The organism is Luteimonas rhizosphaericola (genome assembly GCF_029888045.1).
In the GTDB taxonomy this organism is placed as follows: Bacteria; Pseudomonadota; Gammaproteobacteria; order Xanthomonadales; family Xanthomonadaceae; genus Luteimonas; species Luteimonas rhizosphaericola.
The window spans coordinates 334,912-391,480 of record NZ_JARXRN010000021.1; the positions used below are offsets into that span (position 1 = coordinate 334,912).

Annotated in this window: 51 protein-coding genes (1 of these 51 cut by a window edge); 14 read left to right on the top strand and 37 right to left on the bottom strand. The window is 70.9% G+C overall.

What is annotated here, in order from left to right:
• The 16 genes from QFW80_RS07875 to QFW80_RS07950 all read right to left on the bottom strand — a co-directional run.
• On the bottom strand, positions 1 to 205 hold the start of the coding sequence (locus QFW80_RS07875) for a hypothetical protein (RefSeq protein WP_280601092.1). Its footprint begins 587 nt before the window's first position; only the first 205 of its 792 coding nucleotides appear in the window; the start codon lies at positions 203 to 205; its stop codon lies beyond the left edge, outside the window.
• A 64-nt stretch (positions 206 to 269) separates the two neighbouring features.
• Complete coding sequence (locus QFW80_RS07880; RefSeq protein WP_280601380.1) at positions 270 to 2,795, bottom strand: VirB4 family type IV secretion/conjugal transfer ATPase; 2,526 nt, start codon at positions 2,793 to 2,795, stop codon at positions 270 to 272.
• A 7-nt stretch (positions 2,796 to 2,802) separates the two neighbouring features.
• Positions 2,803 to 3,117, bottom strand: coding sequence for a VirB3 family type IV secretion system protein (locus QFW80_RS07885; RefSeq protein WP_280601093.1), 315 nt, complete (start codon positions 3,115 to 3,117; stop codon positions 2,803 to 2,805).
• Positions 3,110 to 3,505 carry a TrbC/VirB2 family protein gene (locus QFW80_RS07890; RefSeq protein ID WP_280601095.1) on the bottom strand — a complete coding sequence of 132 codons (396 nt, stop codon included), beginning with the start codon at positions 3,503 to 3,505 and terminating at the stop codon, positions 3,110 to 3,112. Before QFW80_RS07890 ends, QFW80_RS07885 begins: the two co-directional genes overlap by 8 nt.
• Positions 3,506 to 3,566: 61 nt before the next feature.
• Positions 3,567 to 4,436 (bottom strand): lytic transglycosylase domain-containing protein, encoded by an 870-nt coding sequence (locus QFW80_RS17540; RefSeq protein ID WP_331488490.1) that lies wholly within the window; start codon positions 4,434 to 4,436, stop codon positions 3,567 to 3,569.
• A 68-nt stretch (positions 4,437 to 4,504) separates the two neighbouring features.
• On the bottom strand, positions 4,505 to 5,548 hold the full coding sequence (virB11, locus tag QFW80_RS07900) for a P-type DNA transfer ATPase VirB11 (protein ID WP_280601097.1): 1,044 nt from the start codon (positions 5,546 to 5,548) through the stop codon (positions 4,505 to 4,507).
• Between the two features lie 15 nt (positions 5,549 to 5,563).
• Positions 5,564 to 6,769, bottom strand: coding sequence for a TrbI/VirB10 family protein (locus QFW80_RS07905; RefSeq protein WP_280601099.1), 1,206 nt, complete (start codon positions 6,767 to 6,769; stop codon positions 5,564 to 5,566).
• On the bottom strand, positions 6,766 to 7,536 hold the full coding sequence (locus QFW80_RS07910) for a TrbG/VirB9 family P-type conjugative transfer protein (protein ID WP_280601101.1): 771 nt from the start codon (positions 7,534 to 7,536) through the stop codon (positions 6,766 to 6,768). Before QFW80_RS07910 ends, QFW80_RS07905 begins: the two co-directional genes overlap by 4 nt.
• Positions 7,533 to 8,420, bottom strand: a complete 888-nt coding sequence (locus tag QFW80_RS07915) for a VirB8 family type IV secretion system protein (protein ID WP_280601102.1) — start codon at positions 8,418 to 8,420, stop codon at positions 7,533 to 7,535. The genes QFW80_RS07910 and QFW80_RS07915 overlap by 4 nt, the downstream gene beginning before the upstream one ends.
• Positions 8,421 to 8,450: 30 nt before the next feature.
• A complete protein-coding gene (locus QFW80_RS07920; protein WP_331488491.1) occupies positions 8,451 to 8,897 on the bottom strand; it encodes a hypothetical protein in 447 nt (148 codons plus the stop codon).
• A 320-nt stretch (positions 8,898 to 9,217) separates the two neighbouring features.
• Positions 9,218 to 11,317, bottom strand: a complete 2,100-nt coding sequence (gene recG / locus QFW80_RS07925) for an ATP-dependent DNA helicase RecG (protein ID WP_280601103.1) — start codon at positions 11,315 to 11,317, stop codon at positions 9,218 to 9,220.
• A gap of 26 nt (positions 11,318 to 11,343) precedes the next feature.
• Entirely contained in the window at positions 11,344 to 11,727 is a 384-nt protein-coding gene (locus tag QFW80_RS07930; protein WP_280601105.1) for a RidA family protein, read from the bottom strand.
• A gap of 225 nt (positions 11,728 to 11,952) precedes the next feature.
• Positions 11,953 to 14,124, bottom strand: a complete 2,172-nt coding sequence (locus QFW80_RS07935) for a RelA/SpoT family protein (protein WP_280601107.1) — start codon at positions 14,122 to 14,124, stop codon at positions 11,953 to 11,955.
• Positions 14,125 to 14,331: 207 nt separating this feature from the next.
• The gene (rpoZ, locus tag QFW80_RS07940; protein ID WP_280580550.1) at positions 14,332 to 14,634 is read right to left on the bottom strand and encodes a DNA-directed RNA polymerase subunit omega; all 303 of its coding nucleotides are present in this window, start codon (positions 14,632 to 14,634) and stop codon (positions 14,332 to 14,334) included.
• A 216-nt stretch (positions 14,635 to 14,850) separates the two neighbouring features.
• Entirely contained in the window at positions 14,851 to 15,468 is a 618-nt protein-coding gene (gene gmk, locus QFW80_RS07945) for a guanylate kinase (RefSeq protein ID WP_280601108.1), read from the bottom strand.
• A 10-nt stretch (positions 15,469 to 15,478) separates the two neighbouring features.
• On the bottom strand, positions 15,479 to 16,327 hold the full coding sequence (locus QFW80_RS07950; RefSeq protein ID WP_280601384.1) for a YicC/YloC family endoribonuclease: 849 nt from the start codon (positions 16,325 to 16,327) through the stop codon (positions 15,479 to 15,481).
• A gap of 95 nt (positions 16,328 to 16,422) precedes the next feature.
• On the opposite strand from QFW80_RS07950, the gene rph reads away from it, so the two are divergent.
• The 10 genes from rph to QFW80_RS08000 all read left to right on the top strand — a co-directional run bounded on the left by rph (position 16,423) and on the right by QFW80_RS08000 (position 27,825).
• Complete coding sequence (rph, locus tag QFW80_RS07955; protein WP_280601109.1) at positions 16,423 to 17,151, top strand: ribonuclease PH; 729 nt, start codon at positions 16,423 to 16,425, stop codon at positions 17,149 to 17,151.
• Positions 17,148 to 17,540 carry a VOC family protein gene (locus QFW80_RS07960; protein WP_280601110.1) on the top strand — a complete coding sequence of 131 codons (393 nt, stop codon included), beginning with the start codon at positions 17,148 to 17,150 and terminating at the stop codon, positions 17,538 to 17,540. Before rph ends, QFW80_RS07960 begins: the two co-directional genes overlap by 4 nt.
• Positions 17,537 to 18,133 (top strand): RdgB/HAM1 family non-canonical purine NTP pyrophosphatase, encoded by a 597-nt coding sequence (rdgB, locus tag QFW80_RS07965; RefSeq protein ID WP_280601111.1) that lies wholly within the window; start codon positions 17,537 to 17,539, stop codon positions 18,131 to 18,133. Before QFW80_RS07960 ends, rdgB begins: the two co-directional genes overlap by 4 nt.
• A gap of 154 nt (positions 18,134 to 18,287) precedes the next feature.
• Positions 18,288 to 19,445: a radical SAM family heme chaperone HemW gene (hemW, locus tag QFW80_RS07970; protein ID WP_280601112.1), complete on the top strand. Its 1,158-nt coding sequence runs from the start codon at positions 18,288 to 18,290 to the stop codon at positions 19,443 to 19,445.
• Positions 19,446 to 19,520: 75 nt separating this feature from the next.
• Entirely contained in the window at positions 19,521 to 21,854 is a 2,334-nt protein-coding gene (locus QFW80_RS07975; RefSeq protein WP_280601113.1) for a DUF1631 domain-containing protein, read from the top strand.
• Positions 21,851 to 22,198, top strand: coding sequence for a PilZ domain-containing protein (locus QFW80_RS07980; protein ID WP_280601114.1), 348 nt, complete (start codon positions 21,851 to 21,853; stop codon positions 22,196 to 22,198). Before QFW80_RS07975 ends, QFW80_RS07980 begins: the two co-directional genes overlap by 4 nt.
• 110 nt (positions 22,199 to 22,308) lie before the next feature.
• Positions 22,309 to 23,637, top strand: a complete 1,329-nt coding sequence (pepQ, locus tag QFW80_RS07985; RefSeq protein WP_280601115.1) for a Xaa-Pro dipeptidase — start codon at positions 22,309 to 22,311, stop codon at positions 23,635 to 23,637.
• 184 nt (positions 23,638 to 23,821) lie between these two features.
• Positions 23,822 to 25,876: a sodium-translocating pyrophosphatase gene (locus tag QFW80_RS07990; RefSeq protein WP_280601116.1), complete on the top strand. Its 2,055-nt coding sequence runs from the start codon at positions 23,822 to 23,824 to the stop codon at positions 25,874 to 25,876.
• Positions 25,877 to 26,014: 138 nt separating this feature from the next.
• On the top strand, positions 26,015 to 27,052 hold the full coding sequence (locus QFW80_RS07995; RefSeq protein ID WP_280601117.1) for a L,D-transpeptidase: 1,038 nt from the start codon (positions 26,015 to 26,017) through the stop codon (positions 27,050 to 27,052).
• 56 nt (positions 27,053 to 27,108) lie between these two features.
• A complete protein-coding gene (locus QFW80_RS08000; RefSeq protein ID WP_280601119.1) occupies positions 27,109 to 27,825 on the top strand; it encodes a murein L,D-transpeptidase catalytic domain family protein in 717 nt (238 codons plus the stop codon).
• A 14-nt stretch (positions 27,826 to 27,839) separates the two neighbouring features.
• Here QFW80_RS08000 and QFW80_RS08005 read toward each other — a convergent pair whose 3' ends face one another.
• Positions 27,840 to 28,382 carry a hypothetical protein gene (locus tag QFW80_RS08005; RefSeq protein WP_280601121.1) on the bottom strand — a complete coding sequence of 181 codons (543 nt, stop codon included), beginning with the start codon at positions 28,380 to 28,382 and terminating at the stop codon, positions 27,840 to 27,842.
• A 287-nt stretch (positions 28,383 to 28,669) separates the two neighbouring features.
• Positions 28,670 to 30,250, bottom strand: a complete 1,581-nt coding sequence (locus tag QFW80_RS08010; protein WP_280601122.1) for a M91 family zinc metallopeptidase — start codon at positions 30,248 to 30,250, stop codon at positions 28,670 to 28,672.
• A gap of 191 nt (positions 30,251 to 30,441) precedes the next feature.
• Between QFW80_RS08010 and ppa the strand changes: the two genes are divergently transcribed.
• A complete protein-coding gene (ppa, locus tag QFW80_RS08015; protein ID WP_280601123.1) occupies positions 30,442 to 30,984 on the top strand; it encodes an inorganic diphosphatase in 543 nt (180 codons plus the stop codon).
• A 63-nt stretch (positions 30,985 to 31,047) separates the two neighbouring features.
• Here the strand turns inward: ppa and QFW80_RS08020 are convergent, their stop codons facing one another.
• The 13 genes from QFW80_RS08020 to QFW80_RS08080 all read right to left on the bottom strand — a co-directional run bounded on the left by QFW80_RS08020 (position 31,048) and on the right by QFW80_RS08080 (position 46,637).
• A complete protein-coding gene (locus tag QFW80_RS08020; RefSeq protein ID WP_280601124.1) occupies positions 31,048 to 33,234 on the bottom strand; it encodes a carboxy terminal-processing peptidase in 2,187 nt (728 codons plus the stop codon).
• A 206-nt stretch (positions 33,235 to 33,440) separates the two neighbouring features.
• On the bottom strand, positions 33,441 to 34,448 hold the full coding sequence (gene lipA / locus QFW80_RS08025; RefSeq protein ID WP_280601125.1) for a lipoyl synthase: 1,008 nt from the start codon (positions 34,446 to 34,448) through the stop codon (positions 33,441 to 33,443).
• Positions 34,449 to 34,454: 6 nt separating this feature from the next.
• A complete protein-coding gene (gene lipB, locus QFW80_RS08030; RefSeq protein WP_280601128.1) occupies positions 34,455 to 35,138 on the bottom strand; it encodes a lipoyl(octanoyl) transferase LipB in 684 nt (227 codons plus the stop codon).
• Between the two features lie 79 nt (positions 35,139 to 35,217).
• On the bottom strand, positions 35,218 to 35,496 hold the full coding sequence (locus tag QFW80_RS08035) for a DUF493 family protein (RefSeq protein WP_280601130.1): 279 nt from the start codon (positions 35,494 to 35,496) through the stop codon (positions 35,218 to 35,220).
• 102 nt (positions 35,497 to 35,598) lie between these two features.
• The gene (locus QFW80_RS08040) at positions 35,599 to 36,507 is read right to left on the bottom strand and encodes a CsgG/HfaB family protein (RefSeq protein ID WP_425603527.1); all 909 of its coding nucleotides are present in this window, start codon (positions 36,505 to 36,507) and stop codon (positions 35,599 to 35,601) included.
• A 202-nt stretch (positions 36,508 to 36,709) separates the two neighbouring features.
• The gene (locus QFW80_RS08045) at positions 36,710 to 37,936 is read right to left on the bottom strand and encodes a D-alanyl-D-alanine carboxypeptidase family protein (protein WP_280601134.1); all 1,227 of its coding nucleotides are present in this window, start codon (positions 37,934 to 37,936) and stop codon (positions 36,710 to 36,712) included.
• A gap of 92 nt (positions 37,937 to 38,028) precedes the next feature.
• Entirely contained in the window at positions 38,029 to 39,330 is a 1,302-nt protein-coding gene (locus QFW80_RS08050) for a septal ring lytic transglycosylase RlpA family protein (protein ID WP_280601136.1), read from the bottom strand.
• Positions 39,327 to 40,454, bottom strand: a complete 1,128-nt coding sequence (mltB, locus tag QFW80_RS08055) for a lytic murein transglycosylase B (protein ID WP_280601138.1) — start codon at positions 40,452 to 40,454, stop codon at positions 39,327 to 39,329. The genes QFW80_RS08050 and mltB overlap by 4 nt, the downstream gene beginning before the upstream one ends.
• Before the next feature lie 178 nt (positions 40,455 to 40,632).
• Complete coding sequence (gene rodA / locus QFW80_RS08060; RefSeq protein ID WP_280601140.1) at positions 40,633 to 41,763, bottom strand: rod shape-determining protein RodA; 1,131 nt, start codon at positions 41,761 to 41,763, stop codon at positions 40,633 to 40,635.
• On the bottom strand, positions 41,760 to 43,844 hold the full coding sequence (gene mrdA / locus QFW80_RS08065; protein WP_280601142.1) for a penicillin-binding protein 2: 2,085 nt from the start codon (positions 43,842 to 43,844) through the stop codon (positions 41,760 to 41,762). Before mrdA ends, rodA begins: the two co-directional genes overlap by 4 nt.
• The gene (gene mreD, locus QFW80_RS08070) at positions 43,844 to 44,326 is read right to left on the bottom strand and encodes a rod shape-determining protein MreD (protein WP_280601144.1); all 483 of its coding nucleotides are present in this window, start codon (positions 44,324 to 44,326) and stop codon (positions 43,844 to 43,846) included. The genes mrdA and mreD overlap by 1 nt, the downstream gene beginning before the upstream one ends.
• Positions 44,323 to 45,360 carry a rod shape-determining protein MreC gene (gene mreC, locus QFW80_RS08075; protein ID WP_280601146.1) on the bottom strand — a complete coding sequence of 346 codons (1,038 nt, stop codon included), beginning with the start codon at positions 45,358 to 45,360 and terminating at the stop codon, positions 44,323 to 44,325. The genes mreD and mreC overlap by 4 nt, the downstream gene beginning before the upstream one ends.
• Before the next feature lie 233 nt (positions 45,361 to 45,593).
• Positions 45,594 to 46,637: a rod shape-determining protein gene (locus QFW80_RS08080; protein WP_280601148.1), complete on the bottom strand. Its 1,044-nt coding sequence runs from the start codon at positions 46,635 to 46,637 to the stop codon at positions 45,594 to 45,596.
• A 189-nt stretch (positions 46,638 to 46,826) separates the two neighbouring features.
• Here QFW80_RS08080 and QFW80_RS08085 point away from each other — a divergent pair, with 189 nt between their 5' ends.
• Positions 46,827 to 47,759, top strand: a complete 933-nt coding sequence (locus QFW80_RS08085) for a carbohydrate kinase family protein (protein WP_280601150.1) — start codon at positions 46,827 to 46,829, stop codon at positions 47,757 to 47,759.
• A gap of 99 nt (positions 47,760 to 47,858) precedes the next feature.
• Here the strand turns inward: QFW80_RS08085 and QFW80_RS08090 are convergent, their stop codons facing one another.
• From QFW80_RS08090 to QFW80_RS08110, 5 genes are all read right to left on the bottom strand, one after another.
• Positions 47,859 to 48,587, bottom strand: a complete 729-nt coding sequence (locus QFW80_RS08090; protein ID WP_331488495.1) for a hypothetical protein — start codon at positions 48,585 to 48,587, stop codon at positions 47,859 to 47,861.
• A gap of 104 nt (positions 48,588 to 48,691) precedes the next feature.
• Complete coding sequence (locus QFW80_RS08095) at positions 48,692 to 49,672, bottom strand: peptidoglycan-binding protein (RefSeq protein ID WP_280601154.1); 981 nt, start codon at positions 49,670 to 49,672, stop codon at positions 48,692 to 48,694.
• A 381-nt stretch (positions 49,673 to 50,053) separates the two neighbouring features.
• Complete coding sequence (locus QFW80_RS08100) at positions 50,054 to 52,126, bottom strand: M1 family metallopeptidase (RefSeq protein ID WP_280601156.1); 2,073 nt, start codon at positions 52,124 to 52,126, stop codon at positions 50,054 to 50,056.
• 73 nt (positions 52,127 to 52,199) lie between these two features.
• The gene (ubiE, locus tag QFW80_RS08105) at positions 52,200 to 52,958 is read right to left on the bottom strand and encodes a bifunctional demethylmenaquinone methyltransferase/2-methoxy-6-polyprenyl-1,4-benzoquinol methylase UbiE (protein ID WP_280601158.1); all 759 of its coding nucleotides are present in this window, start codon (positions 52,956 to 52,958) and stop codon (positions 52,200 to 52,202) included.
• A 135-nt stretch (positions 52,959 to 53,093) separates the two neighbouring features.
• On the bottom strand, positions 53,094 to 54,542 hold the full coding sequence (locus QFW80_RS08110; protein ID WP_280601159.1) for a metallopeptidase domain-containing protein: 1,449 nt from the start codon (positions 54,540 to 54,542) through the stop codon (positions 53,094 to 53,096).
• 135 nt (positions 54,543 to 54,677) lie between these two features.
• On the opposite strand from QFW80_RS08110, the gene QFW80_RS08115 reads away from it, so the two are divergent.
• The gene (locus QFW80_RS08115; protein WP_280601161.1) at positions 54,678 to 55,130 is read left to right on the top strand and encodes a nucleoside deaminase; all 453 of its coding nucleotides are present in this window, start codon (positions 54,678 to 54,680) and stop codon (positions 55,128 to 55,130) included.
• Between the two features lie 11 nt (positions 55,131 to 55,141).
• Positions 55,142 to 55,969, top strand: a complete 828-nt coding sequence (locus QFW80_RS08120) for a D-hexose-6-phosphate mutarotase (protein WP_280601163.1) — start codon at positions 55,142 to 55,144, stop codon at positions 55,967 to 55,969.
• A 100-nt stretch (positions 55,970 to 56,069) separates the two neighbouring features.
• Here QFW80_RS08120 and QFW80_RS08125 read toward each other — a convergent pair whose 3' ends face one another.
• Positions 56,070 to 56,507, bottom strand: coding sequence for a hypothetical protein (locus tag QFW80_RS08125; protein ID WP_280601164.1), 438 nt, complete (start codon positions 56,505 to 56,507; stop codon positions 56,070 to 56,072).
• Between the last annotated feature and the right edge of the window lie 62 nt (positions 56,508 to 56,569).

Consider the following 56,569-nt stretch of genomic DNA (forward strand, 5'->3'; position numbering starts at 1 on the left):
GTTGCTGCAGCTGGTTGCTCAGCTGCTGCGCCTGCTTGATCTCGTCGCTGTACATCTGCTTGTACTGCTCGACCCACGCAAACTCGTTGATCTTGATATGGACTGCATCGGTCACCGGGGTCTGCGCATGGGCGGTCGATCCCAGCACCAAGCACAGCAGGACCATCGACTTCAGGGTGAACCGGATCAGATCCCGACTGTTCATAGTGGTGTCCCTCTACGGTTGGCTGCCGCACATCCACGCACGGCGGTGGTGTTGACATCAGCGCTCACACTCGCGATCCCGCGTAACCGGCGCCGGATGAACGCAGCGCCCTGACGCCATCCGTCGCGCGCTCTTTCAGCTCGTCCTGGCTTGCACCAGCGAAGGGCGCACGCATCGTGCCGGATCCCTTCCGCTCCGCGAAAAACCTCGGCAGCCATCGCGCTGGCGTCAACTCGTCGCGGGCAATACCGGATCGCACCGATTCCTCGCCGATGATCCGATGCATGATCTCGATGTTGTCGGTACTCGCCGAGATCACCGCCAGCGCATCGTCGAGGCCGCGAAGGTTCAACTGGCAGACGGTCGATCCATGGCCTTGCTTGACCAGGAAGGTGCGCGAGCGTTCGTCCAGGCTCTTGACCACCTGGAACTCGGCGTCGGTCAGCTTCAGTCCCTCGATGTAGTCCTCGCGCGAGGCATTTGGATTGGGCAGCAGGATCAGGGTCGCCGTCTGCTCGATCAGCGCCGCGGAGATGTCGCTGGCGAGCGCATCCTCCGGACTCTGGGTGGCGAAGATCCCCATGCCGTTCTGCTTGCGGATGGTCTTCTGCTTGTTCTTGGCGAATTCCTTGAGTCCGCCCGATCCCTCGAGGATCTTCCAGAACTCGTCCATCACGTAGATCAGGCGCCGGCCGTCGATCAACCCCTCCAGCCGGTGCAGCAGATAGGCGATCACCGGCACGCGGACCTCCGGATTGTCGATGACGTCGGTGTAGTCGAAGCCGATGATGCTGGCGCGTTCGAGGTCGACGGTGTCCACCGGATTGTCGAACACCCAACCCAGCGCGTTGCCGGCGGTCCACTTGCGCAGCCGCGCGTACAGGCCGTCGTCGCCCATGTTGGGCAGGCTCTTCTGCAGATTGGTCATCGAGCGCAGGTGCATCGGCATGTCGAGCATGCCCTCCACCGCACGGTGGATGTCCTCGTCCTCCCGCGCGGTGTACTGCGACTTGCCCGCCAGTTCCTTGACCAGGCCGGACAGGAACTGCACGTTCGCTTCGGTCCGCTCGCACTGCAGCGGGTTGAAACCGGTCGGCGAGCCGTTCTCGAGCGCCAGGTAGTTGCCGCCGCAGGCGCGCACGAAGATCTCGGCGCCGCGGTCCTTGTCGAAGAAGAAGATCGTGGGGCAGGGATCCAGCTTCTGCACCTGGCTGAGCAGGAAATTGATCAGCGCGGTCTTGCCGGTGCCCGACTTGCCGATCACCATGGTGTTGGCGATCGCCTTCTCGCCGGTCGAATCCTCGGCAGGATGGGTGGCGTGGAAGTTGAAGTAGTAGGGCTGTCCGTTGGTGGTCTGCAGGACGGTGACGCTTTCGCCCCAGGGATTGCGCTCACGCTTCCCGGTGGCGAAGTTGTGCAGAGGCGACAGGCCGAGGAAGTTCAGCGAGCTCACGTTCGCCAGCCGCGTGCGGAAGCGCCAGTTCGCGGGCAGCTGCGAGTAGAAGGAGGAGCACACGGCGAGGTCCTCCTTCGCGGAGACGAAGCCGGCATTCGACAGCTCCGCGCGCGCCGTGGCGATGTTGTGCGCCAGCTGCTCCTGGGTATCGGCATACAGCGCCATGATGAAGTGGTACTCGCCGAGCACGAAGTGCCCCGACGCGACCTGGTCCATCGCCTGGTCCAGCTCGACGATCTGGCTCACGGCCTTGTCGCCGGAGGAGATCATCATGCCCTTGGTGCGGTCGAGCACGCGCAGCGCGTCCTGCCGCCCCATCGGGCTGAATGAATGGGTGATGACGTATTCGAAGTCCAGGTACTTGAGGCCGTTGAGGATGCCCGGCCACGTCGCGTCGGAGTATTCCTTGATGTTGAGGATCGCCCCGAAGACGTTGCCGCCCGACGGGGTGCGGACCACGAAGTCGCCGGTCCTGGCCGAGAACATGTGCCGGCTGACGGCCAGGTAGTCGTGGACCGGCGCATTGAGCACTGGAACGGGCTCGTCGATGCGGTTGAGCAGGAACCCCAGATGCTCCAGGGTCTCCGAGAACACCACGCCGTTGTCCGCCTCGTACATGCCGAGCCGGACCGGGGCGTAGTCCTTCAGCACTGCCTCGACGTTGCCGGCCAGCTCCAGCAGCTTGGCCACTGCCTGGTCCTGCTGCGCCTGCAGGACCTCACGCTTGTGCGAGCGCTCGACCAGCCGCTTCCCGACCACGATCGGCCGGTACAGCATGGTCAGGTACAGTTCGTTGCGCATGATGCGCTGCGACGACAGCAGGGCGAGATAGTCGTCCGACAGCTGCTGGTTGAAGGATTGCGCGAACCGTCCGTGCGCCTCGATCCGACCCCGACGGCGCAGGTCGTGGACCCAGAACGCGACGTTGACGAAATCCGGCGCCCGCAGTGTCTGCAGCATGCGATTGAACGTGTTGTGCCGGTGCTCCAGGTCCCACTCCTCGCGCCCGACGAACGGCAGCCCGTCGAGCCGCCACGACAGCATGAAATCGCCGCCGGTCGTCTTCACCACATGCGGCGACACGTGCGACGACACCGGAATGAAGTCGGCGATGGCGTGGTCCGGAGCCTGCATGGCCATGTCAGTCGCCCTCGGCCACCGCGAACGCACGCCGGTAGCGGTTCGGTGAGAACACCCACATGCCGTCGTGCTGGCGCCGGTTGCGCGCCTTGAGCCTGAACTGGAATCGCAGGCCGAGCAGCCGGAAGATCATCTCGTCGCGACGCGCCATCTGCCGCATCACCACGATGACCACCGGGAGCAGCAGCAGGCAGAACATGTCGATGTAGAACGTCAGCAGCAGGCAGCCGCCGGCCGCGATGGTGAACGGGACGTACGGCACGCCCATGAACATGGGCGGCCGCGTGCATCCCTTGAACAGGACGTTCCTATGCATGGCGGGCCACGAGCTCGACCAGTGCCAGGGCCATCCCGCCACCGATCGCCCCGACTTCCGTGTCGGGAAGCAGCATCTTCGCGATCTGTGCGGCTGCGCCGATGAGGAAGCCGCCGATCAGCACCGGCGCGACATCGCCGATGCGCTTGTGGTTGAAGGCGATCTGGTAGCCGGCGAAGATGATCGCGATGGTCACGATCGCGATCGATGCGATGTTGAGCAGCCCGTTGATGTTGGTGAAGAAGGTGGTGACGCGGCCCGCCGCCTCGGCGCCGGGCGCGGCCCAGGCAAGCGAAGGAACGAGCAGCGCGCCCAAGAGCGCGAAAGCTGCGGACGTAGCCCGGACATGCGGGCGACGCTGGGTGGGGAGATGGTCGTTGTGTGTCATGTTGAAGCTCCGGTCCTTGGTGGGTGGTACGGGGGGTTGGTTCCGCATCCTGATGCGTCGGTTAGAAGACGAAGGCGGCATCGTCCGATGTCGGTGGCTCGGGCGCCGGCGGCTCGGATGCGGATGCTTGTGAGGCCGTCGGCGACACCCGGGCCACGGCGGCCGTCGCCGCGGACTCGGGTGCCCGCGCCGGCGGCAGGCCCAGCGGCGGTGCGCCGTCCGGCTGGAGCAGTACCGGCTGTCGCGCCCCGGGGAGGGCAGCCGCAGGCGCAGGAGACGGCGGCGTTGGCCCTGAAGCCGCCGTCTGCTGGTCTTCCATCGCCGTCACGCCCTCCACCATCTGCGCGCGCGCCGGCTCGACGTTCCTCGCGGCGTCGCGGATGCGGCGTTGAAGCAGCGAATCGCGCCGATGCACGGGAGTGGCACGGCGGGTGAGGTTCGTGCCCTGCCCGGCCAGCGGGGTCGCGCTCGCGTCGGCATCCGGCCTGGCGCCCGCTTCCGCGTTCCATGACGCGAACACCTTCTGGACGTAGCCGTGGCGGAACCCGGTCGAGAAGTTGCCCGAGTAGTAGCAACTGAACGCCTTGCCCCAGTCGCCCGCGGCACGTGCATGGCATTCGGCGAGGATGCGCGATCCGGCCTGCAGGTTCGGGCAGGTCTGGAAGGCGCGTTCGTAGCTGTCCAGCCCATAGCTGGCCAGGTTGTAGCGGTTGACCTGGGCGATCCCCAGCGAGAAGTTGAAGCCCTTCTCCTCCAGCATGCGCGCGGTCGACACCGCCTCCGCCTGGTTGCGTGGCTGCCGGGCCAGCCGTCCACCCACCACACCGATGGCGTACGGGTTGAAGGACGACTCCACGCGCACGACGTGCCGCATCACGTCGACGGGAACGGCGAGTTCGCCGCAGGCCATCAGCTCAAGTCCGGGCAGCATGCGATGCCTCCGCGGCCGCGGTGCGACCATCCCTGTCGATGTCGAGCCAAAGCGTCATGTCGGCCTGCTCAGTGCGCCGCAAGCGCGCGTTGCGGATCGAAGTCGATCCCGGTGATGTAGCGACGGCCCGCATGCGCCTTGATGTGGACCACGATGTCGATCGTCATCCGCAGCAGCCGCTTGATGACGGGGAACTCCAGCCCCGATCCCTCCACGGAGGCCTTGACCATCAGCGCCAGCTGGTCCCAGGTCTGTTCGGTACTCCCTGCATGGCAGCTGGTGATCGAGCCAGGATGCCCCGAGGCGCAGTTGCGGATGAAGTAGAACGCCTCGTCGCCGCGCAGCTCGGCGAGGATGATCCGGTCCGGCTTCATCCGCAGGCACGCCTCCATGCAGGTCTTGGCGGTGACATTGCCGGTGCTCTGCCCGCCCTTCGAGTACAGCAGGTGCACGACGTTCGGCTGCGGGATGAACAGCTCGCGCGCGTCCTCGATCGTCACCAATCGCTCGCGGGCGTCGATGTGGTTGACGAGTGATTTCATGAACGTGGTCTTGCCGCTGCCGGTGGCCCCCGACACCACCATGTTCTTGTGGTACTGCACCGCCTTGCCGAAGAACTCGCGGTAGTCGCCCCGGCCGCGCAGGTCCAGCAGTTCGCGGTCGTGCTCGCCCAGTTGCGCGCCGTCCTCGAGGATCTGCGAGAAGAACCCGTCCTCCTCGTACTGCGCCAGCGTCTTGCTGAACCTGGCCGGCAACCGGATGGTGATCGAGATCCGGTTCGCGTCGCAGGCCGGCGGAATCACGAACTGTGCGCGCTGCCCTGTCGGGAACGTCAGCGACACCATCGGATCGGCGTCGGTGATCCGCTGGCCCGTATTGCTTTCGTTGACCACCGAGGTGCAGAACTGGCGCGCGCGTTCGAACGTCAGCGTCGGCACGTCGACCCGCTGCCAGCCGTTGCGCGCGGTCTCCAGGTACAGCTCGCCCGGCCGGTTGATGCAGATCTCGGTGACATCGGCGGACTGCAGGTACTCGCCGATGCCGAGCACCTGGTACTGGTAGTCGAGGAACTCGCTGGAGACCCTGGCCACTGGCGAATTGTCGGCATCCATGCCCGTGGTCCTCGATCAGCGCAGCACGGCCGCGAAGTCCACGTCCTGCGCGACGTAGACGTTGAGCAGCGTGCCCTGGTTGATGGTGACCGTGGGCGGACGCGCCATGCTGCGCTCCAGTGCCATGTTCGCCAGTCGCTCCATGGTGCGGGCGGTGCTGCTCTCGTACGGGTTCTGGATCGCGACGCCGCCTTCGAAGCTGGTCGACGGCGGACCGTTCTTGGCGCCGACATACTTGAAGGCGTCGCTGAGCAGGCTGATCATCAGCGCCGACGAGATGCGCTGGCCCCAGTGCGCGCTGTAGTGGCCCTCGTTGCCGGCCGCGCCCAGCATGTCCACGCCGGGGCTGCTCATGTTCACGTCCAGGCCGTTGGGCGTGGTGATGCGGTCCCAGACGATCGCCGCGCGCTCGCCGATGATGGCGTCGGACTGGTAGCGCCCCATCACCTTCGAACCGCGCGGCAGCAGCAGCCTGCGTCCGTTCACCGAATACACCGGCTCGGTCACGATGCACGAGGTGAAGCCGGGCACGTCGGTGATGATGCGCGACTCCAGCACGCAACGGATGTAGGTCCCGCGCAGCAGCAGCGTGTTCGGATTGTTCAATGGCTGCGCCGCGGACCGGCCGCGGCTTGCGGCCGCAGGCGGGAGGCTGCCCGGGGCGCCGCCGGACTGGGCGGCCATCATCCGCGCGTACTCCTCCGGCGACATGCTGCCGGGGGCCGCGGCGGGCGACTGGCCGCCATGGATCCCGACCGAATCGCGCATGCGCCGCTCGCGCAACGACGGCACGTCCTCTCCGCCCAGGGAAGGCAGGCGCGTGCCTGCGGGCGCCGGAGCCGGATCTTCGATCACGGGCAACGGCGGCAGGGTGTCGGACGGGTCCGCCACCACAGGTGCGGGCGGCGGCGGCAGGTCGGGCAGGTCCGGTGCGTCCGGGATGACCAGCGGCTGCTGGTTTCCGGCGCGGGTGGCCGAAGGCTCCGGGTCGGACATGGCGCTACCGAAGATCAGCGCGGCCGCGACAAGCAGCAGGAGGACGAGCGCGGCCAGGAACAGCAGCGCCTTGCGGTTGAGCCGCTGCGCTTCGGCCGAGGCCAGGTGCGGGGCGCCCGCGTCCAGATCCGGCCCGGCAAAGGCATCCTGGCGGGCCTGGTAAGGGTTGGAGGCAGGTGCATCGCGCTCCTGTCCGCCCGGCGCGTGATCGCTGGGTCGATTCATCGTTCCGCACTCCTGCGCAGGCCAATGACGTTGTCGCCATGCCTCAGGACGAGGTAGGGATAGGTGCCATGGACGACGATCGTGTCGCCCTCGACCGTCGTGTTGACGATGAACTCGTCGCCGTCCTCTTCCTGCCGGGCGAACACCGCGGGGAAATTGCCGCTCGGGAACCGCGTGCGATCGCCCATCCGGATGTAGGTGAACTGGCGGTCGTCGTAGACGGTGGCGGGAATCAGCCAGGCGGGATGGCGCTTGCGATAGGCCACGTCGTACCCGAAGTGGTACCGCCTGCCGGCGTGCTGCGCGGTACTGAGCTCGTGCACCTCCTCGACCGGATCGCTGGCGGCGGCGAACGCGGTGTCGTTCGGATAGGTGAAGCGGATGCGGTACTGGACGCCCGCGGCCTTGGCCTGCTCGAGCGCCCGCCAGTCCGTGGCCACGACCTTGAGCTCCAGGACATAGGCGTGGACGGCGGTGCGGATCAGCAGGTTGGTGTCGACGTCCACGTCGCGGGGCCTGAGGTAGAACACGTTGTCGCGGCGGTTCAGGTCCCAGCCGCCGCTGAAGCCGGTGCTGTAGTCGAGGATTTCCTCGTTCGGACTGAGTTCGATCTGCGTGGTGATGCCGAGCCCGGTCCGCACCTGGTAGATCCGGTCGGGCTCGTAGACGTACTCGTCCAGCGCCTGCGCCCACGCCGGCAGGCCCACGCCCGAAGCCAGCAGCAGCGCAAGCGCGAACCACGCGGCGATCTGTCGCGCGCGGGTCATGGCTGGGTTCCCGACGGCGCGGCCGACGCAGCGTCGTCGACGCCCGCGGCATCGCCCTCCTCGCCAGTCCACGCGTCCTGGCCTGCAGCGGGGCGCGGTGCGGGTCCGGGAGCCGCCACCTCCGGAGACATGTCCGGGAACGCCGGTTCGTCCGCGGGGGGCTGGCCATAGTCGTTGTCCACCCGGTACTCGGACACCCGGAACCCGAGCGGGTTGAGCAGGCGATCGCGCTCGTCGAGCCTGAGCGCGGGATCGTAGGCGAACTCCAGGGTGGCGATCTTTCCATCCATGACCTGCGAACTCCCGGTCTGCTTGTTGTAGAGGCTGCGCTGGAAGCGCACCGCCGCGCCGCGCGGCGGCTGGCCCGCGGCGCCCGGCACCAGCGAGATGCTGAGAATGCGGATGCGCACGGCGCGGCTGTTGCCGTACTGGTTGTAGGGGCGGTGCGGATTGGTGGCCGCGTGCAGTGCGCGGAACGCCGGCGCGACGCGCGGGCCAGCCATGGTCAGGGTCTGGCGCCAGTTCTGCTGGCCGATCAGGCCGGTGTCGTAGGACTCTCGCGCCATCACGAACTGCGCGACGTTGCTCTTGTTGATCGCTTCCTGGGTGGTGATGGTCGGGTCCTGGAAGTCGCCGACCAGGCGCGCCACTGTCGCAGTCCCGGTATACGGGTCGGCCATCACCAGGTACGGCACCTTCTCCTTCAGAGGCAGGAAGTAGAAGTAGCCGCCGGCCAGGATCAGCGACATCGTCAGCGCGCACGCAGCGACCCACCACGCGCGACGCTCGCTGCGGCGCGCACGGTCCGCGAGCGTGACCTCGTAGTTCACTCCCCGGCTGACGGCCTGTTCCACCGCCGGCGTCTTTTCTCTTCGTCTGAACATCCGTGTTCCCGATCGTTCCGTGCGTGCGCGTCAGTCTGCTGGCGTGGGCGCGGCTGCCTGGTCGGCCCCAGCGCTCCGCGCGTCCGTGACCCGGATGCGGCTTCCCTCGACGCTCACGCGTACGCCTTCCCCCGCGTAGGCGCGCGTCAGTTCCGCAGCCGCCGCGCCGATGTCGTGGGTGCGGATGTGCGCAGCCTGCGCGTGCAGCGTGTAGTCGTTCGGATGCTCGTAAGCGACCTGCAGCTTCGAATCCCGCGCCCAGCGGTCGAGCATGTGCTTGAGCGTGCCGTCGGCCGGCGTGGCCTGGTACACGTAGCCCTGGTGCAGGGGAATCGCCTGCGGCGTGTCCGCGAACTGGTTCAGTGGCGTCCAGCGCCCGCGGAAATCGCGCGCTTCCGGGGTCGCGCATCCGGCGAGTGCCGCGACGACCGCACTCATGCCCAGCCACCCGATGACGACCGCCTTGTCCCGTCTCACGCCACTCTCCCCGGGATTCGCCGGCAATACATGTCCCCATCGCGCCGCCCGCAGGCAGGCAGGCAGGCGCGTACGCGATCACGCCGGACGTGCCGGGCGCTCACGATTGATCGATGCAGGATGGGGCTCACGCGGCCCCGACACGTATTGGACGATTCCAACTCCTTTTGTTGTCCGCCCAGGTTCCGTCCTGGGTCCCCTTGGGCGCCGTCACCGCCAGCAGCGGTGCGGACTATGCCCGTATCACGACACGCATCTGCGTGCGGGATCGAAATTAGCCGCTCGAGCGATCGACGTCAAGCACCCGGGCATGCGTGCGCTCAAGCCGCCGCATACCGCGCCGCCCCGCCGATCCAGCGCGCCACCAGCCGGTCGGCGATGTCGGGTGCCTCGCGCATCAGCGCCTCGCCGATGCGGTGCACCTCGGGCAGCAGGTCGGCGTCGCGGGCCAGGTCGGCGATGCGGAAATCGGCCAGGCCGGTCTGGCGGGTGCCGAGCAGTTCGCCGGGGCCGCGCAGTTCCAGGTCCTTCTCGGCGATCACGAAGCCGTCGCTGGTGGCGCGCATGGTTTCCAGCCGCTGCTTCGCCATCTGCGACAGCGGCGACTGGTACAGCAGCACGCAGCTGGAGGCCTGGCTGCCGCGGCCCACGCGCCCGCGCAGCTGGTGCAGCTGCGACAGGCCCAGGCGCTCGGCGTTCTCCACGATCATCAGCGAGGCGTTGGGCACGTCCACGCCCACTTCGATGACGGTGGTGGCCACCAGCACGTCGAGTTCGCCGCGCTTGAACTCGAGCATGGTGGCCTGCTTGGCGGCGGCCTTCATGCGCCCGTGCACGAAGCCCACGCGCAGGCCGGGCAGCGCGGCGGTCAGCTGCTCCCAGGTGGTCTGCGCGGCCTGCGCGACGACCTCGTCGCTCTCATCGATGATCGTGCACACCCAGTAGGCCTGGCGGCCTTCGGCGCAGGCGGTGCGGATGCGGTCGATCAGCTCCGGCCTGCGCGCCGCGCCCAGTACCACGGTCTGCACCGGGGTGCGTCCGGGCGGCAGTTCGTCGATGGCGGATACGTCCAGGTCCGCATAGGCGGCCATGGCCAGGGTGCGCGGGATGGGCGTGGCGGTCATCACCAGCTGGTGCGGCACGCTGCCGGCAGCGGCGCCCTTGTCGCGCAGGGCCAGGCGCTGGTGCACGCCGAAGCGGTGCTGCTCGTCGACGATGGCCAGGGCCAGGTCGCGGAACACCACGCCTTCCTGCATCAGCGCGTGGGTGCCCACCACCAGCTGCGCGGCACCGCTGGCGGCCTCCGCCAGCACCGCGGTGCGCGCGCGCCCGGACACCTTGCCGGCCAGCCACGCCACGCGCACGCCCAGCGGCTCCAGCCACGTACGCAGGTTGGCCAGGTGCTGCTCGGCCAGCAATTCGGTGGGCGCCATCAGCGCGGCCTGGCGGCCGCTGCCGATCGCGATCAGCGCCGCCATCGCCGCCACCACGGTCTTGCCGCTGCCCACGTCGCCCTGCACCAGGCGCAGCATCGGCGAGGGGCGCGCGAGATCGGCGCGGATCTGTTCGAACACGCGCTGCTGGGCGCCCGTGAGCGCGAACGGCAGCGCCGACAGCAGCGCCTGCACCCGGCCGCCGTCGTCGGCCAGCGCGGGCGCGGCATGCGCCTGCAGCGCGATGCGCTGGCGGCGCAGGCTGAGGTGGTGGGCCAGCAGTTCCTCCAGCGCCAGCCGCCGCTGCGCGGGATGGGTGCCGGCCAGCAGCGCGGCCACGTCGGCCTCGCGCGGGGGCCGGTGCAGGGTGAGCAGCGCGTCGCGCAGCGACGGCAGGCCGTGGCCCAGGCGCGCGGCCGGCACCAGTTCCAGTTCCTCGGCCGGCGGCAGCCGCTCCAGCGCCTGCGCCACCAGGCGGCGCAGCGTGGCCGGGCCGATGCCTTCGATCGCGGGATAGACCGGGTCGAGCGCGTCGCCGAGTTCGCCCTCGGCCTCGTCGTCGAGCACGCGGTAGCTGGGGTGCACGATCTCCAGCCCCTGCTGCCCCGGGCGCGGGGTGCCGTAGGCGCGCACGCGCGCGCCGACGCGGAACTGGTTCACCTGCTGCGAGCGGAAGTGGAAGAAGCGCAGCACCAGGGTGGCGCGCGAGTCGTCGCCGATCGCCACCCGCAGCAGCGGGCGGTAGCGGAAGCCGCGCTCCACCGCTTCCACCCGCCCTTCCACCTGCGCCGCGACGCCCGGCTGCAGCAGCCGCACCGGGGTGATGCGGGTGCGGTCCTCGTACTGGCGTGGCAGATGCAGCCACAGGTCCTGCAGGCGCAGCAGGCCGCGCGCGGCGAACTTCTCCGCCACCGCCTTGCCCACGCCGGGCAGCGCGGTCAGGCCGACGTCACCGGCGGCGGCGAGCGCGGGGACGGGCTTGCCCATGCGGCGCGCGGATCAGCCCGCCACGCTCACTGCGTCACCATGACCGCGTCGACCTCGAACAGCACGCCCTTGGGCAGCGCGGACACCTCGATGGTCGAGCGCGCGGGATACGGCGCGTCGAAATACTCGGCCATCACCGCGTTGACCGCGGCGAACTGCGACAGGTCGGTCAGGTACAGGCCGACGCGGGCGATGTCGGCGAGCGATCCGCCGGCGGCCTCGGCCACGGCCTTGAGGTTGTCGAACGCGCGCCGCGCCTGGGCGTCGATGCCGCCGTCCACCACCTCGCCGGTGGCCGGGTCGAGCGGGATCTGGCCGGAGAAGAACACCGTGTTTCCGGCGCGCGTGGCCTGGGAGTACGGGCCGATCGCGGCGGGCGCGGCGTCGGTCTGGATCGGGGTGCGGGGCATCGGAAGACTCCGGAAGGATGTAGGCCGATTGTAGCGGCGGCGTGCGCGCAGGGCGGCGATGGCGTCGCGCATGGCATGGGACTGGGAGATGGTGTGGCCATGGCGTCGCGATCCGCGGAGACCGCGGGGCGACGCATCGCCGCTGGCGAATGCAGCGGCGACGAACGATGCAGGTGCGCGAGTGGGAACGATGCGCCCCGGCGGCGGCCTTCGGCCTTGGCCGGTCTACAGCCGCTGCACGCCGTGCACCACGCCCAGGCGGCGGGTGCGGCGGATCACGTCGGCCAGGTGCTCGCGGTTGCGCACCTCGATCGAGAAGCGGATGACCGCGACATTGGTGTCGCGCTCCAGGTACTCGACGCCCTCGATGTTCGAATCGGCCTTGGCGATCGCGGCCGCCACTTCGGCCAGCGATCCGGGCTTGTTCTCGGTCTCGATGATCAGCGCCACCGCGTAGTCGCCGGTGACCTCGCGGTCCCAGCCGATGGCCACCCAGCGGTCGGGCGACTTGCGGTACTCAGCCACGTTCGGGCAGTCCAGCCGGTGCACCACGATGCCCTTGCCGGCGGTGTGGTAGCCCATGATCTCGTCGCCGGGAATCGGCATGCAGCAGTTGGCGAAGCTGATCACGCCGCGCTCGTGGCCGCTGATCAGGATGCGCTCGCCGCGGCGCTGCAGCTGGTCGGCGGTGGCGCCGTCGTCGGGCGATTCCTTCTGCGCCAGCGCCATCGCCACCTGCGAGGGCATGCGGTTGCCGAGCGCGATGTCGGCGAGCAGTTCCTCCAGCCGCGGATAGCGCAGTTCGGCCAGGTAGGCATCCAGGCGCGCCTGCGGCAGGCGGTCGAGCGAGGTGCCCAGGTCCTCCAGCGCGCGGTCGATCATGCGATGGCCCAGGCTCACCGCGTCCTCGTGCTCGAGCTGCTTGAGCTGGGCGCGGATCGCGGTGCGCGCCTTGCCGGTGACCACCACCTCCAGCCACTGCGGCTTGGGCAGCGACGACTTGGCGGTGACCACTTCCACCGACTGCCCGCTCACCAGCTTGGTGCGCAGCGGCACCAGCTTCTTGTCCACGCGCGCGGCGACCGCCGTGTTGCCGACATCGGTGTGCACGGCGTAGGCGAAATCCAGCGCGGTCGAGTTGCGCGGCAGCGAGAGGATGTCGCCCTTGGGCGTGAACAGGTAGACCTCGTCGGGGAACAGGTCGACCTTGACGTTCTCCAGGAACTCCAGCGACGAACCGGTCGCCCGCTGCGATTCGAGCAGGTTGGCGATCCAGCTGTGCGCGCGCGCCTGCGCGCCGCTCGGGGCCATGCCGTGCTTGTAGGCCCAGTGCGCGGCGATGCCGCGCTCGGCGATCAGGTCCATCTCCTCGGTGCGGATCTGCACCTCGATCGGCGATCCGTACGGCCCGAACAGCACCGTGTGCAGCGACTGGTAACCGTTGGCCTTGGGAATGGCGATGAAGTCGCGGAAGCGTCCGTCCAGCGGCTTGAACACCGAATGCGCCACGCCCAGCGCGCGGTAGCAGTCGCCCACCGAGTGCAGCACGATGCGGAAACCGAACACGTCCATCACCTGGGCGAAGGTCTTCCCCTCGCTGCGCATCTTGTTGTAGATGCTCCACGGCGACTTGATCCGGCTCACCAGCCGGTACTGCAGGCCTTCGTTGGTCAGCCGCTGCGCCAGCTGGGCCTCGATCTTGGCCATCGCCTCGCGCCGCAGCATCGGCTGGCCGCGGATGTGCTTTTCCAGGATCAGGTGGCGCAGCGGGTGCAGGGCGTGGAAGCCGCGGTCCTGCAGCTCGGCCTTGATCAGGTTCATGCCCAGGCGCTGGGCGATGGGCGCGTAGACCTCCAGCGTCTCGCGCGCGATGCGTTCGCGCGTGGGGCCGGGCTGGGCGCCGAGCGTGCGCATGTTGTGCAGGCGGTCGCCGAGCTTGATCAGGATCACGCGCAGGTCGCGCGCCATCGCCAGCATCATCTTGCGGAAGCTTTCGGCGGCCGCCTCCTGGCGGCTGCTGAAGTGCAGCTTGTCGAGCTTGGTCACGCCCTCGACCAGATCGGCGACGGTCTCCCCGAAGTCCTGCGCCAGCTGTTCGCGGGTGAGCGGCGTGTCCTCGATGGTGTCGTGCAGGATCGCCGCGACCAGGGTCTCGACGTCGACCTTCTGCTCGGCCAGCACCTGGGCCACCGCCACCGGATGGGTGATGTAGGGCTCGCCGGACTTGCGCGTCTGCCCGGCGTGCGCGGCCGCGCCCACCGCCCACGCCCGCCGCAACTGGGCGCGCTGCTCGTCGGGCAGGTAGGCGGCCGTGCGTTCGAGCTGGCGCATGTAGTCCGGCACGTCCGCTTCGGACGCGGGCACGGGCTGGATCAGGACGGGAGCGCCGGCAGTCATCCCGGGAGCCTAAAGGGAAGGCGTGGAATGGGAAATAGGGCCGGACCCGCGGGGCGCCCCGCGCGCGCGGCCATTCAGTCGCGGGCGATGCCCACGGCCCCCCATCGGCCGACCGCGGTTGGCACGCCCCGAACGCAGAAGGCCCCGCAGTGCGGGGCCTTCGTGCGACACGGGTGCGCGGGGCGCTCCCGTCCGGGGATGACCGGCTTACAGGTCGTCGCCCTTCATGTCGTCGTCGCCGGCGACCACTTCGGCGGCGGCCCATTCCAGCGCCTCGCGCTCCTTGCGTTCGCGCTCGGCCTTGTCGACGGCGTCGATGTAGGGCTGGTCGATGCGACGGCCGGCGATCTCGCGCAGCGCGAGCACGGTCGGCTTGTCCTGCGCGTCGGTGTTGTCGATCTGCGGCTCGACGCCGTTGGCGAGCTGGCGCGCGCGCTTGGCGGCCATCATGACGAGTTCGAAGCGGTTGTCGACCACTTCCAGGCAATCTTCAACGGTGATGCGGGCCATAGGTCTCCCGGCGGCCGGCGGGCCGTCGATCAGGATGGGAACAGGACCGCACATTCTAGCCGCACGCGGCCGAAAAGCAAGCGCTATTGAGTTAAATCAAACACTTGCGGACGGGGCCGGCCGATGCGAGCCGGCCTGCCCGCCGGTCCGGCGCCGCGACGCGCCCGGACTCCCGCGCCACCTGGTCGCGGCTCTGCGCGTGCCGGGCTCGTCGGCTCAGCCGTCGGCCAGCAGGGCCTGCAGCAGGCCGGCATGGCGCCGCAGCTGCTGAGTACGCCGCAGGCGGCTGGCGGTGAAGATCGCGCACATCTCCTCCACCGCGGTGTCGAAGACCTCGTTGACGATCAGGTAGTCGAACTCGGCGTGATGCGACATCTCCTCGCGCGCGTTGGCCATGCGCCGGGCGATGACCTCCTCGCTGTCCTGGCCGCGCTTGCGCATGCGCTCCTCCAGCGCCGCGCGCGAGGGCGGCAGGATGAACACGCTCACCGCGTCCGGCACCTGCGACTTCACCTGCTGCGCGCCCTGCCAGTCGATCTCCAGCAGCACGTCCCTGCCCGAGGCCAGCTGCGGTTCCACGGACTGCTTCGCCGTGCCCTTCCAGTCGCCGTGCACCTGCGCGTACTCGAAGAAGTCGCCGGCCGCGATCATCGCCTTGAACTCGTCCGCGGCGATGAAGTGGTAATGCTCGGCGTGGCGCTCGCCCGGGCGCGGCGCGCGCGAGGTGAACGAGATCGACAGGCAGATGTTGGGGTCGCGCGCCAGGCAGGCATTGACGATGCTCGACTTGCCGGCGCCGGACGGCGCGGCGACGATGAACAGCGTGCCGCGCATGGGCGTTGGATCATTCAATGTTCTGCACCTGTTCGCGGATCTGGTCGATCAGTACCTTCAGCTCGACCGCGGCACCGGTGGTGCGCGCGTCGACCGACTTGCTGCCCAGGGTGTTGGCCTCGCGGTTGAACTCCTGCAGCAGGAAATCCAGCCGTCGCCCGACCGGCTCGCGCTGGCCGAACACGCGCCGGATCTCGTCGACGTGGCTGGACAGGCGGTCGAGTTCCTCGTCGACATCGAGCTTCTGCAGGGACAGGACCAGTTCCTGCTCCACCCGTCCCGGGTCCGCCGCCTGCGCGAGGTCGGCCAGCCGCGCTTCGAGCTTGGCCCGCTGCCCGTCGCGGATCAGCGGCACCAAGGTGCGCACCTCGGCGGCGATGCGGGCGATGCCCTCGACCCGCTCGAGGATCGCCGCCACCAGGTTCGCGCCCTCGCGTTCGCGCGAGGCGACGAACGCGTCGAGCACGTCGTCCACCAGCGCCAGCGCCTCGGCCTGGAGTTCGGCCGGATCGGCCGCCTGCGACTGCAGCACGCCCGGGAACTGCAGCAGTTCCACCAGCCCCACGCGCAGCTCGGGGAAGTGCCCGCGCAGCCCGTGCGCCAGTTCGCCCAGCCGCGCCACCAGCGCCTGGTCCACCTGCAGGGACACCGCATCGCCCGACGCCCGCAGCCGCAGCGTGAGGTCGACCTTGCCGCGCGACACGCGCCTGGACACGCGCTCGCGCAGCGCCGGCTCCAGCACGCGCAGTTCGTCGGGCAGCCGCGCGCCCAGTTCGAGGAACCGGTGGTTCACCGCGCGCACCTCGCAGCCCAGCGTGCCCCAGGGCGTGCTGCGTTCGCCCGAGGCATAGGCGGTCATGCTGCGGATCGGCATCGGTGGTCCAGTGTCCGCCGGGGGCCGGCGAGGCGCCAATGGTAATCTGGCGCCCCTGTTTTTGCCGGACACCCCCACGCATGAGCATCGCCCGCCCCAGTGGCCGCGCGCCCGGACAGCTGCGCGAGATCCACATCGAACGCGGGTTCACGCGCCATGCCGAAGGCTCGGTGCTGGTCTGCTTCGGCCAGACGCGGGTGCTGTGCACCGCGAGCGTGGAGAACCGGGTCCCGGCGTTCCTGCGCGGCAAGGGCGAGGGCTGGGTGACCGCCGAATACGGCATGCTGCCGCGCGCCACCCACACCCGTAGCGACCGCGAGGCCGCGCGCGGCAAGCAGGGCGGACGGACGCTCGAGATCCAGCGCCTGATCGGCCGCAGCCTGCGGGCCTGCATCGACCGCGGCGCGCTCGGCGAGCGCACCATCACCCTGGATTGCGACGTGCTGCAGGCCGATGGCGGCACCCGCACCGCGGCGATCACCGGCGCCTACGTGGCCCTGGTGGACGCGGTGCGCTGGCTGCAGAAGCGGCGCGAGATCGCGCGCGACCCGGTGTTCGGCGCAGTGGCCGCGGTGTCGGTGGGCGTGTATCGCGGCACGCCGGTGCTCGACCTCGACTACGCCGAGGACAGCGACTGCGATACCGACATGAACGTGGTGATGAACGACGGCGGCGGCTTCATCGAGCTGCAGGGCACCGCCGAGGGCCATGCCTTCCGCCGCGACGAACTCGATGCCCTTCTCGCCCTCGCCGAACACGGCATCGGCGAGCTGTTCGCCGCGCAGCAGGCGGCGCTGGCGCAACCGTGACCAGGCGCGTGGCCCTGGCCACGCTGGTGGTGGCCGACTACGACGCCGCCATCGCCTGGTACACCGGGGCGCTGGGCTTCCGGTTGCTCGAGGATACGTGGCTGGGCGACGGCAAGCGCTGGGTGGTGGTAGCGCCGCAAGACGATGCGGGCGTCGCGCTGCTGCTGGCACTCGCCTCGGGCGAGGCACAGGCCGCGCGCGTGGGCGACCAGACCGGCGGACGGGTGGCCTTCTTCCTGCACACCGACGACTTCGCGCGCGACCACGCCGCGATGCGGGCGCGCGGGGTGGAATTCCTCGAGGCGCCGCGCCGCGAGCCGTACGGCACGGTCGCGGTGTTCGCAGACCTCTACGGCAATCGCTGGGACCTGCTGGAGCGCGCGCGATGAGCCGCCGGCTGGTGCTGGCCAGCAGCAATGCCGGCAAGCTGGAGGAATTCCGCGGGCTGCTGGCCGCGTCCGGTTTCGACGTGCGCGCACAGGCCGAGTTCGGCGTCGCCGATGCCGAGGAAACCGGCCTGAGCTTCATCGAGAACGCGCTGCTCAAGGCGCGTCACGCCTGCCGCGCCACCGGGCTGCCGGCGCTGGCCGACGACTCGGGACTGTGCGTGGATGCGCTCGACGGCGCGCCGGGACTGTACTCGGCGCGCTACGCCGGCGGCCATGGCGATGCCGACGCCAACATCGACAAGCTGCTGCAGGCGCTGGCCGACGTGCCGGACGCGCGCCGCGGCGCGCATTTCGTCTGCGTGCTCGCGCTGCTGCGGCACGCGGAAGACCCGCAGCCGATCGTGGTCGAAGGCCGCTGGCACGGCACGATCATCCACGCCCGGCGCGGCAGCGGCGGTCACGGCTACGACCCGGTGTTCCTGGACCCGGCGCGCGGCCAGACCGCGGCGGAGATGCCGCTGGACGAGAAGAACAGGATCAGCCACCGCGCGCTGGCGATGGCACTGCTGCACGAACGGCTCGGGCCGGTCTGATGCGGTGTATCACAACGTGAGCCATCGTCGGCCGGGCGCGCTCGAGAACGTAGTCGTGCCATCCTTGGCGCCACCTGTGTCGGCTCCGGACACCCCTGCCCGGCCATCCATGGCCGGGCGCCCAGCGGCACTGCCGACAGGGCAGTTCGCACCCATGCCGCTTCGCCCCCCGCCGCTGTCGCTCTACGTGCACCTGCCCTGGTGCGTGCGCAAGTGCCCGTACTGCGATTTCAACTCGCACGAGGCGCGCGGGCCGCTGCCGTTCGAGGCCTACGTCGACGCGCTGCTGGCCGACCTCGACCACGACCTGCCGCTGGCCTGGGGCCGCACCGTGCACAGCGTGTTCTTCGGCGGCGGCACGCCGAGCCTGTTCCCGGCCGACGCGATCGACCGCCTGTTGCAGGGCGCGAGCGCGCGGCTGCGCTTTGCCCCCGGTGCCGAGATTACGCTGGAGACCAACCCCGGCACCGCGGAGCACGGCCGTTTCGAGGACTACCGGCGCGCCGGCGTGAACCGGATCAGCTTCGGCATCCAGAGCTTCGACGACGGCTGCCTGCAGCGGCTCGGCCGCATCCACGACAGCGCCCAGGCCGACGCCGCGGTGAAGCTGGCTCAGGACGCGGGCCTGGACAACCTCAACCTCGACCTGATGTACGCCCTGCCCGGCCAGGACCTCGCCATGGCCATCGTCGACGTCGAACGCGCCCTGGCGCTGCAGCCCGCGCACGTGTCGCACTACCAGCTGACGCTGGAGCCCAACACCGTGTTCGCCGCGCGCCCGCCCGGCGGCCTGCCCGACGACGACCAGGCCTGGGACATGCAGGAGGTCTGCCAGGCGATGCTGGCCGACGCCGGCTACGCCCAGTACGAGGTCTCCGCCTACGCGCGGCCGGGGCGCCAGTGCGCCCACAACCTCAACTACTGGCGCTTCGGCGACTACCTGGGCATCGGCGCGGGCGCGCACGGCAAGCTCACCCTCGGCGCGCAGCAGGCGGTCGTGCGGCGCTGGAAGCTCAAGCATCCGGCGGCGTGGCTCGCGGCCGCGGGCTCGGCGGCCGGGATCGGCGGCGAGGAGTTCGTTGCACCGCAGCAACGGCCGTTCGAATTCATGCTCAACGCGCTGCGGCTGGTGGACGGGTTCGCGCTGCCCGACTTCGAGGCCCGCTGCGGCCTGCCGGCCGAGGCGATCGAAGCGCCGCTGGCCGAAGGCGTCGATCGCGGTTGGCTGCGGCGCGAGGGCGACCGGGTCGTGCCCACCCCGCTGGGGCGCCGCTTCGGCAACGACGTCATCGCCCTGTTCCTGGCCGGCTGAGCACGCTGGCCGCGCCATTGGCCGTTCCACGTTCGGCATGACAGTATTGGCCCGACTCCTGCCGCAGCCCGCTTGATGCCCGCATCGCACACGCCAGTCGAACCCGCGGCCCCGAGGTCGCTGGCGTCCGCCGGTCTGCCGCCCCGCGTCCGCAAGGCGCTGGAAGCGGCGCTGACACTGGTCACCGACGACATCGAGCCGCACCTGGGCGCGATGCTCAACGAGTTCGAGGAAGAGCTGTTCCGGCTCGCCGACCAGGCCCGCAACCCGGGCGTGGAATCGGGCTACATGCAGACCCTGCGCACGTTCCGCCTCAACCGCGCCGACCTGATCCCGCGCTTCATCCTCGAACTCGAGGCCGGCGTCGCGGCGCTACGCACGCCGCCCGCGCCCTCACCCGCGCAGGGGGCGTCCGGCGGCCCGGCCGCGCAGCCGGGCTTCGGCCGGCTCAGCCTGGTGGACGAGGCGGTGATGGACGAGGGCACGGTGCTGCGCGAGGTCGCCAGCCGCCAGGAAGCCCGGGCCAATCTCGCCCTGCACCTGCTCGGCCAGCGCTTCGGCGTGCTCGCCGGGGCGCCGGCATTCGATTCCGAGCGCATGCCGCTCGGGCCGCAGGCGCTGTGCCGGGCGATGCGCGGCGCGGCGCAGGCGCTGGACATCGAGCACGATTCGCGCCTGCTGCTGTATCGCATCTTCGACCGCCACGTGATGGCCGGCTACTGGCGCGTGCTCGACCGCCTGGACGAGCTGCTCGACCGCCAGGGCATCCTCAGCGGGCTGACCTACGTGCCTGTGCGCATACGGCCCTCGGCCCAGCCGCGCGACCAGGCCGAGGCCGGGCCCGGCGCGGATGACGCTGCTTCGCCGCACGGCCGCCCCGCGCCAGGCGCCGCCAGTGGCCGTGGCCGCGCCGTGTACCGCGCCGCCGATCCGCAGCGGCCGCACACCGGCTGGATGGGCGAGCCGATCGAGGAACTCGACGAGGACGAGCGCGTCGCCTCCGAGCAGCTGCAGCACCTGCTCAACAGCCGCCGCGAACTGCTCGGCAAGCTGCGCCCGGGCCGCAAGCCGCGCGCCGGCACCGTCATCGGCACCGACGACGTGTTCGCCGCGCTCGGCCACCTGCAGGCGCAGCCGCTGTCGGTGTCCGGCGCGCCGCAGACGCTGGCCGACGTCAAGCAGACCCTGCTGGCGCAGGCGCGCCAGCGCCGCGGCGTGCACGCCGAACTCTCGCCGCGCGACAACGACACCTTCGAACTGCTGGGCATGCTGTTCGGCAACCTCGACGAGGAGATCCGCGCCGAGGCGCCGGCGGCGGCGCTGGTCAAGCGGCTGCAGGTGCCGCTGCTGCGCGTGGCGCTCAACGACAGCGCGTTCTTCGTGCGCAGCCGCCACCCCGCGCGCCAGCTGCTCAACACCGTGGCCGAGAGCGCGGCGAAGTGGCTGGACGAGGCCGATTTCGACCCGCAGTTCCTGGTGCCGCTGCAGAACGCCGTCAACCACGTGGTCGAGAAGTACGACGGCGACGTGGAAGTGTTCAACGCCTGCAACGAGCAGCTGCAGACCCACCTGCAGGCGCAGGTGCGCAAGGCCGAACTGCTGGAGAAGCGGCACACCGAGGCGGCGCGCGGCAAGGAGAAGCTGGAGGTCGCCAAGCTGCGCGCGGGCCAGGTCATGGCCGACCTGATCGGCGACCAGCGCCTGCCGCGCTTCACCCGCGCCCTGCTCAACCAGGCCTGGGCCGACGTGCTCACCCTGACCCTGCTGCGCCAGGGCGAGGATTCCGAAGGCTGGACGCGGCAGCTCGAGGCCACCCGCAAGATCGTCGACGCCTGCAGCCGGGACGATGCGCCGCGCGATCCCGAACTCACCGGCCACATCGAGGCCGCGCTGGCCCAGGTGGGCTACCACGGCGAGGAGGCGGCGGTCATCGCCCAGCGCCTGACCAGCAGCCGCGCCGACGAGGACGATGACGATCCGGCCTCGCGCACCGAGCTGGCGATGAAGCTCAAGGCGCGCACGCGCCTGGGCGAGGACGCGGAGCGCAAGAAGCCCCAGCTGCCGCCGCGCACGCCGGAGGAACAGGCCCGCTACGAGCAGCTCAAGGTGCTGCCGTTCGGCACCTGGCTCGAGTTCGTCACCAACCAGCAGGGCGACGTGGTGCGTCGGCGCCTGTCGTGGTTCAGCCCGATCACCGATCGCGCGCTGTTCGTCAACCAGCGCGGCCAGCGCGTGGGCGAGCAGTCGCTCGACAGCGTGGCGCGGATGCTCGCCTCCGGGCAGGCGCGTATCGTCACCGCGGGCCACGCGCGGCTGGTGGACCGGGCGTGGCAGGCGGCGATGCACGCGCTGCGCAGTTTCGCCGGCCTCGGCGACAAGGATGCCGAAGGCGAGGGGGTGCCGGCATGATGCACGAGTTCCGGCGCGCCAAGCGGCGCAAGGCCTCCGACACCATCCTGGTCACCGACGCGATGACCGAGCGCACGATCGGCCGCATCGGCAACCTGTCGGAGACCGGCATGCTGCTGATGCTCGACGCGCCGCTGGTGGACGATGCGCTGTACCAGCTTCGCTTCACCCTGCGCGACGGCGGCGGCGGCCAGCAGGTCGACGTCGGCGCGCACCTGCTGTGGATGGACCGGGCCAGCGCGCCCGCGCAGGTCTGGGCGGGGTTCCGCTTCATCGCCGTGTCCGAGGCGCAGTCGCGGCGCCTGCGCAGCTGGATCGACGCCCCGGGCAGCCACTACGAATAGCCTGCCCCGGCCCGCACGATGCGGTCGGACCCACACGCCGGGAACGCGGCCCTGCAGCCGCCGGCGCCTTGCGCGAGAATGCGCGCATCGCCGCCACCGATCCGAGTGCAATGACGTCCAGCACCTCCGCCTACGCCGACCACCTCGCGACCCTGCAGGCCCGCACCGCCACCGCGCTCGAGCGCGGCGGCTTCGACCACCTGGTCGTGGCGAGCGGCACGCCGCACACCCAGCTGTTCGACGACCGCGACTATCCCTACGCGGTCAATCCGCAGTTCAAGCACTGGCTGCCGCTGACCCGCCATCCGGGCAGCTGGCTGGTGGTGACCCCCGGCGCGCGCCCGAAGCTGGTCTACCTGCAGCCGCGCGACTACTGGCACGTGGTGCCCGAGGCGCCCGCGGGCGAATGGGTGTCGCACTTCGACATCGCGGTGATCCGCACGCCCGAGGAAGCGATGCAGCACCTGCCGAAGAACGCGCAGCGCTGCGCGATCCTGGGCGAGGCGCAGAGCGCGCTCGGCAAGTACGCCGCGTTCAAGCCGAACAATCCGCAGCCGGTGCTGGATTACCTGGACTACCACCGCGCCTACAAGACCCCTTACGAGATCGCGATGCTGCGGCAGGCCACGCGCCGAGGCGTGCGCGCCCACCGCGCGGCCGAACGCGCCTTCCGCGCCGGCGCCAGCGAGTTCGGCATCCACCTGGCCTACTGCCAGGCCGCGGGCCAGGATGCGACCGAACTGCCGTACTCCAACATCGTCGCGCTCGATACCCACGGCGCGGTGCTGCACTACACCGAACTCGACCGCATCCCGCCGAAGGCCGCCCGCAGCTTCCTGATCGACGCGGGGGCCAGCCACGCCGGCTACGCCTGCGACATCACTCGCACCCACGCGCACGCGGACGCGGGCGAGTTCCAGGCGCTGATCGATGCGGTGGATGCCGCCCAGCAGCGCATGTGCGACCAGGTGCGCGCGGGCGTCGACTACCGCCAGCTGCACCTGGACGCGCACCTGGCATTGGCCGGGGTGCTGCGCGACGCGGGAGTGATCACGGTCTCGCCCGAGGAGGCGGTGGCCACGGGTGTGAGCAGCGCCTTCTTCCCGCACGGCATCGGCCACGGCATCGGCCTGCAGGTGCACGACGTCGCCGGCTTCGCCGCCTCCGACCGCGGCGGCACGATCGCCAAGCCCGACGGCCACCCCTACCTGCGCCTGACCCGCACGCTGGAGCCGGGCTTCGTGGTCACGATCGAGCCGGGCCTGTACTTCATCGACATGCTGCTCGAAGACCTGCGCGCCGCCGGCCGCGGCGCCAGCGTGGAGTGGGACCGGGTCGAGGCGTTCCGCCCCTATGGCGGCATCCGCATCGAGGACGACGTGGTCTGCACCGACGGCGACCCGGTCAATCTGACGCGCGAGGCATTCGCCGCGGAGTGACGTCCGTGCGCTGGTGACAGCGCTGCCGTGCCCCCGCACGCTGCGCCCTGCTTATCGCACTGCACAACAGGCTCGACCCCGCGAGTGGGCAGAATCAGGGCGATCCCCGGATTGGTAGCGCCATGGGCGTGTGCCATAGTCCGGGGACGTTTTCCGTCTGGTTCCGTTTTCCCGGGGAGGGTTCATGCTCGAGCAGCACGGATTGACGCTGGCACTGGTGTGCGCGGCGGTGGCGATCATCTACGGCATCATCTCGGCGCGCTGGATCAACCGCCAGCCGGCCGGCAACGCCCGCATGCAGGAGATCGCGGGTGCGATCCAGGAAGGCGCGCGCGCCTACCTCAACCGCCAGTACCTGACGATCTCGATCGCGGGCGCGGTGCTGTTCGTGCTGATCGGCCTGTTCCTGGACTGGTACACGGGCATCGGCTTTCTGCTCGGCGCGGTGCTCTCGGGCGCGGCGGGTTACATCGGCATGAACGTCTCGGTGCGGGCCAACGTGCGCACCGCCGAAGCCGCGCGCAGCGGCATCGGCCCGGCGATGGACGTCGCCTTCCGCGGCGGCGCGATCACCGGGATGCTGGTGGTGGGCCTGGGCCTGCTCGGCGTGGCCGGCTACTGGGCGGTGCTGAACCTGTATTTCCAGCTGCCCACCGGCGAGGTGCTGCACGCGCTGGTCGGCGTGGCCTTCGGCTCGTCGCTGATCTCGATCTTCGCCCGCCTGGGCGGCGGCATCTTCACCAAGGGCGCCGACGTGGGCGCCGACCTCGTGGGCAAGGTAGAGGCCGGCATCCCCGAGGACGACCCGCGCAACCCGGCGGTGATCGCCGACAACGTCGGCGACAACGTCGGCGACTGCGCCGGCATGGCCGCCGACCTGTTCGAGACCTACGCGGTCACCGTGATCGCGACCATGCTGCTGGGCTACCTGATGGTCACCGAGGTCGGCAGCAACGGCGTGCTCTACCCGCTGGTGCTGGGCGGCGTGTCGATCATCGCCTCGATCATCGGCGCGATGTTCGTCAAGGTGAAGGCGGGCGGCTCGATCATGGGCGCGCTGTACAAGGGCGTGATCGTCTCGGGCGTGCTGGCGGCGATCGCCTACTACCCGATCACCACCCAGCTGATGGACGCCAACGCCCACGGCGCGATGAACATCTACTGGTGCGCCCTGATCGGCCTGGCGCTGACCGGCGCGATCGTGTGGATCACCGAGTACTACACCGGCACCCAGTACGGCCCGGTGCGGCACGTGGCGCAGGCGTCCACCACCGGCCACGGCACCAACATCATCGCCGGGCTCGGCGTGTCGATGAAGTCGACCGCGCTGCCGGTGGTGGCGGTGTGCCTGGCGATCTGGTCGTGCTACTCGCTGGGCGGGCTGTACGGCATCGCGATCGCGGCGACCGCCATGCTGTCGATGGCGGGCATGATCGTCGCGCTCGACGCCTACGGCCCGATCACCGACAACGCCGGCGGGATCGCCGAGATGGCGGAACTGCCGCCCGAGGTGCGCAACATCACCGACCCGCTGGACGCGGTGGGCAACACCACCAAGGCGGTGACCAAGGGCTATGCGATCGGTTCGGCGGCGCTCGCCGCGCTCGTGCTGTTCGCCGACTTCACCCACAACCTGGAAGCGAACAACCCCGGCGTGGTCTTCAGCTTCGAGCTGTCGGATCCGGCGGTGATCATCGGCCTGTTCATCGGCGGCCTGATCCCCTACCTGTTCGGCGCCATGGCGATGGAGGCCGTGGGCCGCGCCGCCGGCAGCGTGGTGGAGGAAGTGCGGCGCCAGTTCCGCGAGATCCCCGGGATCATGGAAGGCACCGGCAAGCCCGACTACAGCCGCGCGGTGGACATGCTGACGAAGTCGGCGATCAAGGAGATGATCGTGCCCTCGCTGCTGCCGGTGCTGGTGCCGGTGGTGGTGGCGTTCGGCATGAACTGGCTGATGGGTCCGGGCGCGGGCATCAAGGCGCTGGGCGGCCTGCTGATCGGCACCATCGTGACCGGCCTGTTCGTGGCGATCTCGATGACCACCGGCGGCGGCGCCTGGGACAACGCCAAGAAGTACATCGAGGACGGCAACTTCGGCGGCAAGGGCTCGGAGGCGCACAAGGCCTCGGTTACCGGCGACACCGTCGGCGATCCCTACAAGGACACCGCCGGCCCGGCGATCAATCCGCTGATCAAGATCATCAACATCGTCGCCCTGCTGCTGGTGCCGCTGCTCTAGCGCCGGCCGGCACGTGGACCTTCGACGGGCGGCCAGTGGCCGCCCGTCGTCGTTGAAGGCCAGGACGGCGCAGCGCCTTCGGGTCGCCCTGCCCCCCGCCATTGCCTTTCGCGCCCGCGGAGGGACAATCGGCTGGCCATGCCCCTGTCCGCCGCTTCGACGCTCCGGTGCGCCTGCCTCGTGCTCGCGGCGCTGCTGTGGTCGGCGCCGGTGCCCGCCGCACCCGGGACGCAGCCCGATCCGGCGCGACTGGCGCCCGGCGAGTTCCTCTGGCACCCCGAGATCGCGCCCCAGGGACCGGTGGTGGTGGTGGTCAGCCTCGACGAGCAGCGCGCGTACGTCTACCGCAACGGGCTGGCGATCGGCGTGTCGACGATCAGCTCCGGCCACCCGGGCATGGACACGCCCACGGGCGTGTTCACGATCCTGCAGAAGCACCGCGAGCATCGCTCCAACCTCTACGACGATGCGCCGATGCCCTACATGCAACGGCTGACCTGGGACGGCATCGCGCTGCATGCCGGCTCGCTGCCGGGGCATCCGGCATCCCACGGCTGCGTGCGGCTGCCGCTGGCCTTCGCCCGGCGGCTGTTCGAAGCCACGCGGACCGGCGACACCGTGGTGGTGGCCGACGGCCGCTCGGCCCCCGCCAGCCTCGCGCATCCGGCGGTGCTGGCGCCGGTGGACCGCCAAGGCGCGCCCTCGCCGGTCGCCGGCCATGACACCGGGTTCTGGAACGAAGCCGCCAGTCCGGACGGCCCGGTCAGCGTGCTGGCGAGCCTCGCCGACCGCCGGGTGGTGGTGCTCCGCGATGGCGTGCCGATCGGAGAAGCGCCGCTCGAGGTCGAGGAGGGGTTCACGCTCGGCGGCACGGTCCTGCTGGTGGCGGGCGCACCGCTGCCCGATGCCGTCCCGCCCGGTGCGCACGAGGCCGGCATCCCGGACGCGCCGCCGCAACACTGGACCGCGCATCCGGTCCTCGGCCTGGATGCGAAGGCGGTCGCCCTGCTCCAGCTGCGGCTGCAGCAGCGGCCGCTGCGGGTGGAGCCGGCGTTCGAGCGGCACCTGCGCGCGCTGCTTGTCCCGGGCACCACGGTGCTGCTGACCGACCTGGCCGCGGTGCGCCCCGACCCCGCTGCACCGGTGCTGCAGCCGGTGCTGGAGGCGGATCCATGACGCCTGCTGGGCCGCGTTCAGGCCACCTGCCGTCCCGCTGCTATCCTGCCGCGACCATGTCCCCGCCCCGCCTCCTGTCCGCCGTCCTCGCCCTGTGCGCGGGCCTGGCGCTGGCCCCGGTGCCGGCCGCACAGGCGGCGAACGCGACGTTCGAGCGCCTGGCGCGCGCCGCGCCTACGCTCGACCGCGATGTCCTCTCGCTCGCGACCCGCGCCCTGGCGTGCGCGATGCGCGAGCCGGCGGCCGACCGCCCCGGCACGTTGAGCGTGATCGATTTCTCGCTGCCGTCCACCGAACCGCGGCTGTGGGTGTTCGACCTCGAGCGCGAACGGCTGCTCTACCGCGAACTGGTCGCGCACGGCCGCAATACCGGCGACAACCTCGCCACCCGCTTCTCCAACCGCTCGGGCAGCCACATGTCGAGCCTCGGCGTGTTCCGCACCGGCGAGTCCTACGTGGGCGCCAACGGCTACTCGCTGCGGCTGGACGGGCTTGAGCCCGGCTTCAACGATCTTGCACGCGAACGCGCGATCGTGATCCACGGCGCGCCGTACGTGGACGACCAGATCGCGCGCGCGCAAGGGCGCCTGGGCCGCAGCCTCGGCTGCCCGGCCGTGCGCCCGGCCGTGGCGCGCGAACTGATCGACCGCATCCGCGGCGGGTCCCTGGTGTTCGCCTACTACCCCGATCCGGACTGGCTCAAGCGCTCGCAGCTGCTCGCCGCCGGGTGCGTCCCGGGCGCGGCGCCGGCCAGCGTCGCCGGCGCCCCCTGACGCGGACGACGTCGTCAACCGGGCTCGAACCGCCCCGCGGAGACGTCGAACCACGGCGTGCACAGCACCTGCTGGCGGGCCACGGCAGCGGCATCGGCGCGCCACAGCTCCGCCACGTCACCGTCGGGCCGCAGCCCCTCGCCCTTGGCGAAGGATGCGATGCCCAGGCACCAGCGCCACCGCGTCGGCGGCGCCGCCGGGACCTGGAACCGGAACATGCCCTCGACCGCGCCGCCCGCCTGCACCCGTCTGGCCAGCGGCGTGAACGGCAACGTCTGCCCGGTCGGCGACGAACCGGGCGATCGCGCGACGTGGCGCAGCGTGACCGAACCACCGGTGATCTCGAACGTCGGGGTGCCGATGTCTCCGGCGACCTGGCGCCCGGTCAGCACCGCATGGCGATCGCCGCGGTCGAACACCGCGAAAGGCGCATCGCCCGCGTTGTGCAGGCGGTAGCGCACCGCCACGGTGTCGCCGGCGGGAAAGGCAAACTCGACCGACAGCCGCGCGTCGCCCGCGACGACATGCGTGGCTCCGGCAGCATGGGCATCGGACATGGACGGGGTCTCCGGAAGAGCGCTGGATGGCGCGGCAGCCGCCTCGGCAAGCGCGGGTGAGCCCTGTGCAGCGCACGCCGCCAGCAGCGCGAGGATCGCGCGATGCGTGGCGACGCGCAGGCCACGTGGCGGTGCCGCGCCCGCTGCGCACGCCCGACGATCCGTGCGAGCGCAAGTGACGCGGACGCGTCGCACCCGGACGCGCAAAAAAGACGGGCAGCCCGCGCCATGCGCGAACTGCCCGTCATTCCTTCCCTGGAACGTGTGGCCGCGGCTCCTTGCCCCGGTCACAAGGCGTAGCTGGGTCGATCCGGCAGGCCGAGTTCGCCGCGCAGGCCGTTCTCGGTCAGGTGGTCGGGATTGGCGGTGGTGGGCGGCGTGGCGGGATCGCCGTCGAAGTCGAAGGGCGCGGCCGTGGTCTCCAGCCCCACCGCCTGTCGCTCGGAGTTGGAAATGCCGCGGTCGGCCACGTCCGGACCGTTGTAGTTGCCCGGCTGCAGGGTGCCGTTGACGAAGTTGTAGGCGTGCGACATCTCGTGGTACAGCACCACCACAGGCGCCGGGAAGGCGTCCATGTGGAACGAGGGGTTGTAGCGGATGTCGGTCTCCACGCCCGGACCGGCGCGGCCGTTGGTGATCTGCACGTCGGCCCAGGTCACGCCATCCGCGGCGGGCATGGCGAAGCCGTTCTGTTCGTTCGACAACTCCTTGATGGTCACGGAATTGCCGCGGGACTGGGCGGTCTGATCGAATTCGGCCAGCATCCGCTGCCCGTTGGGGGAGCCGCGCAGGAATTCGATGTCGGCCTGCACGCGCTGCACGAACGCGTCCGAACCCTGGACCGTGACGCTGCTGCCGGCCTGCGGGTCGATCTCGACGTTGATCACCGTCGGGCGCGCGCCGGTGGCGGCGTTCACGACGTCAGCCACTTCGGAATACACGGTGGTCGCATTGCCGGCGCCTTCGATGGTGTCGCGCCCGGCGCCGGCATAGATCGCGCTGGCCCCGGGCGCGGCGTGCAGGACGTCGTCGCCCAGACCGCCGGACACCATGTCGCCCGTGCCGCGGCTGCGGATGGTGTCGGCGCCGGCACCGCCTTCGAGGTAGTTGCGCCCGGCCCCGCCATCGATCTGGTCGTCGCCGTCGCCACCATAGATCACGTCGACGCCGCTGCCGCCCTGGATGCGGTCGTTGCCGCTGCCGCCGAACACGTCGTTGCGGCCGCTGCCGGAGAGGGTGATGGTGTCGTCGTCGGCGCCGCCGTCGATGCGGTTGTCGCCGCTGCCGGCGATGCCGATCGTGTCCTCGCCCTCGCCGCCTTCGGCGACGATGTTCACGGTCACGTTCGAGGCCACCTCGATCACGTCGTCGCCGCCGCCGGTGCGGATCGTCAGTTCCTGCCCGTCGGCGACGCGCATCGCGTAGGACTGGCCGTTGACCTGCACGTCGAGGGTGCCGTCGTCGCGCTGGGTGATGCCGACGCGGTCGCTGTCGCCGCCGGTGCTGAGCACCAGCTGGTCGGAGCTGACGTAGGTCTGTCCGAAGCCGGCTTCGGCCAGCGTGCGTTCGCGCGCGATGCTGACCGTCTGGTCGCGGTGCAGCGGGTCGATCTGGATGTCCTTGCCGTCGCGCGTCTGGCCGAGCGTGCGCCCGTCGGGATTGCTCTGGCTGCCGTCGATCTCGGTCACCGCCAGGCGCGGCAGCAACGACACGACTGCCGGCGCGTCGACCGATCCGGGCGCGACCGGGTTGCGATCGAGATCGGCGCTGGACGCCAGCCGGCTGTCCGCGGCGGGATCTTCCCAGTAGCCGTCGGTGCGGACGGGAGCGGCATCGGCGAGGCGGCTGGCATCGGTCTGGATCGACATCACAGGGTCCCGTGGAAGCGAGGTGGGACATGTATACGTTGGCGTATGGAAGCCAGGAAGCTGGGGCGTACCCTGCCTGGGGCAAACCCTGGGGGCGGCAGCGCGCCCGTTCTGCAATGCAGCATAGGCTCGCGTAGAATGCCGCTCCCTGATCAGCGGGTCCTGTCCCGCGCCGCCGGAGTTCTCGCCACATGGGTCTCGACCACGTCTCCACCGGGAAGAATCCGCCCGACGAAATCAACGTCATCATCGAGATCCCGAAGGACGCCGAGCCGGTCAAGTACGAGGTCGACAAGGAAAGCGGCGCCATCTTCGTCGACCGCGTGCTGTCGACGCCGATGCGCTACCCGTGCAATTACGGCTACGTCCCGCACACCCTGTGCGGCGACGGCGACCCCGCCGACGTGCTGGTCGTGCTGCCCCTGCCGCTGGTGCCGGGCTCGGTGATCCGCTGCCGCCCCGTGGGCGTGCTGAAGATGACCGACGAGGCCGGCAGCGACGAGAAGCTGCTCGCCGTGCCGGTGACCAAGGTGTTCCAAGGTTATGCCCACGTGGAGAACATCGACCAGGTGAGCACGCACTGGCTCGAGCGCATCGGCCACTTCTTCGAGCACTACAAGGATCTCGAGAAGGGCAAGTGGGTCAAGCTCGAAGGCTGGGGCAACGCCGAAGAGGCGAAGAAGATCCTGGTCTACGCGATCGAACGCCACAACGCCCAGGCCGCCAAGGCCTGACGCGCCGGCGCCCGGCCAGGGCCACATCCCCGGCCCTGGCGCGTGGTGCCGCGTGGTCCGGGGCTACTGTGCCCAGACCCCCGGCCCGGTCGAGGCCGGCAGCACCTGGGCCGACAGCTGGCGGTCGTTGTTGAGCAGGCGCACCGCGTCGGCGAGGATCGCCGCCGACTCGCGCAGCAGCGGATCGGGACGCTTCTCGGCAGCCTTCTCGCGCGCCGCGTCCTCGGCGATGTCGCGTTCGCTGGCCTGCAGTCCGTCGTCGTTGGTGTCGGCCAGCGGATCGAGGGCCAAGCCGAGCGCCTTGCGCTCTTCCTGCCGGCGTTCGCGCTTGGCCGCGTCGCGGTCGCGCTCGGCGCGGCGCTCGGCCTCGTTGAGCGAGACATACTTCTTCTCGCGCTCGGCGCGGAACTCGGCGACGTCGGCCGTCCACCACTGGAACTCCTTGTCCTGCTTCACGCGCGCGGCGTGCAGCGCCTCGAGCTTGGGCAGCAGCGGCGCGAAATCGCCGTAGCGCTGGTGCGGGACCGCCGCGATCTGGCGCCACTCGAGCGCATTGTCGTAGGTGCTTTCGCCGAACTCGCTGGCGTCCACCGTCACCGGGAACGCGATGTCGGGCACCACGCCCTTGTTCTGTGTACTGCTGCCGCCGGGCAGGAAGAACTGCGCGATGGTCAGCTTGACGTGGCCGTAGCGGTCGCCCTCGTTGGCGGGCCAGCGGTCGAGCGGGACGATGTTCTGCACCGTGCCCTTGCCGAACGAGGTCTCGCCGATCACCAGCCCGCGGCCGTAGTCCTGGATCGCCCCGGCGAAGATCTCGGACGCCGACGCCGAACTGCGATTGATGAGCACCGCCAGCGGACCGTCCCAGCTCACGCCGGGCGTGCGGTCGCCTTCCACGCTCACGCGCCCGCCGGACTCGCGCACCTGGACCACCGGGCCCTTGTCGATGAACAGGCCGGTGAGTTCGATCGCCTCGTTGAGCGAGCCGCCGCCATTGTTGCGCAGGTCCAGCACCACGCCGTCGACGCCGTCGGTGCGGAACTGCTCCAGCAGGCGCGAGACGTCGCGGGTGGCGGAGGTGTACTCGCCGTTGCGGGTACGGCGGCCCTCGAAATCCTGGTAGAACGCGGGCAGCTTGATCACGCCGATGCGCTTGTCCACGCCACCGCTGGCCGGCGCCGGCAGGGTGATGATCTCGGACTTGGCGGCCTGTTCCTCCAGCTTCACCCGCGCGCGCGTGAGCACGATGCGCGTCGGCTTGCTGTCCAGCGCCGCCTCGCCCGGCACCACGTCCAGGCGCACCTGGGTGTCCTTCGGTCCCTTGATCTTCTCGACCACGTCGTCCAGGCGCCAGCCGACCACGTCCTCCATGGCGCCGCTGGTGCCCTGGCCGACGGCGATGATGCGGTCGCCCGGCTTGAACTTGCCGCTGATCGCGGCCGGACCACCCGCGATCAGTTCGCGGATCACCACCACGTCGTCCTGCTTCTGCAGCTGCGCGCCGATGCCCTCCAGCGACAGCGACATGCTCTGGGTGAACAGCTTGGCCGTGCGCGGATTCATGTAATCCGTGTGCGGGTCCACCGTGGACGTGTAGGCGTTGAGGAACGACTGGAACGCGTCCTCCTGGTCCAGTGCGGCGACGCTGTTGGCCAGGTTGAGGTAGCGGCGGTCGAGGGTCTTGCGGATCTCGTCGGGCTTCTTGCCCGCGAGCTTGAGCCGCAGCCAGTCGTTGCGCACCGACTGCTTCCACAGCCCGTCGAGCGCCGCGGCGTCGGTCGCCCAGGCGGCGTCCTCGCGGTCGTACTCCCAACGGTCGTCGCCGGTGAACTGGAAGATGTCCTGCTTGAGCAGTTCGCGTGCATAGCCGACGCGGTCGGCGACGCGCTGCTTGTAGAGGGCGAAGATGGTGTACGCAGGCTCGAGGTTGCCGCTGCGCACGGACTCCCCCATGCCCTTCTCGTAGGCGCGGAAGCGCGCGATGTCGCTGGCGGTGAAGAACAGCTTGCCGCCGTCGAGCGCTTCCAGGTAATGGTCGAAGATCTCCGCCGACATGGTCGCGTCGAGCGGCCGCGGCCGGTAGGCGTAGCGGCTGTCGGAGAGCAGGCCATAGACCAGCTTCGAGGTCGTGACCTGTTCGGCACTGGGCGCGCCCGGGAGCGCGTCGCCGTCGGCGCGGGCCATCAGTCCCAGCGGCACGGTCAGCGCCAGGGCGATCAGCGGCACGGCGGCGAGGCGGGTGAATTTCATCGGAAACGATCCTGCGAAACGACCATGGGGGCGGCGCAACCAGTGTGCCGCCGGGGTTCGACCCCGCACCAGTGCTTAAAGTTGCAGGGTCCGGCCCACTCTAGCGAGGCCCGGGGCAGGCGGCGTGAACGCCGTGCGACCGGTCGCACCGCGCTCCCGGGCGGCCTCGGGATCCAGGCGCGACGGGCAGCGCGAGCGCCCTGGATTCAGGCGGCGACGCCGGCTTCCATCGCCTGGCGGTCGGCGTGGTAGGAGGAACGCACCAGCGGCCCCGAGGCCACGTGGCTGAACCCCAGCGACATGCCGTAGTCCTCCAGCGCCTTGAACTCCTCCGGCGTCCAGTAGCGCAGCACCGGGTGGTGGTGGGCGCTGGGCTGCAGGTACTGGCCGATCGTGACCATCTCCACGTCGTGCGCCCGCAGGTCGCGCAGGGTGCCCTGCACCTGCTCCATGGTCTCGCCCAGGCCGAGCATGATCCCGGACTTGGTGGGCACGTCCGGGTGCTGGGCCTTGAACTTCTGCAGCAGGGTCAGCGACCACTGGTAGTCGGCGCCCGGGCGCACGTTGCGGTACAGCCCGGGCACGGTCTCGACGTTGTGGTTGAACACGTCCGGCGGATCGGCGGCGAGGATCTCCAGCGCGCGCTCCATGCGCCCGCGGCCGCGGAAGTCGGGGGTGAGGACCTCGATCCGGATGCCGGGCGCGCGCGCGCGTACCTCGCGGATGCAGTCGACGAAGTGCTGGGCGCCGCCATCGCGCAGGTCGTCGCGGTCGACCGAGGTGATCACCACGTACTTCAGGCCCATGTCGGCGATGGTCTGCGCCAGCAGCAGCGGCTCGGACGCGTCCGGCGGCTTCGGCCGGCCGTGGGCCACATCGCAGAAGCTGCAGCGCCGGGTGCAGACCTCGCCCAGGATCATGAAGGTCGCGGTGCCGTGGCCGAAGCATTCGTGGATGTTCGGACAGCTCGCTTCCTCGCACACGGTCACCAGGCGGTTCGCGCGCAGCTTGGACTTCAGCGCGGCGACCGCACCGTTGGACGGGATCCGCACGCGGATCCACGAGGGCTTGCGCAGCACCGGCGCGTCGACGAATTCCACCGGCGAGCGCGCGATCTTGTCGCCGGCCAGCTGCTTGGCGCCGGTTTCCAGCGGCGCGCGGGTGCCAGCCTGGACGACCTCGAGCGGGATGGAACGCGGGCTGGATTCGGACATGGGGCCTCAGGCGGCGTGCGGCGCGGGGGGAGGGACGGCGGCGAGCGCGGGCGGCGGCGCCGGCTGCAGGGCCAGCCCGAACTGCCGGGCCAGCGCGTCCAGCAGCACGGGCTTCACCGCATCGGGGCCGGACGGACCGCCCAAGTCTAGCATCGACACCACCTGCAATCCGGCGTAGCCGCAGGGGTTGATGCGCGCGAACGGCCCGGTGTCCATCGCGACGTTGAACGCCAGGCCGTGGAACGTGCGCCCATGGCGCACGCGGATGCCGAGCGCGGCGATCTTGGCCTCGCCCACGTACACGCCGGGCGCACCCGCGCGGCGCGCGGCGACGATGTTCCATTCCGCGAGCGTGTCGATCACCGCCTGCTCGATGCGGCATACATAGTCGCGCACGCCCAGTTTCAGGCGACGGATGTCGAGCAGCGGATAGACCACGATCTGGCCCGGCCCGTGGTAGGTCACCTGGCCGCCGCGGTCGACGTGCAGCACCGGGATGTCGCCCGGCATCAGCACGTGCTCGGGCTTGCCGGCCTGGCCAAGCGTGAACACCGGCTCGTGCTCGAGCACCCACAGCTCGTCGGGCGTGTCGTCGCCGCGCGCATCGGTGAAACGCTGCATGGCGCGCCAGACCGGCTCGTAGGGCTGGCGCCCGAGGTCGCGGACCCTGCACGGGACGCCCGGATCCATGGCGCCCTCACCTGCCGCGGCGAGACCGGTGGCGCTCACCGCGCGCCGGCCACGCGGGCCGGACGATGCGACCGCGTCGCTACAGCGTCCACTTCACTTCCGGGTGGTCGCGCAGGGCGGTGTGCGCCGCCTCGTACTGGGCGCGGTCATCGGCGCGGAAGCTCAGCTTCACCGAGACGTAGCGGCCGCCGCTGGATTCGCGCCAGGCGATGGTCTCCTCCAGCACGGTGAGGCCGGCGTCGGTGAGCAGGCGCGGGATCTCGCTCTCCAGGCCGACGTTGGCGGCGCCCATCGCCGTGATCTCGAACGTGCCCGGGAACTGGAAGCCGTGGTCGGGGTTGTCGGACTTGATTTCCATGGACCGATTATGGGGCTGCCGGCGGGGAACCCAAACCACCACCGGCGGAACGCAAAAGGCCGCCCGGAGGCGGCCTTCGCGACACCCGACCCGTCGCACGAGTCAGCGCGACAGTTCCAGCAGGGTGGACGAGACCCAGCCCTTGTTGCCGAGCTCGTCCTCGACTTCCCACATCATCCCCTCCTTGGCGCCGGTGGGGTACAGCATCATGCCCACGTCGAGCGAGCGCACCACGCCCGACCCGTCCGGCCCGGTGAACAGGCGCGCCGGCTTGGTCACGGTGACCGCCTGCTGCGCGTTCGCGGCCGAGGCGTTGTCCGGCAAGCCGCCAAGCTGGGCGATCAGGTCGGTGTAGGCCTGCAGGTAGGCCAGGGTGATGACCTGGCCGAGCTCGGTGTTGGCGTAACCGCCCACGCCCGCCGCGCCCAGTCCGCCGCCGCCGAACAGGCCACCGCCCGCGCCCCAGCCGATGTCGGTCTTCTTGGCGTGGCCCTCGGCCATCGCCAGCTGCTCGGACGAACGCACGTCGGTGACGGTCAGCACCACGTCGGCGGTCTTGCTGCGGAAGTTCAGGCCGCCGACGATCGCGCCGGCGCGGCCGCCGATCAGCCCGCCCAGCAGGCCGCCCACGGCGTTGCCGCCGGAATCGTTGTTGGCGCCGATCAGGTCCGGGACCATCACGTAATCGGCCGCCTTGATCTGGCCCTTGCCCACGTTCGAGCGCACGCGCAGCTCGCCGTCGGCACCCAGGTCGCGTTCGCGCATCGCCGCGTCCAGGCCGGCGCCGCGGTCGACCAGGGTGAAGCAGCGCGACTTGTTGACGAACACCTTGATCAGCCGCGACGGCGCGGGCAGCTGCTGCCCGGTCCACCAGTGCACGCCGTCCTCCGGCTCGATCACCGAGATCGAGCCCAGTGGCTTGGCGCAGGTGGGAATCTGCGCCACCTGTTCCTGCCGCCGCTCCTGCGCGCTCTGGCGCTGGGCCAGCGCCGGTGTTGCGGCAGCGAGCATCGCGACCGCCGAAAACGCGAGCAACAGCGCGCGCCTGCCAGTGGATCCGGACATGTGTCTACCCCTCGATTCTTCCTGAAAGTTGATGTGCCGGACGCGTTGCGCGTCCGTCCCCCTTGCCGGCCGCGACGCACTCCAGCGCCGCGCCCGCATGGCGGATCCTAGCAAAAACGGGGTCGGGCGCAGTGCCCGGACAGCAGCCTCAGTCGGCGTTCCACCACATCAGGAACTCGTGCCACAGGCGCTTGAAGAAGCCCGCCTCCTCCACCGCCTGCAGCGCCACCAGCGGGCGCTCGGAGACCACCTTGCCGTCGAGGGTGATGCGCACCTTGCCGATCGCCTGGCCCTTGGTGATCGGCGCGACCAGCGTCTGCGGCACGTCCATCGAGGGCTTGAGCTGGTCGTACTTGCCGCGCGGCAGGCTCACCAGCACCGGCGCCGCGACGCCGAGCTGCACCTCGTCGGCCTGGCCCTTCCACACCTTCTGGGTGGAAATCGCCTTGCCCGCATCGTAGATGCGGTGGGTCTCGTGGAAGCGGAAGCCCCAGTTGAGCAGCGCCAGCGAATCGGTCGCCCGCTGCGCCTCGCCGGTCGAGCCCATCACCACCGAGATCAGGCGCTGGTCGCCGCGCTTCGCCGACGCCATGAGGCAGTAGCCGGCGCCGGAGTGGTGGCCGGTCTTGACCCCGTCGACGCTGGGATCGCGCCACAGCAGCAGGTTGCGGTTGCGCTGGGTGATCGGGCCGACGGTGAATTCCTTGATCTTGTTGTACGCGTATTCCTCGGGGAAGTCGCGCACCATCGCGCGGCCCAGCAGGGCCAGATCGCGCGGCGTGGAGTAATGCTCCGGTTCGGACAGGCCATGGGCGTTGACGAACTTCGAGTTCTTCATCCCGATGCGCTGGGCGTAGGCGTTCATCAGCGCGGCGAAGGCGTCCTCGCTGCCGGCGACATGCTCGGCCAGGGCGATCGCGGCATCGTTGCCCGACTGCACCACCATGCCCTTTTCCATCTCCAGCAGCGGCGCGGACTGGTTGACCGGGAACCCGCTGTAGCTGCCGTCGGTGCCCGCCCCGCCCTTGCGCCAGGCGTTCTCGGTCATCATCACCTGGTCGTCGGGCTTGATCTTGCCGGCCTTCATCTCGGCCGCGATCACGTAGCTGGTCAGCACCTTGGTGATGCTGGCCGGTTCCACCCGCTCGTCGACGTTCTCGCCGGCCAGGATCTGGCCGCTGGCGTAGTCCATCAGGATCCAGGCCGTGCCGGTCACCGAGGGCGGCGGCGGCGTGGGCAGGTTGTCGCTGAGCGCGCCGGCCGGGGCCGGCTGCGCCGGCGCGGGACGCGGCGCATCCTGCGCGAGCGCGACGCCGATGGCGAAGGTGGCCAGCGCAGCCACGGCGATGCGACGGAAGACAGCAGCGGATTTCATCGGGAACGGTACTCCGGTGGTCCGGACCATCCCTGGCCGGGCGACGATGGGGGGTGCCGCGCCGGCGAACGGCGCGAACGGATCGAAAAAGTCTACTCGCGAACGCGCTGCGGCACGCCCAGGCCCAGGCCCGAGACGCGCGCGGCCAGCGCGGCGGCGCCGTCATTGGCCACCGGGCCGACCCGCACCCGCCACAGGGTGCGCCCGGCGCTGGCCACGTCCTGGATCGCGGCCGGTGCGATCCCGGCCCCATGCAGGGTCGCGAGCGCGCGCTCGGCGTTGTCGCGCCTGGAAAACACGCCGACCTGCAGGGTGACCGCATCGGCACCCGCGGGGGCCGGCGCCGGCGGGACCGCCGGAACCGGCGTCGTCGGCGCGGGCGCTGGCGGGGGACCGGGGGACCGGGAGGATGCGGACGCCTGTGCGGGAATCGCGGCAGCACCCGCGGCCGGTACGCTCGCCGCCGCCAGGCGCGCCTGGCGTGCGCGCATCCACGCATCGAACTCGTCGGCCGTCTTCACCCGGCCGTCGTCCGCGACCAGGCGGAAACGGTCCTCCTCGCGTCCGTAGTCCGGATGGTCGGCCAGCCGCACGGCAGTGCCCGCGGCGGCGGGCGGCATGGGCGCGGACGCCGCTGCGGAGTCGGCTGGCGCGGCCGGCAGCCGACCGACCAGGGCATCCATCGCGCTGGGCGACGCGGGGGCCGCCGGTGCCGCCGCCTGCAGCGTGTCGGTCTCGCCCGGACGCAGCGCGCGCACCTCCACCCGCCCGGTCCCGCGGCGATGGATGTCGAGCTTGACCGCAGCGGCGTAACTCAGGTCGATCACCCGGCCTTCGTGGAACGGCCCGCGGTCGTTGACGCGCACCACCACCGAGCGGCCGTTGTCGAGGTTGGTCACGCGCGCGAAGCTCGGCAGCGGCAGCGACTTGTGCGCGGCGGTGAAGGCGTACATGTCGTACACCTCGTGGTTGGAGGTGCGGCGACCGTGGAACTTGTTGCCGTAGTAGGAGGCCAGCCCGGTCTCGACGAAGCCGTCGGTCTTGTCGAGCACCCGGTAGGACTTGCCGAGCACCTGGTAGGGCGAGCGGTTGCCGTAGGCCGAACGCGGCTCGTGCGCGACCACCGGCTCGGGAATGCAGGCCACGTTGGGCAGGTAATCGGGCGTGCTGTCGCGCACGCCGGGCTTGTACAGCCCGCCGGCGACGTAGTCGCCGCGAGTGGACGGATCCTCCTGCACCCGCGGGTACGGCTTGAAGCCCGTGCAGTCCGGTGCCGCGCCGGCCGCGACCGGCGGGGACACGCGCGGACCGTCGGCGGCCGCCGGGGGCTTCTTCGGCGTGCCGGCGCAACCGGCCAGCAGCGCCACGGCCAGCAGCGGCAGCAGCCGCCTCATCGCGCCGGTCCGACCCCGTCCCGGATCGCCTGCGCCAGCTGGTGCACCGACAGCGAATACATCGGCGAACGGTTGTAGCGCGTGATCACGTAGAAGTTGCGGTAGGCCAGCCAGTACTCCTTGCCGGCATCGCCATCGAGCGAGAGCAGGGTCGCCCCCTCGACCACCGGCTGCCCGGGCTGCGGCCGGTATCCGCGTGCGGCGAGGTCGGCCAGCGGGTACACCGGATCCCAGGTCTCGGGCACGAAATCGGCGGCGCCGGGCTCGCGGGTCGCGCGCGCCACCACGGGCGCGTCGCGCTCCCAGCCGTGGACCACGAAGTAGTTCGCGATCGAGGCGAACACGTCGGGCAGGTGGGTCAGCAGGTCGCGGCGGCCGTCGCCGTCGCCGTCCTTCGCCCACAGCCGGTAGCTCGAGGGCATGAACTGTCCCAGGCCCATCGCGCCGGCGTAGCTGCCCTTGAGCGCGAGCAGGTCGAGCTGCGGTTCTTCCTTCTTCAGCGCGAACAGCTGGGCGAGCTCGCCGGCGAAGAACGGGGCGCGCTTGGGGAAGTCGAAGGCCAGGGTATAGAGCGCGTCGAGTACGCGGTAGTTGCCGGTGACGCGGCCGTAGCTGGTCTCCACGCCGATGATCGCGACGATCATCTCGGCCGGCACGCCGGTCTGCATCGACACGCGTTCGAGCGCGTCGCGGTGCTCGCGGTAGAACGCGATGCCGCCGTTGATGCGGGCGTCGTTGATGAAGATCGGGCGGTATTCGTGCCACTTGCGCACGGCCTCGGCCGGGCGGTTCATCGCGTCGATGATCGGCTGCTTCGTCTGCGCCTGCGCCAGGACCGCGCGCACCTGCGCGGGATCGACGCCGTAGGTCTGCGCGGTGTAATCGACGAACGCGTCGATCCGCTGCGCGCGCGACAGCGCGGGATCGGTGACCGACGGCGGCGCCACCGGGCGCTCCGGCGGCTGCGGCACCTTCGGCAGCAAAGTGGGCGCTTCGGCGGCCGGGGCCGGCGCAGGCGCGACGGGTTCGGACTGGGCCGGAGGCGGCGGGGCCGGCGTCGCGCATGCGGACAGCGCGAGCGACAGGAGGGGCGCGGAAAGCGCGGCTGCGTGGCGTCGGATCATCGGCGGCGAGGGTAGCACGCAGGCCATGGACGAAGGCTTCGCAAACGATGAACGCCGTGCAACGCATGCGGTGGCGCGGTCGCATGTCGCAGGGCCGGATCCCGCGCACGCATGGTGGGACACGACGCACGGGCTCGCATGCGCGCGACCACGGGCACGACACCTCGCGGGCGCGGCGTCAGCGCTTCTTGCCCTGCGCGTGCGCGCCCACCGACATCACCACGCCCAGGCCCGCGAGCAGCGACACCGCCGCCGTGCCACCGAAGCTCAGCAGCGGCATCGGCACGCCGACCACGGGCAGCAGGCCCGAGATCATGCCGCCGTTCACCACCACGTACACGAACAGCGCCAGGCCGAGGCTACCGGCGAGGATGCGCGCGTAGGCATCGCGCGCCTCTGCCGCGATCCACAGGCAGCGGCCGATCACGAACGCATACAGCGCCAGGACCGTGGCCACGCCGATCCAGCCGAATTCCTCGGCCAGCACGGCGAAGATGAAGTCGGTGGTGTGCTCGGGCACGTAGTCCAGGTGCGACTGCGTGCCCTCGCCCCAGCCCTGCCCCGCGAAGCCGCCGGATCCGATCGCGATCTTGGACTGGATGATGTTCCAGCCTGCGCCCAGCGGGTCGTTCTCCGGATCGCGGAAGGTGAGGATGCGGTCCTGCTGGTAGGGGCGCAGGAACGAGAACCAGGTGATCGGCGCGAACAGCGCCAGCCCCGCCGCGCCCGCGGCCCCCACGCCCGCGGCGACGAACCAGCCCCACGACAGCCCGGCCAGGTACAGCGCGAACACGCCGCTGGCCGCGACCAGCATGGCGGTGCCGAAATCGGGCTGCAGCAGGATCATGCCGGTGGGCACGGCGATCACCGCCGCAGCGGCGACCACGATGGCGAAGCGCGGCGGCAGCGGAGCCTGGCTCAGCACCCAGGCCGCCATCATCGGCAGGCTGAGCTTCATCAGTTCCGCCGGCTGGAAATAGAACACGCCGAGGTTGATCCAGTGCGCGCCGCTGCGCCCGGTGCCGATGAACAGCACCGCCAGCAGCGGCAGCAGCGACAGCCCGTAGACCACGGGGGTGGCGCGCCGCAGCGGCGGCGGCGGGATCCGCGACAGCAGCCACATCGCGCCCAGCCCGACCACGTAGCGCGCGCCCTGCGACTGCACCAGTGCCAGGTTCTGCCCGCCGGCGCTGTGCAGCACGGCCAGGCCGATCCCCATCAGCGCCAGCAGCGCGGCCAGCAGCGGCCAGTCGAGCGTGCGCGTGAAGCGCGCGAACAGGTCGAACAGCCAGCGCAGGATCGTGTTCACGGCGAGCGCCTCCCCGCGTCGGGGCGCAGCGGCGGCGGCACGTCTGGGTCAGTCGGCGCCGGCGTGTGCGCAATGCTCCGACCTGGAGGCGCCGCCGCGGGCGGGCCATCGCCCCCCATCTGGACGGCAGGTCCGATGCCGGGGGGCGCTGACAGCGCCCCGCCTGCCGCTGCGGCCGGCCCGGATCCCGTGATCACGTTGCCGAAATCGGGCGGCGCGATCCCCTCCTGCCCTTCCGGCACCGGCATCTTGCCCAGGAGCCAGGCATCGAAGATCTTGCGGGCGATGGGGGCGGCCGCGCTGCCGCCGTAGCCGCCGCCCTCGACCGCGATCGCCACCGCGATGGTCGGCAACTCCACCGGCGCGAAGCCGACGAACAGCGCGCGGTGGCGCAGGTGCATCGGCAGGCTGCGCGGATCGACCGCGGCGGTGCCGCGGCGGCTGATCACCTGCGCGGTGCCGGTCTTGCCGGCCATCGTGTACGGCGCGCCGACCGCGACGCGCCAGCCGGTGCCGCCCGGCTGCATGGTGTCCGCCATGCCCAGCCGCACCACCTCGACATTGGCCGGATTCGGGCTCACCGGGACCGGCGCCGGCTGTGGCAGCTGCGACCACGGCGCCTCGAACCCCGCACGCGACTGCGCCACCAGGTGCGGCCGCCGCAGCGAGCCTTCCGCCAGGCCGGCGGTGGCGCGCACCAGCTGCAGCGCGGTCACCTTCCAGTCGCCCTGGCCGATCGCCACGTTGACGGTGTCGCCCGGGTACCAGCGCTCCCTGCGCGAGGCGAGCTTGGTCGCCGGCGACGGCAGGATGCCGCCGATCTCGCCGGCCAGGTCGATCCCGGTGGGCGAGCCGAACCCGTAGTGCGCCATGTACTGGTCGAAGCGCTCGATCCCGAGGTCGAGCGCGAGCCGGTAGTAGTAGGTGTTGACCGAGGCGGAGATCGACTTGCGCAGGTCGGTCCAGCCGTGGCCGCCGCGGCTGGCGTCGCCCCAGCCCCGGCGGGTCCCCGGCAGGTAGAACATGCCGGTGGACAGCACCCGGTCCTCGGGCCGCCGCAGTCCGCTGTCCAGTCCCGCGAGCGCGATCAGCGGCTTGAGCGTGGAACCCGGGGCCACGCCGCCCAGGACCAGGCGGTTGAACAGCGGCCGCGACGGGTCGTCCATCAGTCGGCGGTAGTCGGCGCTGGAGATCCCGTTGACGAACAGGTTGGGATCGAAGCTCGGCAGGCTGACCATGGCCAGGATCTCGCCGCTCGATGGATCCATCGCGATCGCCGAGCCGGTCTGCTCGCCGAAGGCCAGCACCATCGCCCGCTGCAGGTCCAGGTCGATCCCGAGCCGCAGGTCGGTGCCCGCCTGCGCCGGCACCATGCCGATGCTGCGCAGCGCGCGGCCCTCGACGTTGGTTTCCACCTGCTCGTAGCCCACGCGCCCGCGCAGCTGTGCATCGTAGTAGCGCTCGACGCCGGTGCGCCCGGTATGCGGGAACAGCACCTGGTCCGGGCCGTAGCGTTCGACGTCGCTCTCGTCCGTGCGCCCCACGTAGCCGATCACGTGCGCCAGCAGGTCCGCGTGCAGGTAGCGGCGGTTGAGGTAGGCCACGACCTCGACCCCCGGGAAGCGCCAGCGGTCGACCGCGAACCGCGCCACCTCCTCGTCGCTCAGGCGCTGCTTGAGGGTGATCGCGCGGAAGCTGCGCGTGGCCTTGCGCGCAGCCTCGAAGCGGGCGATCTCCTCGGGCGACAGCGCCACCACCTGCGACAGCGCCGCGAGCATGCGTGGGATGTCGCCGGCGTCCTCCGGGGTCACGTCGATCCGGAAGGCGGGGACGTTGTCGGCCAGCAGCCGGCCCTTGCGGTCGTAGATCAGCCCGCGCGCCGGCACCACCGGGCGCGGCTTGATGCGGTTGGCCTCGGACTGGCGCGCGTAGTCATCGTGGTGCACCACCTGCAGCCGGAAATACCAGGCCGCCAGCCCGGCCAGCGCGAGCGCGACCAGCACGAAGCCGACGAAGGCCCGCAGGCGGAACTGGGCGGCTTCGGCGGCGGGATTGCGGATCCGCTGGCGGCGCGCGCGCATCAGCGCGACCTCCGCCCCTGCCGGAACGCATCGAACAGCAGGAACAGCGGCGCCCACAACAGCATGCCCAGCAACGGCGCGACCCAGTACGGCCACGGCAGCTGCGGCAGCCCGAGCAGCAGGTGGATGGCGGCGGCGACGACGCGGTCGTTGAGCAGCAGGCCGCCGATCGCCAGCGCCTGCTGGGCCAGCGGGAAGAACCGAAGCTGGGCGCGGAAGCGCTGCAGGATGAAGGCCAGCACCACCAGCCGCAGCGCCTGCTCGCCCAGCAGCGCGCCGGAGACCAGGTCGGCCAGCAGGCCCACCACGAACGCGAAGCCGAGGCCGGCGCGATCGGGCTCCTCGATCACCCAGTACGCGACCACCAGCGCCAGCCAGTAGGGCCGCAGCCCCTGCACCGCCACGGGCAGCGGCAGCAGGCCGAGCAGCAGCGCCACCAGCACGCTGACCGGCAGCAGCCACAGGCGTCCGCGGCGGTTCACGGCGTGCGCTCCGGTTGCGGTTGCGGTCGTGGTGACGGCGGCGTGGCCCCTGGCGCGGTCGATCCGTCGGTGCGGGCCGCCTCGCTGGCCGGCGCCACTGCATCGACACTCTCCCCGCCCGGGGCGGCCTCGTCTTCGGTTACCGCCGGGACAGCGGCCGCCGATGCCGGCACGGCGGCGCCGGGCAGCGGCGCGCGCGGCTGTTCGCGCAGCAGCAGCACGTCGCGGCCGCGGTCGAGCTGCGCCGAGGGCGCCAGTTCGCCGATCAGGAACGCGTGGCTGTCGTCCGGCCGCAGGGCCACGATCCGGCCCACGGGGAACCCGGGCGGAAACCGGCCGCCCAGGCCGGAGGTCACCACCACGTCGCCGACTTCCACGTCGCTGGAGGTGGGAATGTTGCGCAGTTCCAAGCGGTCCGCGCGGCCGATGCCGTAAGCCACCAGGCGCACGCCGGTGCGCGAGATCGACACCGGCACCGCGTGGTCGAGATCGGTCAGCAGCAGCACGGTCGCGGTGCCGGGGGTCACGGCGATGATCTGGCCGAGCAGGCCGCCGGCATCGATCACGCTCTGGCCCCGGCGCACGCCGTCGCGTGCGCCGGCGTTGAGCAGCAGTCGCTGGCGCGCGGGGTCGAGGTCGACGTCGAGGATCGGCGCCAGCTGCACGTCGAGCCCGCCGCGCGCTGCGGCTCCGAGCAGGCCGCGCAGGCGCGCGTTCTCGTCCGCCTCCACCTGCAGCCGCGCCTGGCGCGCGCCCATCACCAGCAGTTCGTTGCGCAGCCGGCGGTTGTCGTCGGCCAGCACCGAGCGGGTCACCGCATCCTCGCGCATGGTCTGCCCCAGCCGCGCCGGCAGGCCCGCGACCTGCCACAGCGGCTGAACCGCGATGCTCGCGGTGTCGCGGGCGCGGCCGAGCCAGCCGCCGCGATGGTCGAGCACCATCAGCACCACCGACAGCGCCAGGAAGGCCAGCAGCCGCAGCGTGCCGGCGACATCGCCGGGGCGGGGAGCGGCCGGATTGGCGAAGGAGGACACGTCAGCGGCCGTGGGTGTGGGAGCGGGAGGCTGGAACCAGCCCCGGGGGTGCGGTAAGCGGTGCGTGGCCGGCGGGCCGGCCCAGGGCCGGCGGATGGGCGGGATTATTGCCCAGCATGGCCTCGCGGCTCGTCGCGGTGCGGGGCGATGCCGGACGGAGCGGTGCCGGAGCGGCGCGGGTCCGGCCGGTCACGACCGGCCGCCCGAACACCCCTGCCCGCCCCGGCGCGCCATCACTCGGACGCGAAGAATTCGTTCCCGTGCAGGTCCAGCAGCTCCAGCGCGCGCCCGCCGCCGCGCGCCACGCAGGTCAGCGGGTCCTCGGCGATCTGCACGTGCAGGCCGGTTTCCTCGCTCAGCAGGCGGTCCAGGTCGCGCAGCAGGGCGCCTCCGCCGGTGAGCACGATGCCGCGTTCGGCGACGTCGGCGCACAGTTCGGGCGGGGTCTGCTCCAGCGCCTGGCGCACGGCGGCCACGATGCCCGACAGCGGTTCGCGCAGGGCGTCGAGCACCTCGCTGGAGGTGATGGTGACCATCTTCGGAACGCCTTCGGCCAGGTGGCGGCCGGAGATCTCCATCGACAGCGGCTTGTCCTGCGGGTAGGCGCAGCCGAGCTCGATCTTGATCCGCTCGGCCGTGGTCTCGCCGATCAGCATGCCGTGGTTGCGGCGTACGTAGTTGATGATCGACTCGTCGAAGCGGTCGCCGCCGATGCGCGCGGACTGCGAGTAGACGATGCCGTTGAGCGCGATCACCGCCACTTCCGTGGTGCCGCCGCCGATGTCCACCACCATCGAACCGCGCGCCTCGGTGACCGGCATGCCGGCGCCGATCGCGGCCGCCATCGGCTCCTCGATCAGCGACACGTCCCGGGCGCCGGCCTCCAGGGCCGAATCCTTGATCGCGCGCTTCTCCACCTGGGTCGAGCCGCAGGGCACGCAGATCAGCACCCGCGGGCTGGGCCGCAGGAAGCGGCTCTTGTGCACCTTGCGGATGAAGTGCTTGAGCATCTCCTCGGTGTAGGTGAAGTCGGCGATGACGCCGTCCTTCATCGGCCGGTGGGTGGTGATGTTGCCGGGGGTGCGGCCGAGCATCATCTTGGCCTCGCTGCCCACCGCCGCCACCGCCTTCTGCCCGCCGCTGCGGTCCTGGCGGACCGCCACGACCGACGGCTCGTTCAGCACGATCCCCTGCCCGCGGACGAAGATGAGGGTATTGGCCGTGCCCAGGTCGATGGACAGGTCATTGGAAAACATGCCGCGGAACTTCTTGAACATCGGGGGCCGGGGTCCATCGGGGGGAGCGCGTACGCGAAGCGACTAGCCTAGCAAAAAAGCGCATTCCGGCGGCCCGCGCGATGCACGGAACCGGCACTCCCGCACGCTTCCGGCCGGCGGGCCCCGGCGCTGGCCTCCCGGGGGCCGCCCCGCTACCCTAACCGGCCTTTTTCGCTGCCGAGCCGCCCGATGTCCGCCCTGATCTGCGGGTCCCTGGCCTACGACACCATCATGGTGTTTCCCGACCAGTTCAAGAACCACATCCTCCCGGACAAGGTGCACATCCTCAACGTCTCCTTCCTGGTGCCGCGGATGCGGCGCGAGTTCGGCGGCTGCGCCGGCAACATCGCCTACAACCTCAAGCTGCTGGGCGGCGACCCGATCCCGATGGCCACCGTCGGCCAGGACTTCGGCCCCTACCGGGAATGGTTCGAGGAGCACGGGATCACGCTCGACCGGGTCAAGGTGATCGACGAGCTGTTCACCCCGCAGGCGTTCATCACCACCGACCACGACAACAACCAGATCACCGCCTTCCACCCGGGCGCGATGATGCGCAGCTACGAGAACCACGTGCGCGACGTGCCGGGCGTGACCATCGGCATCGTCAGCCCCGACGGCTACGAGGGCATGCTGCAGAACGCGAAGGAATTCGCCGAAGGCGGCATCCCCTTCATCTTCGATCCCGGCCAGGCCATGCCGCTGTTCAACGGCGCCGAGCTGCGTGCGTTCATCGAACAGGCCGACTACGTGACCGTCAACGACTACGAGTCGAACCTGCTGCAGGAGCGCACCGGCTGGAGCGAGGCCGACATCGTGCAGCGGGTCAAGGCCTACATCACCACCCAGGGCCCCAAGGGCGCGTTGATCCACACCGCGGAGAAGACCTACACCGTGCCGCCGGCGCACGAGCGCCGCATCACCGATCCCACCGGCTGCGGCGACGCGTTCCGCGCCGGCCTGATCTTCGGCATCGAGAAGGGCTGCGACTGGATGACCATCGGCCGGATCGGCAACCTGATGGGCGCGCTGAAGGTCGAGCACCCCGGCACCCAGAACCAGCGCTTCGACTACGACGAGTTCAGCGAACAGTTCCGGCAGCAGTTCGGGTACGCGCTGTAGGCGAACGCCGAGTCGCCCGAGCCGCGCATCCGTGCGCGATGCCGCGACACGCAGGGCGCCTGAGTGCCGGCGCCCGCGCGCGGTGCTCCGCCCGGCCGGTCAGTCCCAGCCCGGCATCTTCGCCCGGTCCAGGCCGGCAACCTCGAACTCGACCGTCTTCTCGCCCACGTCGCGGGTGGGAAACGCGATGCGGATGATGTCCGCGTCGCGGGTCAGGCGCCAGAGCGCCTTCTCGTCGTCGATGAACATGGCGATGGCCTCGTCGGTCTTCGGCCGGTTGGCGGCCATCTGCTTCGGCGGCTGGTCGTCCACGGTCACGGTCACGCGGCAGCTGCCGTAGCAGCGTTTCGCGAAATCCCCGCCCGGCAGCACCAGGTAGCTGCTGCGACCCCAGTCGGGGTGGTCGCGGAAGATCAGGCGCACCGGTTTCGCCCCGCTGCCGTCGACGTCCACCGGCTCGCGCCCGTAGATCGCCGCCGACACCTGGTTGCCGCCCGTCACCGGCTGGGTCTGGTAGGTCCACAGCGCCGCCACCCGGCGGGCGTTGTTCTCGGCTTCGCCCTTCGACTTCGCCTCGTCGTAGCGGGGGCGCACGCGGTCGGCGGCCTCGGTGCCGGGCCACTTCGCGAACAGGATGTCGCCCTGCGCCTTGGCCAGCGCCCAGTTGCCGTCGGTCACCGCGGCATCGAACGCGCGCTCGGCCTCCGCTGCAGCCTGTTCGTTGGCGGCCGCAAGGGCCTCGGCCTGCGCGGCGGCCTCGGCTTCGCGGTCCTTGCAGCCGGACAGGACGAGGACAAAGGCCAGTGCGACGGCGGCGAGTGGGCGCAGGGTCATGGCGGAATCCTGGGTTCGGGCCTGCGCGCGATGCGCGCGATGGCGATGCCCGAAGTGTGGTCCGCGCGGCGGTCGGGCCGCAACCCTGAGCAACCGCCTCAGTCGAGGTTGACGAACCCGTCGGCGCGCATGTCGCCGCCGTTGACCCGTTCGCGCAGCTGGCCGGTGGTCATGCCGGTATCCAGCTGGAAATGAGGTCGATCGACCAGGCCGGTCCAGCGCCCGCCCCACTCCAGGCCCATCGATTCGCCGATGCGTCCGATCGCCTCCCAGTCCGTTTCCCACGTCACCGCTCCGCTCGGCCGCAGTTCGGCCACGTCGAAGGCGATGCCGTAGTTGTGGTAGCTCTGGCCGCCGCGGGCGTTGGTCACGATCTGGCCCGGGTTGCCATTGCGGCCCTGGGCGTACAGCGCATCCTGTTCGGCGAAGGTCCGCATGCCGTCGGTCACCCGCAGCTGGATGCCCAGCTCCTGTTCGACGCGGGCGACGAACTGCGAGGCCACCGCGCGCATGTCCGGATGCAGCCCGGCAATGCGGCGATCGCTCACGGCGTCGCCCGTGGCGACCACGTCGCCGCCGACGACCGGCACCGTGGGCTGCGTCGGTTCGGCGGCCGGGCTGCGCCCCAGCGCGCCCCACGTCTCGCGCCCGACGATCCCGTCCACCTCCAGGTCGCGCGAGGCCTGGAAGCCGCGCACCGCCTGCTCGGTGAGCGGCCCGAAAATGCCGTCCACCTGCCCGGGCGAGAAGCCCGCGGCCGCGAGCCCTTCCTGCAGCTGCGACACGACCGGACCGCGGTCGCGCAGCTCCAGGGTCGGGGTCGGCCCGGCGGGATCGACGAACGCGCCCGGCGGTGGCACCGCGCCTGCCGGCAGGTTCAGCTGCTGGCCGACGTGGATGACGTCGGGGTTGAGGACCTGGGGATTGGCCTCGCGCATCGCCTGCAGCGTGACCTGGTGGTCGCGCGCGATGGTGGACAGGGTCTGGTCCTGGCGCACGGTCCAGGTGTCGCGGGATTGCGGCGGCGGGGTGTTCGACAGGCCGGTGCTGCTGTCGTTGGACACGCTGCTCAGCGTCATGCGGGACTCCTTGTCGCAGGCGACGGCGGTTCGTGTCGACAGGGTTGCCGCAAACGCCAGCGCTGCCCACCCCGGTACGACCCGGGCTGGGGTCGACCCGAGTGTGCAGCGGTCACATCACCGGGACGCCGGGCGCATCGGCGTCCGGGAATGCGCGCACGCTTCGCTCGCGAAGCAGCCCGTCGAGACGTCCCGCATGCGCGTCCGATGGCGACGGTGTGCCGCGGACGACGCGACCACGTCCCCGGGATCGCGCGGCTGCCCGGCTCGGTGGCGCCTCGGCCAGCGTGATCGCGACACCTCGGCGACTTCGTCCGTGATGGCCAAGCCTGCACGCGGCGCTGCAAACGCGCCGGGGCGACGCGGCCGCAGCGGCCAGGGTCAGCCGGCCGGCGGCGGCGCCGGATCCGCGGGCGACTGCGTGGCGTCGCCTGCCGCGCCCTCCGCCTCCCCGGGCGCCGGCTCCGGACCCGGCGCAGCGGCCGGCGCAGCGGCCGGCGCTGGGGCCGGCTTCGCCTCGGCGATCACCTTCTCCACCGAGGCGGTGGTGATCGGGTGGTAGCCCGGCCGCGCGCGCTCGAAACTGGCGCGCGCCAGCGCCAGCCCGGGCTCGGTGGCCACCAGCGCCTCGTAGACCGGCATGATCAGCTTGCGCCGCCCGATGCGCTCGATGAAGGCGGCCGCGGCCTCCATCGCCGGCGTGTAGCCGCTGCGGATCGCCAGCGGATACCAGCGCATCGCGATCTCGCCGTTGGCGGTGCCAGTGAACCGGTACGCGGCGTCGAGCTGCGCGAGATCCTCCACCGGCAGCGTCTCCGGCATGCCTTCGAGGAAGTGCAGCCATTCCTGCGTGGTCCACGGCCCGGTGATCGAGGTCGGCGGCAGCTGCTTGCTGCCGCGCCAGCCCAGTCGCGCCGAATCCACGATGCCCAGCCGCGGCGAGAGCACCTCGGGCGCGCTGGCGGGAAGGCCGGCGCCATAGATCCATTCCTCGATCTCGGCATCGGTGACCTTGCCCGGGTTGGGCGCGAACAGGTGTTCGCGGGCGTAGGCCAGGAAGGTCTCGGTGGGAATGCTCTGGAACGCGAAGTGGTCGAAGTACCCGCGCAGGAACGGATCGAACACGGCGCGTCCGAAGCGCTCCTCGAGGAACTGCAGGAACCACGCGCCCTTGTCGTAGGAGACCTGGCTGAGCGCGTCGTCGGCATCCACCGGGGTCCCGGGGCGGATCGCCAATGCCTGCGTGGCCTCGGGCATGTCGACGATGTCGCGCTTGAGCGCGTCGCGCGCGATCACCCACTCCATGTCGCTGAACTCCTCGCCGTACAGCGACTCGACGATGCGGTTCTCGACGTAGCTGGTCATGCCCTCGTTGAGCCAGCCGTGGCGGGCGCTGGAGAAGGTCACCAGGTTGCCCGACCAACTGTGCGCCAGTTCGTGCGCGATCAGCGACACCAGCGACTTGTCGCCGACGATCACCGTGGGGGTGATGAACGACAGGCGCGGGTTCTCCATGCCGCCGAACGGGAACGACGGCGGCAGCACGAGCAGGTCGTAGCGCTCCCAGCGGTAGGGGCCGTAAAGCGCCTCGGTGGCGGCGATCATCTTCTCGGTGTCGGCGAACTCGGCCACCGCGCGGTCCACCATCGACGGCTCGGCCCATACGCCCGAGCGCGCGGAGATCGGCTTGAACACCAGGTCGCCGGCGGCGATCGCCATCAGGTACGACGGGATCCGCTGCGGCATCGAGAACGCGTAGTCGCCGTCGCGCGCGGCCTGCGGATCGTTGTCGGCGCTCATCAGCACCATCACGTCGGGCCGCGTGCGGACGCGGGCGCTGTAGGTGTAGCGCACCTGCGGCGTGTCCTGCAGCGGCACCCAGCTGCGCGCGTGGATCTGCTGCGACTGGCTGAACATGAAGGGCAACTGCTTGCCCTCGGTCATCTCCGGCGTCAGCCACTGCAGGCCGGAGGCGCCCGGCGCGGTGCGGTAGGTCACGCGGATCTTCGCATTGCGCTGCGGCGTTTCGATCACCAGCTTGCGGCCGAGCACAGGGTCGGCGTCGGCCAGCGCGAACTCGAGCGGCTGCCACGCGCTGCCGGCCTCACCCTCGACGCGTTCGATCGTCAGCTCCCGGGTATCCAGCACCAGCTGGGTGGCGGCCTCGTCCTTCCACTGCAGGGTGTAGGTGGCGGTGCCGGCGAGCGTGCGCGCATCGAAGTCGAGCGCCAGGTCCAGCGCCAGGTCGTCGATCGCGACCTTTCCCGGCTCGGCGAAGGAATGCTCGTCGGCATCGGCCATGGTGGTGGGCTCCGGCGCGGGTTTCGGGGCGGCGGCGGGGGCGGCGGTCTCGCGCGAACAGCCGGCGACGGCGACCACGCCGGCGATCAGAAGCAGGGCGAGGGAACGGGCGAACGAAGACGGGCGCGGCGCGCGCGCAATGCGGTCTGGCATGGCCGGGGGCAGCCTGTGCGGGAACGGGACCGCGATTGTACCGCCTGCAACCGTCGCCTCCGGCGCGGGCGGATCAGGCCTTCCAGCCGTCGTGGATCGCGACGATGCCGCCGGAGAGGTTGCGGTAGCGGGCGCGCGCGAATCCCGCCGTCTCCATCATCGCGCGCAGTTCGTCCTGCGCCGGGTGGCGCCGGATCGATTCGGCCAGGTAGCGGTAGCTCTCCGCGTCACCCGCGAACAGCCGGCCCAGCCGCGGCAGCACGTTGAACGAGTGGAAGTCGTACAGCGGCTTGAACCAATCGGCCTTCACGTCCGAGAACTCCAGCACCCGCGCCTGCCCGCCGACCTTCAACACGCGCAGCATCTCGCGCAGCGCCGCGTCCTTGTCGGTGACGTTGCGCAGACCGAACGCGATCGTGACCAGGTCGAAGCTCGCGTCCGGGAACGGCAGCGTCTCGGCGTTGCACTGCACGTAACGGAAGCCGCGCACCTGGCCGCGGTCGGTCATGCGGTCTCGGCCCACGCGCAGCATGTCGCCGTTGATGTCGCCCAGCACCAGCTCGCCGAATTCGCCGACGCGATCGCGCAACAGCGCGGCGATGTCGCCGGTGCCGCCGGCGAGGTCGAGCACGCGGTCGCCCTTCTTCACCTGCGCGGTGGCGACGAAATAGCGCTTCCAGACCCGATGGATGCCCAGGCTCATCAGGTCGTTCATCAGGTCGTAGCGGCCGGCAACCGACGAGAACACCTCGCCCACCAGCTTCTGCTTCTCGCCGCGCGGCACCTCGCGGTAGCCGAAATGGGTGGTGCCGGACTCGTCGGATGCGCTCATCCGGCGATTATCGCATCCGGGCGCGGAGATCGGCGTTCACGACAGGTCGAGGCGCCGCGCCCGCCGCGCCGAGCCGCGAGAGCGAGTCACCGCGCGATCGCCACGACGACGACGCGAACGGCGCCGTGCGCCCGCTCACCTGCGCCGGCGCTGGCCGTTGCCGCCGGTCACCCGCGCCTCGGGCCCGACCACCACCACGAATCCGGTCGCGGTCTTCGATTCCACGTAGACCGTGAACAGCCCGTCGGGGGACATCCAGAGTTCGCCGACCTTGAACATCGAGCCCTCGTTGTTGGCCGTATTCGCCGGCGGCACGTCGGCATCCTGGCTTTCGGCCTCCTGGCTGTAGTTGGGGCCGACGCGGTGCACGATCACCGCGTCGCCGGCCAGCGCGCCCTCGTACGCGCCCACCGGGCGCCGCGCCTCGATCGTGTACCAGGTGCCGCGATACGGATCGGGCGAGGTCGGCGTCTGCAGCAGGAGCAGCTGCACGTTGCCCGCGCCCGCCAGGCTGGCGTAGTCGAGCGTCACCCGCGTGCGCGCCGAACCGCTGGCGATCGTGCGCTTGCGCGCGGCGTCAATCCAGCCCAGGCGGTCGCGCTGCACGATGTTGATGTGCTTGGGCCGGCTGCCGTAGGTGGAATCGCGCACCGCGTTGGACCAGCTGTCGCTCATCACGTCCCAGGGATTGTCGTAGGTGTCGTCGTCGCCGTCGGAGTTGTCCGAATGCGGCAGCCCGTAGCCGTGCCCCATCTCGTGCGCGAGCGGCGCGAGGTTGTTGAACGACCACGGCGGGTTCCAGGTGGTCGACCAGCAGCGGTTGGCGCCGTCGAGCGTGGCGCAGCGCCCGCCGCCCCAGGCGAAGCCGTCGAGGTCGCCGTTGAACATCAGGTTGATGCCGATCACCTGGCTGAAATCCACGTCCGCATCCGCGGCCGCGGTGCAGTCGTTGAACAGCGCGGTCAGGTCGGCCTTCTCGTCGTCGGCCGGGCCGGTGACGTAATGCGAGCGGGGCTGCGGCAGCGCGTACCAGCCCTTCGCGTCGCTTCCGGCCAGGTTGATCTTCGCGTACGACACCTCGCGCCAGTAGTGCCCCAATTCGCCGGCGGCCTCGCCGTACTGGCTGCGGAAGAAGGCCACCGGCTTCTGTTCCTCGGCGATGTCGCCGAAGCGGCAGGCCACGGTGATCCAGCGCGTCGAGCCGAGCGTCGCCGTGGCCACGCCGTCGGTCTTGCCCGCGAGCCCGTGCGGCCGTGCCGGCGACGGATCGTCGGCCGGCACGATGGCCTCGATCCCGCGTGCGCCGCCGGCGGACTTGGCCGAGGAGAACTGCACCGCGACGCGCCGGTTGGCGAGCGCGTACAGATCGCCGGCGCCGCGTCGCGCCTGCCCGGGATCGAGCGCCAGTCGCGCCCCGCCATCGAGCACCAGCGCCGCCTCGAACTTCGGCGCCAAGTGCCGCTGCCCCGGCGCCGGGTCGCCCCAGCGCAGCTCCAGCCCGCCCTGCACCACCTGCGCCTGCGCGCCCGCCGCAGCGAACAGCGTCGCTGCCGCCAGGATGGCGGTCCCGGTCCCGATCCGCATGTCGTCTCCCCCGGCGCACCGCGCCTGCACCGATTCTGGGCGGCGCCTGCCGGTGCGGCAAGCGAACCAGCGCCGGCGCAGCCTCCCCGGACCCGAACCGGGATAAGGTGCACGTTTTGGGACAGGAGCTTCGCGATGACGACGCCCGACTACCGCGCCATGCTCGCCACCGCCGTCGCCGAGGCCCGGCAGGGCCTGGCCGAAGGCGGCATCCCGATCGGCGCCGCGCTGTACCGCAACGACGGCAGCCTGCTCGGCCGCGGCCGCAACCGCCGCGTGCAGGAAGGCGACCCGTCGGTACACGGCGAGACCGACGCCTTCCGCAAGGCCGGGCGCCAGCGCCGCTATCGCGACACGATCATGGTCACCACGCTCTCGCCCTGCTGGTACTGCAGCGGGCTGGTGCGCCAGTTCGGCATCGGCACGGTGGTGATGGGCGAGGCGGTGAACTTCCAGGGCGGGCACGACTGGCTGCGCGCGCACGGCGTCAATGTCATCGACCTGCAGGATCCGGACTGCGTCGCGATGCTCGGCGACTGGATCGCCGCCCATCCCGACGTGTGGCACGAAGACATCGGCGAGGATTGAGGCGCGCCCTCATGTCATCGCTCCGGATCGATCCCGTCGAATTCCGCGGCCTCGCCTGCCTGCGCCTCGCGGCCGGCGGCGCGACCGCGCTGGTATCGCTGCGCGGCGCGCAGGTGCTGTCCTGGATCCCGGCCGACGGCCGCGAGCGGCTGTTCCTCGCCGAAGCGGCCGGTCGCGTGCCCGGAGCCGCGCTCCGCGGCGGAATCCCGGTGATCTTCCCGCAGTTCGGCGGTCGCGGCCCGCTGCGCAAGCACGGCTTCGCGCGGCTGCTGGACTGGTCGTTCGCGGGCAGCGACGGCGCGTCGGCGCAGCTCGAGCTGCGCGACGGCGCCGCGACCGCAGAGTGGCCGCAGGCCTTCGCCTGCCGGCTGTCGGTGGCACTGTCCGCCACCCGGCTGGAGGTGTCGCTCGACATTGCGAACACCGGCGATACCGCGTTCGATGCCACCGCCGCGCTGCACACCTACCTGCGCGTGGGCGACGCCACCGGCGCGACGATCGAAGGCCTGCACGGCTGCGACTTCGAGGACAGCGCCGCCGGCGGCACCCTGCATCGCCAGCACGAGGCGCTGGTCGGCTTCGATGGCGAAACCGACCGCATCTACGGCGACGTGGTCGCCCCGCTGGCGCTGGTCGACGGAGATCGGCGGGTGGCGATCGAGCACGACGGCTTTGCCGATGTCGTGGTCTGGAATCCCGGGGAGCGGCTCGCGGGCGGCATCGCCGATCTCGCGCGCGGCGAGTGGCGGACCTTCGTCTGCGTGGAGGCGGCGCAGGTGCTGCAGCCGCTGCGGCTGGCGCCGGGCGAGCACTGGCGCGGCAGCCAGCGCCTGGGCTGAGCGCGCCGAGCGCTGGCCTGCGGCCGCATGGCGGCAGTGGCGCACCGCGCCCGCGGGCCCCGGCGGCGCCCACAGGCCGGAATCGCGACGGTAGCGGCGCTCAGCGGGCCTCGATCGTGAACGCGCCGAACGCGACGCCCAGGTCCCAGCCTTCGCCGGTGCCCGCAAGCGCGAGCGACACCTCGCCCTTGGTCATCACCTGGGCCTTGCTCGACTTCACCGCACCGGCGTGCGCCTCGGCGGCCACGTAGGTGCCGAGCGCCTCGGCGATGCCGCGCACGCCGGAGAACTCGCCGCGGCCGCCGCGGATCTCCGACTTGCCCACGCTCAGCCCGCCGCCGCGGGCCTCGATCCGCACCGCCATGGCCTGGCCGTTGTCGCAGCTGATCCGGCCGGTGCCCGACGCGGTCTTGTACAGCACCGACCAGCCGGCCATGTCGAAATCCAGGCGGCACGAGACATCGCGCGCCGCGGCCGGCGCGATGGCGGACAGGGACAGGACGGCCGCGGAGGCGGCGGCAAGGATCGATCGGCGCATGGCGGCTCATCGGAAACGGGACCGGCGCCAGCATAGGTGGCGCCGCGCCGGCCGCGGCGTGC

Bases quoted from the DNA above. Each gene is read 5' to 3' on its own strand.
- ppa (WP_280601123.1), top strand. From the start codon at position 30,442: ATGGGTCTCGACCACGTCTCCACCGGGAAGAATCCGCCCGACGAAATC.
- QFW80_RS08085 (WP_280601150.1), top strand. From the start codon at position 46,827: ATGTCCGCCCTGATCTGCGGGTCCCTGGCCTACGACACCATCATGGTG.
- QFW80_RS08000 (WP_280601119.1), top strand. From the start codon at position 27,109: ATGTCCCCGCCCCGCCTCCTGTCCGCCGTCCTCGCCCTGTGCGCGGGC.
- QFW80_RS07995 (WP_280601117.1), top strand. From the start codon at position 26,015: ATGCCCCTGTCCGCCGCTTCGACGCTCCGGTGCGCCTGCCTCGTGCTC.
- virB11 (WP_280601097.1), bottom strand. From the start codon at position 5,548: ATGGATGCCGACAATTCGCCAGTGGCCAGGGTCTCCAGCGAGTTCCTC.
- ubiE (WP_280601158.1), bottom strand. From the start codon at position 52,958: ATGAGCGCATCCGACGAGTCCGGCACCACCCATTTCGGCTACCGCGAG.
- QFW80_RS08095 (WP_280601154.1), bottom strand. From the start codon at position 49,672: ATGACGCTGAGCAGCGTGTCCAACGACAGCAGCACCGGCCTGTCGAAC.
- QFW80_RS07980 (WP_280601114.1), top strand. From the start codon at position 21,851: ATGATGCACGAGTTCCGGCGCGCCAAGCGGCGCAAGGCCTCCGACACC.
- QFW80_RS08120 (WP_280601163.1), top strand. From the start codon at position 55,142: ATGTCATCGCTCCGGATCGATCCCGTCGAATTCCGCGGCCTCGCCTGC.
- QFW80_RS07890 (WP_280601095.1), bottom strand. From the start codon at position 3,505: ATGACACACAACGACCATCTCCCCACCCAGCGTCGCCCGCATGTCCGG.
- QFW80_RS07930 (WP_280601105.1), bottom strand. From the start codon at position 11,727: ATGCCCCGCACCCCGATCCAGACCGACGCCGCGCCCGCCGCGATCGGC.
- QFW80_RS08020 (WP_280601124.1), bottom strand. From the start codon at position 33,234: ATGAAATTCACCCGCCTCGCCGCCGTGCCGCTGATCGCCCTGGCGCTG.
- QFW80_RS07905 (WP_280601099.1), bottom strand. From the start codon at position 6,769: ATGAATCGACCCAGCGATCACGCGCCGGGCGGACAGGAGCGCGATGCA.
- mltB (WP_280601138.1), bottom strand. From the start codon at position 40,454: ATGATCCGACGCCACGCAGCCGCGCTTTCCGCGCCCCTCCTGTCGCTC.
- QFW80_RS08005 (WP_280601121.1), bottom strand. From the start codon at position 28,382: ATGTCCGATGCCCATGCTGCCGGAGCCACGCATGTCGTCGCGGGCGAC.
- QFW80_RS07885 (WP_280601093.1), bottom strand. From the start codon at position 3,117: ATGCATAGGAACGTCCTGTTCAAGGGATGCACGCGGCCGCCCATGTTC.
- QFW80_RS07880 (WP_280601380.1), bottom strand. From the start codon at position 2,795: ATGCAGGCTCCGGACCACGCCATCGCCGACTTCATTCCGGTGTCGTCG.
- QFW80_RS07935 (WP_280601107.1), bottom strand. From the start codon at position 14,124: ATGACTGCCGGCGCTCCCGTCCTGATCCAGCCCGTGCCCGCGTCCGAA.
- QFW80_RS08035 (WP_280601130.1), bottom strand. From the start codon at position 35,496: ATGGAAATCAAGTCCGACAACCCCGACCACGGCTTCCAGTTCCCGGGC.
- gmk (WP_280601108.1), bottom strand. From the start codon at position 15,468: ATGCGCGGCACGCTGTTCATCGTCGCCGCGCCGTCCGGCGCCGGCAAG.
- QFW80_RS17540 (WP_331488490.1), bottom strand. From the start codon at position 4,436: ATGCTGCCCGGACTTGAGCTGATGGCCTGCGGCGAACTCGCCGTTCCC.
- mrdA (WP_280601142.1), bottom strand. From the start codon at position 43,844: ATGCGCGCGCGCCGCCAGCGGATCCGCAATCCCGCCGCCGAAGCCGCC.
- rpoZ (WP_280580550.1), bottom strand. From the start codon at position 14,634: ATGGCCCGCATCACCGTTGAAGATTGCCTGGAAGTGGTCGACAACCGC.
- QFW80_RS07910 (WP_280601101.1), bottom strand. From the start codon at position 7,536: ATGACCCGCGCGCGACAGATCGCCGCGTGGTTCGCGCTTGCGCTGCTG.
- QFW80_RS08080 (WP_280601148.1), bottom strand. From the start codon at position 46,637: ATGTTCAAGAAGTTCCGCGGCATGTTTTCCAATGACCTGTCCATCGAC.
- QFW80_RS07990 (WP_280601116.1), top strand. From the start codon at position 23,822: ATGCTCGAGCAGCACGGATTGACGCTGGCACTGGTGTGCGCGGCGGTG.
- QFW80_RS08125 (WP_280601164.1), bottom strand. From the start codon at position 56,507: ATGCGCCGATCGATCCTTGCCGCCGCCTCCGCGGCCGTCCTGTCCCTG.
- QFW80_RS08010 (WP_280601122.1), bottom strand. From the start codon at position 30,250: ATGTCGATCCAGACCGATGCCAGCCGCCTCGCCGATGCCGCTCCCGTC.
- lipA (WP_280601125.1), bottom strand. From the start codon at position 34,448: ATGTCCGAATCCAGCCCGCGTTCCATCCCGCTCGAGGTCGTCCAGGCT.
- QFW80_RS08040 (WP_425603527.1), bottom strand. From the start codon at position 36,507: ATGCTCGCTGCCGCAACACCGGCGCTGGCCCAGCGCCAGAGCGCGCAG.
- QFW80_RS08110 (WP_280601159.1), bottom strand. From the start codon at position 54,542: ATGCGGATCGGGACCGGGACCGCCATCCTGGCGGCAGCGACGCTGTTC.
- QFW80_RS08115 (WP_280601161.1), top strand. From the start codon at position 54,678: ATGACGACGCCCGACTACCGCGCCATGCTCGCCACCGCCGTCGCCGAG.
- QFW80_RS07975 (WP_280601113.1), top strand. From the start codon at position 19,521: ATGCCCGCATCGCACACGCCAGTCGAACCCGCGGCCCCGAGGTCGCTG.
- QFW80_RS08100 (WP_280601156.1), bottom strand. From the start codon at position 52,126: ATGCCAGACCGCATTGCGCGCGCGCCGCGCCCGTCTTCGTTCGCCCGT.
- lipB (WP_280601128.1), bottom strand. From the start codon at position 35,138: ATGGATCCGGGCGTCCCGTGCAGGGTCCGCGACCTCGGGCGCCAGCCC.
- QFW80_RS08050 (WP_280601136.1), bottom strand. From the start codon at position 39,330: ATGAGGCGGCTGCTGCCGCTGCTGGCCGTGGCGCTGCTGGCCGGTTGC.
- pepQ (WP_280601115.1), top strand. From the start codon at position 22,309: ATGACGTCCAGCACCTCCGCCTACGCCGACCACCTCGCGACCCTGCAG.
- QFW80_RS08045 (WP_280601134.1), bottom strand. From the start codon at position 37,936: ATGAAATCCGCTGCTGTCTTCCGTCGCATCGCCGTGGCTGCGCTGGCC.
- rdgB (WP_280601111.1), top strand. From the start codon at position 17,537: ATGAGCCGCCGGCTGGTGCTGGCCAGCAGCAATGCCGGCAAGCTGGAG.
- QFW80_RS07915 (WP_280601102.1), bottom strand. From the start codon at position 8,420: ATGTTCAGACGAAGAGAAAAGACGCCGGCGGTGGAACAGGCCGTCAGC.
- QFW80_RS07950 (WP_280601384.1), bottom strand. From the start codon at position 16,327: ATGACCGCCTATGCCTCGGGCGAACGCAGCACGCCCTGGGGCACGCTG.
- rph (WP_280601109.1), top strand. From the start codon at position 16,423: ATGAGCATCGCCCGCCCCAGTGGCCGCGCGCCCGGACAGCTGCGCGAG.
- recG (WP_280601103.1), bottom strand. From the start codon at position 11,317: ATGGGCAAGCCCGTCCCCGCGCTCGCCGCCGCCGGTGACGTCGGCCTG.
- hemW (WP_280601112.1), top strand. From the start codon at position 18,288: ATGCCGCTTCGCCCCCCGCCGCTGTCGCTCTACGTGCACCTGCCCTGG.